Source organism: Ruegeria sp. H3 (genome assembly GCF_056533095.1).
This window is the reverse complement of the sequence record NZ_JBQFOD010000004.1, coordinates 170078-227532: the sequence shown is the minus strand read 5'-3', so window position 1 is coordinate 227532 and position 57455 is coordinate 170078. Positions and strand designations below refer to the sequence as shown.

Annotated in this window: 52 protein-coding genes (2 of these 52 running past the window's edge); 20 read left to right on the top strand and 32 right to left on the bottom strand. The window is 59.4% G+C overall.

The features are described from left to right. Positions 1-149: the 5' end (the start) of a GcvT family protein gene (locus ACR0JE_RS07175; protein ID WP_480863661.1), read on the bottom strand. Its footprint begins 2293 nt before the window's first position; 149 of the gene's 2442 nt are visible here — the first part of the coding sequence; it begins with the start codon at positions 147-149; its stop codon lies beyond the left edge, outside the window. A gap of 332 nt (positions 150-481) precedes the next feature. Between ACR0JE_RS07175 and ACR0JE_RS07170 the strand changes: the two genes are divergently transcribed. After that, positions 482-811, top strand: coding sequence for a hypothetical protein (locus tag ACR0JE_RS07170; RefSeq protein ID WP_480551020.1), 330 nt, complete (start codon positions 482-484; stop codon positions 809-811). Positions 812-814: 3 nt separating this feature from the next. Here the strand turns inward: ACR0JE_RS07170 and ACR0JE_RS07165 are convergent, their stop codons facing one another. Continuing rightward, positions 815-1327, bottom strand: coding sequence for a potassium channel family protein (locus ACR0JE_RS07165; protein WP_170533896.1), 513 nt, complete (start codon positions 1325-1327; stop codon positions 815-817). A 65-nt stretch (positions 1328-1392) separates the two neighbouring features. Beyond that, positions 1393-2298: an oxygen-dependent tRNA uridine(34) hydroxylase TrhO gene (gene trhO, locus ACR0JE_RS07160; RefSeq protein WP_480863660.1), complete on the bottom strand. Its 906-nt coding sequence runs from the start codon at positions 2296-2298 to the stop codon at positions 1393-1395. Between the two features lie 97 nt (positions 2299-2395). On the opposite strand from trhO, the gene pncA reads away from it, so the two are divergent. Further along, positions 2396-2989 carry a bifunctional nicotinamidase/pyrazinamidase gene (pncA, locus tag ACR0JE_RS07155; RefSeq protein ID WP_480863659.1) on the top strand — a complete coding sequence of 198 codons (594 nt, stop codon included), beginning with the start codon at positions 2396-2398 and terminating at the stop codon, positions 2987-2989. On the opposite strand, the gene ACR0JE_RS07150 is transcribed toward pncA, so the two are convergent. Further along, on the bottom strand, positions 2986-3519 hold the full coding sequence (locus ACR0JE_RS07150; RefSeq protein ID WP_480543430.1) for a hypothetical protein: 534 nt from the start codon (positions 3517-3519) through the stop codon (positions 2986-2988). The genes pncA and ACR0JE_RS07150 overlap by 4 nt on opposite strands. A 165-nt stretch (positions 3520-3684) precedes the next feature. Here ACR0JE_RS07150 and pncB point away from each other — a divergent pair, with 165 nt between their 5' ends. Next, on the top strand, positions 3685-4977 hold the full coding sequence (pncB, locus tag ACR0JE_RS07145) for a nicotinate phosphoribosyltransferase (protein ID WP_480543432.1): 1293 nt from the start codon (positions 3685-3687) through the stop codon (positions 4975-4977). Here pncB and ACR0JE_RS07140 read toward each other — a convergent pair. The 6 genes from ACR0JE_RS07140 to ACR0JE_RS07115 are packed head-to-tail and all read right to left on the bottom strand — an operon-like array spanning position 4974 to position 12385. Further along, the gene (locus ACR0JE_RS07140; RefSeq protein ID WP_480863658.1) at positions 4974-6425 is read right to left on the bottom strand and encodes an aldehyde dehydrogenase family protein; all 1452 of its coding nucleotides are present in this window, start codon (positions 6423-6425) and stop codon (positions 4974-4976) included. The two genes, pncB and ACR0JE_RS07140, sit on opposite strands and share 4 nt — an antisense overlap. 35 nt (positions 6426-6460) lie before the next feature. Beyond that, positions 6461-8059 (bottom strand): ABC transporter ATP-binding protein, encoded by a 1599-nt coding sequence (locus ACR0JE_RS07135; RefSeq protein WP_480863657.1) that lies wholly within the window; start codon positions 8057-8059, stop codon positions 6461-6463. Next, on the bottom strand, positions 8056-8871 hold the full coding sequence (locus ACR0JE_RS07130) for an ABC transporter permease (RefSeq protein WP_480863656.1): 816 nt from the start codon (positions 8869-8871) through the stop codon (positions 8056-8058). The genes ACR0JE_RS07135 and ACR0JE_RS07130 overlap by 4 nt, the downstream gene beginning before the upstream one ends. After that, positions 8868-9815, bottom strand: coding sequence for an ABC transporter permease (locus ACR0JE_RS07125; RefSeq protein WP_480551004.1), 948 nt, complete (start codon positions 9813-9815; stop codon positions 8868-8870). Before ACR0JE_RS07125 ends, ACR0JE_RS07130 begins: the two co-directional genes overlap by 4 nt. A gap of 40 nt (positions 9816-9855) precedes the next feature. After that, positions 9856-10875 (bottom strand): hypothetical protein, encoded by a 1020-nt coding sequence (locus ACR0JE_RS07120; protein ID WP_480863655.1) that lies wholly within the window; start codon positions 10873-10875, stop codon positions 9856-9858. A gap of 22 nt (positions 10876-10897) precedes the next feature. Then, positions 10898-12385, bottom strand: a complete 1488-nt coding sequence (locus ACR0JE_RS07115; RefSeq protein ID WP_480863654.1) for an ABC transporter substrate-binding protein — start codon at positions 12383-12385, stop codon at positions 10898-10900. A gap of 169 nt (positions 12386-12554) precedes the next feature. On the opposite strand from ACR0JE_RS07115, the gene panB reads away from it, so the two are divergent. The 4 genes from panB to ACR0JE_RS07095 all read left to right on the top strand — a co-directional run bounded on the left by panB (position 12555) and on the right by ACR0JE_RS07095 (position 16249). Beyond that, positions 12555-13394: a 3-methyl-2-oxobutanoate hydroxymethyltransferase gene (gene panB / locus ACR0JE_RS07110; protein WP_480863653.1), complete on the top strand. Its 840-nt coding sequence runs from the start codon at positions 12555-12557 to the stop codon at positions 13392-13394. Beyond that, positions 13391-14242 carry a pantoate--beta-alanine ligase gene (panC, locus tag ACR0JE_RS07105; RefSeq protein ID WP_480863652.1) on the top strand — a complete coding sequence of 284 codons (852 nt, stop codon included), beginning with the start codon at positions 13391-13393 and terminating at the stop codon, positions 14240-14242. The genes panB and panC overlap by 4 nt, the downstream gene beginning before the upstream one ends. A gap of 72 nt (positions 14243-14314) precedes the next feature. Then, complete coding sequence (glpK, locus tag ACR0JE_RS07100) at positions 14315-15793, top strand: glycerol kinase GlpK (protein WP_480863651.1); 1479 nt, start codon at positions 14315-14317, stop codon at positions 15791-15793. A gap of 39 nt (positions 15794-15832) precedes the next feature. After that, positions 15833-16249, top strand: a complete 417-nt coding sequence (locus ACR0JE_RS07095; protein ID WP_480863650.1) for a VOC family protein — start codon at positions 15833-15835, stop codon at positions 16247-16249. A gap of 9 nt (positions 16250-16258) precedes the next feature. On the opposite strand, the gene smpB is transcribed toward ACR0JE_RS07095, so the two are convergent. The 10 genes from smpB to ACR0JE_RS07045 form a co-directional block, all read right to left on the bottom strand. After that, positions 16259-16735, bottom strand: coding sequence for an SsrA-binding protein SmpB (smpB, locus tag ACR0JE_RS07090; RefSeq protein ID WP_170379480.1), 477 nt, complete (start codon positions 16733-16735; stop codon positions 16259-16261). A gap of 57 nt (positions 16736-16792) precedes the next feature. After that, positions 16793-17335, bottom strand: coding sequence for an isopentenyl-diphosphate Delta-isomerase (idi, locus tag ACR0JE_RS07085; protein ID WP_353008698.1), 543 nt, complete (start codon positions 17333-17335; stop codon positions 16793-16795). 198 nt (positions 17336-17533) lie between these two features. Then, entirely contained in the window at positions 17534-17947 is a 414-nt protein-coding gene (locus ACR0JE_RS07080) for a c-type cytochrome (RefSeq protein WP_480863649.1), read from the bottom strand. Between the two features lie 120 nt (positions 17948-18067). After that, on the bottom strand, positions 18068-19072 hold the full coding sequence (locus ACR0JE_RS07075) for a P1 family peptidase (protein ID WP_480863648.1): 1005 nt from the start codon (positions 19070-19072) through the stop codon (positions 18068-18070). A gap of 81 nt (positions 19073-19153) precedes the next feature. Continuing rightward, the gene (locus ACR0JE_RS07070) at positions 19154-19900 is read right to left on the bottom strand and encodes an SDR family oxidoreductase (protein ID WP_480863647.1); all 747 of its coding nucleotides are present in this window, start codon (positions 19898-19900) and stop codon (positions 19154-19156) included. 60 nt (positions 19901-19960) lie between these two features. After that, positions 19961-20380 carry an alternative ribosome rescue aminoacyl-tRNA hydrolase ArfB gene (arfB, locus tag ACR0JE_RS07065; RefSeq protein WP_480863646.1) on the bottom strand — a complete coding sequence of 140 codons (420 nt, stop codon included), beginning with the start codon at positions 20378-20380 and terminating at the stop codon, positions 19961-19963. Positions 20381-20643: 263 nt separating this feature from the next. After that, complete coding sequence (locus ACR0JE_RS07060; protein WP_480863645.1) at positions 20644-21291, bottom strand: queuosine precursor transporter; 648 nt, start codon at positions 21289-21291, stop codon at positions 20644-20646. 91 nt (positions 21292-21382) lie between these two features. Beyond that, positions 21383-22267 carry an esterase-like activity of phytase family protein gene (locus ACR0JE_RS07055; protein ID WP_480863644.1) on the bottom strand — a complete coding sequence of 295 codons (885 nt, stop codon included), beginning with the start codon at positions 22265-22267 and terminating at the stop codon, positions 21383-21385. After that, positions 22240-23103, bottom strand: coding sequence for a penicillin-insensitive murein endopeptidase (gene mepA, locus ACR0JE_RS07050; protein ID WP_480863643.1), 864 nt, complete (start codon positions 23101-23103; stop codon positions 22240-22242). Before mepA ends, ACR0JE_RS07055 begins: the two co-directional genes overlap by 28 nt. After that, a complete protein-coding gene (locus ACR0JE_RS07045) occupies positions 23100-24467 on the bottom strand; it encodes an MFS transporter (RefSeq protein ID WP_480863642.1) in 1368 nt (455 codons plus the stop codon). The genes mepA and ACR0JE_RS07045 overlap by 4 nt, the downstream gene beginning before the upstream one ends. A 129-nt stretch (positions 24468-24596) precedes the next feature. Here ACR0JE_RS07045 and ACR0JE_RS07040 point away from each other — a divergent pair, with 129 nt between their 5' ends. From ACR0JE_RS07040 to yaaA, 3 genes are all read left to right on the top strand, one after another. After that, positions 24597-24884 (top strand): YggT family protein, encoded by a 288-nt coding sequence (locus tag ACR0JE_RS07040; protein WP_353008684.1) that lies wholly within the window; start codon positions 24597-24599, stop codon positions 24882-24884. A gap of 78 nt (positions 24885-24962) precedes the next feature. After that, positions 24963-27002 (top strand): DNA helicase RecQ, encoded by a 2040-nt coding sequence (recQ, locus tag ACR0JE_RS07035; protein ID WP_480863641.1) that lies wholly within the window; start codon positions 24963-24965, stop codon positions 27000-27002. 133 nt (positions 27003-27135) lie between these two features. Further along, positions 27136-27906 (top strand): peroxide stress protein YaaA, encoded by a 771-nt coding sequence (gene yaaA / locus ACR0JE_RS07030; protein WP_480863640.1) that lies wholly within the window; start codon positions 27136-27138, stop codon positions 27904-27906. A gap of 82 nt (positions 27907-27988) precedes the next feature. Here yaaA and ACR0JE_RS07025 read toward each other — a convergent pair whose 3' ends face one another. Continuing rightward, on the bottom strand, positions 27989-30178 hold the full coding sequence (locus ACR0JE_RS07025; protein WP_480863639.1) for a response regulator: 2190 nt from the start codon (positions 30176-30178) through the stop codon (positions 27989-27991). A 116-nt stretch (positions 30179-30294) separates the two neighbouring features. Here ACR0JE_RS07025 and ACR0JE_RS07020 point away from each other — a divergent pair, with 116 nt between their 5' ends. Next, on the top strand, positions 30295-35718 hold the full coding sequence (locus ACR0JE_RS07020; RefSeq protein ID WP_480863638.1) for an alpha-2-macroglobulin family protein: 5424 nt from the start codon (positions 30295-30297) through the stop codon (positions 35716-35718). 36 nt (positions 35719-35754) lie between these two features. Next, a complete protein-coding gene (gene pbpC / locus ACR0JE_RS07015) occupies positions 35755-37791 on the top strand; it encodes a penicillin-binding protein 1C (RefSeq protein WP_480863637.1) in 2037 nt (678 codons plus the stop codon). A 10-nt stretch (positions 37792-37801) separates the two neighbouring features. Here the strand turns inward: pbpC and ACR0JE_RS07010 are convergent, their stop codons facing one another. From ACR0JE_RS07010 to ACR0JE_RS06995, 4 genes are read right to left on the bottom strand one after another with little or no spacing between them, the layout of a single operon-like run. Continuing rightward, entirely contained in the window at positions 37802-39844 is a 2043-nt protein-coding gene (locus tag ACR0JE_RS07010) for a hypothetical protein (RefSeq protein WP_480863636.1), read from the bottom strand. Next, positions 39841-42603: a DUF4159 domain-containing protein gene (locus tag ACR0JE_RS07005; RefSeq protein ID WP_480863635.1), complete on the bottom strand. Its 2763-nt coding sequence runs from the start codon at positions 42601-42603 to the stop codon at positions 39841-39843. The genes ACR0JE_RS07010 and ACR0JE_RS07005 overlap by 4 nt, the downstream gene beginning before the upstream one ends. Next, a complete protein-coding gene (locus tag ACR0JE_RS07000) occupies positions 42600-43475 on the bottom strand; it encodes a DUF58 domain-containing protein (RefSeq protein ID WP_480863634.1) in 876 nt (291 codons plus the stop codon). Before ACR0JE_RS07000 ends, ACR0JE_RS07005 begins: the two co-directional genes overlap by 4 nt. After that, a complete protein-coding gene (locus ACR0JE_RS06995) occupies positions 43472-44479 on the bottom strand; it encodes an AAA family ATPase (RefSeq protein WP_480863633.1) in 1008 nt (335 codons plus the stop codon). The genes ACR0JE_RS07000 and ACR0JE_RS06995 overlap by 4 nt, the downstream gene beginning before the upstream one ends. 64 nt (positions 44480-44543) lie before the next feature. Here ACR0JE_RS06995 and ACR0JE_RS06990 point away from each other — a divergent pair, with 64 nt between their 5' ends. Then, complete coding sequence (locus ACR0JE_RS06990) at positions 44544-45122, top strand: DUF1285 domain-containing protein (RefSeq protein WP_480863632.1); 579 nt, start codon at positions 44544-44546, stop codon at positions 45120-45122. Here ACR0JE_RS06990 and ACR0JE_RS06985 read toward each other — a convergent pair. Next, a complete protein-coding gene (locus tag ACR0JE_RS06985) occupies positions 45119-46060 on the bottom strand; it encodes a DMT family transporter (RefSeq protein WP_480550958.1) in 942 nt (313 codons plus the stop codon). The two genes, ACR0JE_RS06990 and ACR0JE_RS06985, sit on opposite strands and share 4 nt — an antisense overlap. Positions 46061-46232: 172 nt before the next feature. On the opposite strand from ACR0JE_RS06985, the gene ACR0JE_RS06980 reads away from it, so the two are divergent. Further along, positions 46233-46988 carry a hydroxypyruvate isomerase family protein gene (locus ACR0JE_RS06980; RefSeq protein WP_480863631.1) on the top strand — a complete coding sequence of 252 codons (756 nt, stop codon included), beginning with the start codon at positions 46233-46235 and terminating at the stop codon, positions 46986-46988. A gap of 70 nt (positions 46989-47058) precedes the next feature. Next, on the top strand, positions 47059-47289 hold the full coding sequence (locus ACR0JE_RS06975) for a DUF2798 domain-containing protein (RefSeq protein ID WP_480863630.1): 231 nt from the start codon (positions 47059-47061) through the stop codon (positions 47287-47289). A gap of 43 nt (positions 47290-47332) precedes the next feature. Here ACR0JE_RS06975 and polA read toward each other — a convergent pair whose 3' ends face one another. The 3 genes from polA to ACR0JE_RS06960 form a co-directional block, all read right to left on the bottom strand. Then, positions 47333-50128: a DNA polymerase I gene (gene polA, locus ACR0JE_RS06970; RefSeq protein ID WP_480863629.1), complete on the bottom strand. Its 2796-nt coding sequence runs from the start codon at positions 50126-50128 to the stop codon at positions 47333-47335. Between the two features lie 70 nt (positions 50129-50198). Then, entirely contained in the window at positions 50199-50669 is a 471-nt protein-coding gene (locus tag ACR0JE_RS06965; protein WP_480863628.1) for a hypothetical protein, read from the bottom strand. An 82-nt stretch (positions 50670-50751) separates the two neighbouring features. Further along, positions 50752-50928, bottom strand: a complete 177-nt coding sequence (locus ACR0JE_RS06960) for a zinc-finger domain-containing protein (RefSeq protein WP_170533977.1) — start codon at positions 50926-50928, stop codon at positions 50752-50754. 87 nt (positions 50929-51015) lie between these two features. Between ACR0JE_RS06960 and ACR0JE_RS06955 the strand changes: the two genes are divergently transcribed. Beyond that, complete coding sequence (locus ACR0JE_RS06955; RefSeq protein ID WP_480863738.1) at positions 51016-51957, top strand: ABC transporter ATP-binding protein; 942 nt, start codon at positions 51016-51018, stop codon at positions 51955-51957. A gap of 20 nt (positions 51958-51977) precedes the next feature. Here ACR0JE_RS06955 and ACR0JE_RS06950 read toward each other — a convergent pair whose 3' ends face one another. Next, on the bottom strand, positions 51978-52442 hold the full coding sequence (locus ACR0JE_RS06950; protein ID WP_480863627.1) for a DUF1203 domain-containing protein: 465 nt from the start codon (positions 52440-52442) through the stop codon (positions 51978-51980). Between the two features lie 153 nt (positions 52443-52595). On the opposite strand from ACR0JE_RS06950, the gene ACR0JE_RS06945 reads away from it, so the two are divergent. The 3 genes from ACR0JE_RS06945 (at position 52596) to ACR0JE_RS06935 (ending at position 55162) form a co-directional block, all read left to right on the top strand. Then, a complete protein-coding gene (locus ACR0JE_RS06945) occupies positions 52596-53009 on the top strand; it encodes a group III truncated hemoglobin (RefSeq protein ID WP_480550946.1) in 414 nt (137 codons plus the stop codon). Positions 53010-53154: 145 nt separating this feature from the next. Next, positions 53155-54111 carry a DMT family transporter gene (locus ACR0JE_RS06940; protein WP_480543499.1) on the top strand — a complete coding sequence of 319 codons (957 nt, stop codon included), beginning with the start codon at positions 53155-53157 and terminating at the stop codon, positions 54109-54111. An 88-nt stretch (positions 54112-54199) separates the two neighbouring features. After that, complete coding sequence (locus ACR0JE_RS06935; protein ID WP_480863626.1) at positions 54200-55162, top strand: formylglycine-generating enzyme family protein; 963 nt, start codon at positions 54200-54202, stop codon at positions 55160-55162. 59 nt (positions 55163-55221) lie between these two features. On the opposite strand, the gene ACR0JE_RS06930 is transcribed toward ACR0JE_RS06935, so the two are convergent. Beyond that, positions 55222-56334 carry an S-(hydroxymethyl)glutathione dehydrogenase/class III alcohol dehydrogenase gene (locus ACR0JE_RS06930; protein ID WP_480543503.1) on the bottom strand — a complete coding sequence of 371 codons (1113 nt, stop codon included), beginning with the start codon at positions 56332-56334 and terminating at the stop codon, positions 55222-55224. Positions 56335-56464: 130 nt separating this feature from the next. On the opposite strand from ACR0JE_RS06930, the gene ACR0JE_RS06925 reads away from it, so the two are divergent. Then, a complete protein-coding gene (locus ACR0JE_RS06925; protein WP_480543505.1) occupies positions 56465-56752 on the top strand; it encodes an I78 family peptidase inhibitor in 288 nt (95 codons plus the stop codon). A gap of 13 nt (positions 56753-56765) precedes the next feature. On the opposite strand, the gene ACR0JE_RS06920 is transcribed toward ACR0JE_RS06925, so the two are convergent. Continuing rightward, positions 56766-57455, bottom strand: partial view of an SDR family NAD(P)-dependent oxidoreductase gene (locus ACR0JE_RS06920; protein ID WP_480543506.1) — the 3' portion only. It continues 36 nt past the right edge of the window; 690 of the gene's 726 nt are visible here — the last part of the coding sequence; the start codon falls outside the window, past its right edge — the gene reads right to left on this strand; it ends in the stop codon at positions 56766-56768.

Below are 57455 nucleotides of genomic sequence, written 5' to 3'. Positions count from 1 at the left end.
TTGGCCGCCGCATGCCAGGTCGAGCCGGATGTCAGCTCATCCCGCTCCAGCAGAACAACATCTGTCCAGCCAAGCTTGGCCAGATGATAAAGGATTGAACAACCGACTAGGCCCCCTCCGATAACGACGGCCTGTGCGTGGGTTTTCATGAGATCTCTCCTAAAAAATCGGGCGCTGCCTGCGGGGCAGGTTTCAACAAGAGTCAGCCATAGGTTGGAATGGGCATATGTTCTGTTCCCGACGCGAAATGTCGGGAACAGGGCTTTCTTAACATGAGTTTAACTCAACCCAATTGAATCCTTTATGATATTTTGAAAGCTTCAGGATTATGTGGAGTAACCCTGTGAACCTTTTGGATACGGACCAGTCACACAGGGTTGAGTTGGAGGAAAAGCGCCGAACAACACACCAAACCCCACAGAATACTTGAAATATTTGGTTAATGTTCTATTTATGTTCTACATAGTCAGAGGACAAGCCGATGGCCCAGCACATCCGAAATTCGGCTCTGGGTGAGCCAAGCAACGATTATCACCTGCTTCCGGTAACAGACCGGCAGATGCGGTATGCCCGTGCGATTGCAGAGCAATCTGCGCTGGAAATCCCCGTAGATGTGCAGCGAGACCGCAAGATGCTGTCGGATTGGATTTCAGCGCACAAGCCCCGCGTAACCTCGCAATTCGACAATTACCCAACTGGCAAGCAGGTCGCCTTTGCCGAGCGTATCTCGCGCAGCAAACGTCGACCTATCCCATCTGAGTGCTTCCATGACAAACGGATGATGTCGCGCTGGATTGACCAGAACAAATAGGCTCTAACCTTGGCTATTTGGGCTGTGGTTGCGTGCATAGATCGCAACCGCGGCCGCCACAAACATACCCAGCAGGATATAGCCCGTGACCGCTTCGGCCGCAGCAAGTGCGCGGCACAGTCCGACTGGGGACATATCGCCATAGCCGACGGTGGTGAAGGTGACATACGAGAAATACAGGATGTCCGCAGGCCCCTGCGCGCCGATCACGCAATTGTCGTTATAGCCAAAGGCGCCATAGACCGCGGCAAACAGGAATGGCACGACTTGAATGAAGGACACGCCCATCAGCAGCAACAGCCGCCGGGGGGATTTCACCTGGGTCACATAGTACCACGATTGCGAGGCGATCCAGATCAACAGACCCACTGAGGCGAAAGAGCCGATTGTATCGCCAGCGGTCGCATCACTGAGGCGCGACAGGCCATACCACGCCAGAAAACTGGCAATCACCAAACCCAATGCGGCCAGCAGGGTCGATTTCCACTCTTCCAGAGTTTTGGGTTCACGATGCATTGAGGCTCCGTCCCGCTGGTATGCCCCTGATCATCTGTCTTAAGGGGCGGACCCGCAAGCTGAATTTAGCTCGAACCCAGGTGCTCGAACCCACGTTTGCGTGCCAACAAAATCTGCTTTTGCCGTTCACGAAACCGGGCCTTATCCGCCTCAGTCGTTTCATCGACGCACCGATGACAAGCCACGCCATGCTCGTATTCAGGGCGTTTCATATCTTCAGGCAGGATCGGGCGGCGGCAGGCATGGCACAGACGGTGCGGCCCCTCAACCAGCCCATGACCGACCGAAACACGGTTGTCGAACACAAAGCATTCGCCCTGCCAGGTGCTGTCTTCGGCAGGCATCTCTTCGAGATAGCGCAGGATGCCGCCTTTCAGGTGATACACATCCTCGACCCCCTGCCCCAGCAGATAGTTGGTGGATTTCTCGCAACGAATGCCGCCGGTGCAAAACATGGCCACGCGTTTGTTGTGAAAGCGGTCCTTGTTTTCCTCCCACCAAGCCGGGAAATCACGGAAACTGGCGGTTTCAGGGTCTATTGCACCCTCAAACGTACCGATTGCCACCTCATAGTCGTTGCGTGTGTCGATCACCACCACATCGTCCGAGCGGATCAAATCGTTCCATTCCTCCGGCTCAACATAGTTGCCGACACGGGCCCGAGGGTCCACATCCGGTTGGCCCATGGTCACGATCTCTTTCTTCAGCCGCACCTTCATCTTGCCGAATGGCGGATGGTCTGCGGTTGCCTCTTTCCACTCGAGATCCGCACATCCAGGCAGCGCCTTTATATGCCCCAGCACTGCATCAATCCCAGCACGAGGACCCGCGATAGTGCCGTTGATCCCTTCCTGCGCCAGCAGCAGCGTGCCCTTGACCGATTGGGCGCGGCACAGGTCCAGCAACGGATCCCGCAAGGCGGCGTGATCCGGAAAGCGGGTGAAGTGATAGAGAGCAGCGATCGTGTACATGCGCGCGGTCTAAACCCGCAGGCGCAGAGTCGCAAGAGACCGCATTGACGGCCAGCCCCCGCCCGCCTACCGATAACACATCAAAGGAGGCCCCCAGATGACCCATGCCCTAATCGTAATTGACGTCCAGAATGATTTCTGCCCCGGGGGTGCGCTGGCCGTTGCGGGCGGGGACGAGGTCGTGGCACCGATCAATGCCATTATGGATGATTTCGACGCGGTGATCCTGACGCAGGATTGGCATCCTGCAGGTCATTCCAGCTTTGCCAGTTCGCACCCGGGCAAAGCCCCGATTGAGCTGATCGATATGCCCTATGGCCCGCAGGTCCTGTGGCCCGATCACTGCGTTCAGGGTACGGATGGTGCCGCGTTTCACCCCGGTCTGCGCACCGATGCCGATCTGATCATCCGCAAAGGGTTTCGCAGAGCAATCGACAGCTATTCTGCCTTTTTTGAAAACGACCGTGAGACGCCGACAGGGTTGAAAGGCTATCTTGACACACGTGGGTTGTCGAAGGTCACCTTCGTCGGGTTGGCTACGGATTTCTGCGTTCATTACTCTGCCGTAGATGCCGCGCAGCTGGGGCTGGATGTGACCGTTCGGCTGGATGCCTGTCGCGGGATCGATATGGACGGGTCGATGGCAGCGGCTGAGCAGGCGATGCGGACCGCAGGGGTGGTTCTAATTTAGGGTGTCGAGGTCCCGGTCGCCTCAAGGAACTTGAACAGAACAAACAGAATGACGGCCAGCCCTAGGGCAAAGCCAATGCGGCCCGGCACTGCTCGCCGTCTGGTTCGGTTTGTCGGCATTGGCTCGGGCGCGGGGGCAATCATAACAGGCTGCACGATCCCCTGCACTGGCCGCGCGCGTTTCACATGCGCCAGGAACTGCAAAAGATCGAACTCACCACTGTATTCACCCTGAACGCCCTGGTTTTTGATGTTGGCAAACAGCACTTGCAAAATCTGGTCGCGGTCAGCCTTATCTGCGGGCGAGTATACATCGGGCGCAATTCCGCTGTCATGCGCGGCCAGCTCGAACCCCGCATCCTGAAATATCTTGCGAATCTTGGGCGACGCCCCGCGCAATGCATCAGACGTCTTCACATCCCGAAACATCGCCACCGGGCGAACCCCATCTTTGGTCTCGCCCGAAAGTGTTTCAAATGTTTGATCGTCTGATGCTGTTCTTAAAATATCAAAGTCGTATCGAAGACTCATTCACAACTAACAACCTTATCTTTCCATCCCGCACCCTCACTAATCGGTGATCCAATCAAACAATATGCCCGCTTTGTGGCGTCAAACGGGCATTGTCACCAAATCAGCGACTCTTGCTATTCGTCGTGCCGATTGATCTAACAACGGAAATCGCAGGAGTTCCCCATGGTCGATATTGCGACCCGTGTTTACAATCACAAATGGAAAATCGATCCGATTGTGCGGTCTTTGATCGATACGGATTTCTACAAACTGCTGATGTGCCAGTCAGTGTTTCGTAACAAGCCTCAAACAAATGTCGAGTTTTCACTGATAAACCGCTCGAATCACGTGCCATTGGCGCGCCTGATCGACGAAGGCGAACTGCGCGAACAGCTGGACCACATCCGCTCGCTCAGCCTCAGCCGAGGGGAAAGCACCTGGCTGCGGGGCAACATGTTTTACGGCAAACGGCAGATGTTCCGCTCGGACTTCATGGAGTGGTTCGAAAACATGCGTTTGCCGCCCTACCACCTGGAGCGTAAGGGCGACCAATACGAACTGACTTTTGAAGGAAAATGGCATGAGGTCATGCTGTGGGAAATCCCTGCTTTGGCCGTGCTGATGGAACTGCGATCCCGCGCGGTATTGAACCACATGCGCCGGTTCGAGTTGCAGGTTCTTTATGCCCGCGCCATGACCCGGGTGTGGGAGAAGATTGAACAGCTCAGCACCATTCAAGGCCTTGGGATCGCGGATTTCGGAACCCGTCGGCGGCACTCGTTCCTCTGGCAAGACTGGTGTGTTCAGGCGATGATCGAAGGATTGGGCCCGGCTTTCACCGGCACCTCGAACTGCCTGATCGCCATGCGGCGCGAGGTCGAGGCCATCGGTACCAACGCCCACGAATTGCCAATGGTCTATTCCGCTTTGGCCGATACGGATGAGGCGCTGGCTCAGGCCCCCTATGACGTTCTCAGCGACTGGCATGAAGAACATGACGGCAATCTGCGCATCATTCTGCCAGACACCTACGGCACTAAGGGATTTCTGGACCGCGCGCCCGATTGGCTGGCGGGCTGGACTGGGATTCGTATCGACAGTGGCGACCCTGCTGAAGGGGCCGAAGTGGCCATCGACTGGTGGAAGTCCCGTGGAGAAGACCCAACGCAGAAACGGATCATCTTTTCCGACGGGCTGGACGTCGACAAAATCAAGGAACTGCACGCGCAGTTTGTCGGGCGCACCAACATCTCATTTGGGTGGGGCACCTTGTTGACCAATGATTTCCGCAGGCTTGTGCCGAACGACGCTCTCGCGCCGTTCTCGCTGGTTTGTAAGGCGGTGTCGGCCAATGGGCGGCCAACGGTCAAGCTGTCGGACAACCCGGAAAAAGCGATGGGTCCAGCCGATCAGATCGACCGATACAAGCGGGTGTTTGGTGTCGGTGCTCAGAAGGCAATTGAGGTGATTGTTTAGCCGTGAAACGCCGCCACCGTCTTGAGTTGTGAAAAGCCATACAGCGCCTCGAACCCTTTTTCGCGGCCGTGTCCGGATTTTCCGACCCCTCCAAACGGAAGCTCCACGCCGCCGCCCGCACCGAAATTGTTGATGAACACCTGACCCGAGCGCAGGCGCTTCGCCAACCGCATCTGCCGCCCGCCATCGCGGGTCCAGATGCTGGCGACAAGGCCATAATCGGTACTATTTGCTATAGTTAGAGCCTGTTCTTCGGTTTCAAACGGGATCAGAACTTGAACTGGACCAAAAATCTCATCCTGCGCCAGAACGTGATCAGCGGGCACGTCAGCGAACAAAGTTGGTTGGACATAGGCACCTGTCTCTGGCGCATCCGGAGTGATCTGCCCTCGCGCGGCTATGGTCAAATCCTCTCCCTTCGCTAGAAATCCCGAGACGATGGATTTCTGCCGATCCGAGATCAACGGACCCACTCGCAGGTCCTCCATTGCTGGCCCAACAGTCAAATGGCCATAAGCCTCAGTCATCCGCGCCTTGACCTGATCATAGACCCCACGCTGCACCAAAATGCGGGACGAGGCCGAGCAGGTTTGCCCGGCATTCTGAATGCCCGCATTTACGAGAAACGGCAGAGCCGCGTCCAAATCAGCGTCATCAAACACCAACTGCGGTGATTTTCCGCCGAGCTCCAACGTCACAGGGACTGCATTGCGCCCCGCTGTCTGCTGCACCAAAGCCCCGGTCGCAACCGATCCGGTGAACGAGATATGATTGACGCCCGGATGCCCGGACAGCGCGGCCCCAGCCTCGGCCCCCAAACCGGGCACAACATTCAGTGCGCCAGCGGGCAGCCCAGCCTCGGTTGCCAGATGCGCAAAGGCCAGTGCGGTCAGGCACGCCTCTTCCGCCGGTTTCAACACGCAGGCATTGCCCATGGCCAGCGCGGCCCCGACTGAGCGGCCAATGATCTGCATCGGGTAGTTCCACGGCACGATATGGCCCGTCACGCCATGCGGCTCGCGCAGCGTATAGACGGTGTAGCCATCCAGATACGGGATGGTCTCGCCCATCACCTTATCTGCGGCACCGCCATAAAACTCACAATACCGCGCCAGGGCCACGGCATCCGCCCTTGCCTGCGTCAGCGGTTTGCCAACGTCCTTCGCCTCCAAGACGACCAGATCCTCGACACGGTCCAGAACCAACCGACCTAAACGACTTAGAATGCGCCCACGCTCGAATGCAGGCATTCGGCCCCATTTGCCATCTAGTGCAGCGCGGGCTGCCACGACAGCAGCGTCGATATCCGATGCTCCACCGCGCGCGATCTGGCAGATTTCGGAACCATCGGACGGGTTGACCAAGGGCAACGATTGAGCGGTGACCGGCGATTGCCACGCACCCCCGATCAAACAGAGGCTGGGATCAAACCATATCGCATTGGTCATATCTAACTCCTATTTCGGCTCTAACACGGGGAAAATCACGCAGCACCCACTCCGATCTCCGGCAACTGCGGCGCAGCAGAAATCAGCTTTTGTGTGTATGGATGGCGCGGATTGGTGAAGACCTGCTCGGTCTCGCCCTGTTCAACGATCTTCCCGGCCTGCATGACCATCACCCTGTCCGTGATCGTGCGCACGACGCTCAGATCGTGGCTGATGAACAGATAAGTCAGATCATAGGCGTCACATAGTTCAGCCAGCAGGTCCAGAATCTGCGCCCGGACCGAGACGTCGAGGGCCGAGACCGCCTCGTCAAACAGGATCAGTTCCGGGCGGATGATCAGCGCGCGGGCAATTGCAATGCGCTGCCTTTGACCGCCCGAAAATTCGTGGATGTACTTGTCCGCATCCTCTGGGCGCAGCCCGACGGCGGTCAACATTTCGGCAATGCGATCCTGCCGCTCGCCTCCAGTCGGAGGGATTTCGAGTAAATGAAATGGTTCGGTAATCAGGCGTGCAACCCGGTGGCGCGGGTTGAAACTGCCATAAGGGTCTTGAAACACCACCTGCATCTTGCGCCGCACGGCCGGATTAGGCTTGTGACCGGAGAACACCTGCTGACCATCCAACCGGATGTTACCGGATTGAACCTCTTCCAATCCCAAAATCGCCCGTGTTAGGGTCGATTTTCCACATCCGGACTCCCCTACCAGACCCAGCCGCTCACCCCGGTTGAGGGTGAAGCTGACCTGATCCACGGCACGGGTATAGCCGGGCGCATCGAACAGGCCCTTGCGAGGTAGGCGATAGTCACGGACCACTTGCGTGATCTCTAGCAACGGTTGTGGTTGTTTTGCATCAGGCAAAGCCACCTGATGGTTCGACGCCTCAAACAGCATCCGGGTATAGGGGTGCTGCATGTTGCGCAGAAGATGGTCCGTTGCACCGCTTTCGACAACTTCGCCATGGCGCATCACGACGATCTGATCCGCCATATCGGCGACAACGGCCAGATCATGGGTGATCATCAGCAGGCCCATGTCGTATTCGGTCACCAAGCCCCTGAGCAAATCCAGAATCTGCGCCTGAGTGGTCACATCCAGCGCCGTTGTCGGTTCATCCGCGATCAGCAGTTTAGGGCGCAAGGCAATCGCCATGGCAATGACCACGCGCTGACGCTGACCACCGGACAGTTCATGCGGATAGCGGGACAGGGGGAAGCGATCAGAAGGCAGCCCAACTCGGGCCAATACCTCTTCCGCCCGCTCCCGCGCCTGCGCAGGAGGCATCGCCTTGTGAATCAGAATCGTCTCCATCACCTGATCACCGATGGTCTTGACCGGGTTCAGAGCGGTCATCGGTTCCTGAAACACCATCCCGATCGAGGCACCGCGCAAGGCACACATCTCAGCCTCGGGCCGGTTCAGGATTTCCTGCTTGTCCAGCAGGATCGAGCCATCACTTTCCGCCCCATCGGGCAACAACTGCATCACAGCCAGCGCAGTCATCGATTTGCCCGAGCCGCTTTCCCCGGTTACAGCAACGATCTGCCCCGGTGCAATCGACAAGCTGACCTGTTTCAAAATTTCGACCCCGTGAATGCCGAGCGACAGATTTTCGATCCGCAACAAACTCATGCCCGCGCCACCCTGATACGCGGGTCCAGCCAGTCGCGCAGGCCATCACCCAGCAGGTTCAGCCCCAGCACCGTCACAATGATTGCCAGACCTGGAATCAGAGCCAAATGCGGGGCAAAACTGACCATCGTCTGCGCATCGGCCAGCATCCGGCCCCAGCTGGGCGTTGGCGGCTGCGCGCCCAGACCGACATAAGACAGGCCCGCCTCGGCCAGAATGCCAAGGCTGAACTGGATCGTCCCCTGCACGATCAGCAGATTGGCCACGTTGGGCAGGATATGCTCCGCCGAAATCCGCGCCGCGCCCTTGCCCGAGACACGGGCGGCGAGGATGAACTCACGCTCCCACAGGGACAGGGCCGCCCCTCGGGTGATGCGGGCGAAGACGGGGATGTTGAAAATGCCGATGGCGATGATCGCATTGATCGCGCCCGCACCGAACACGGCGGTGATCAGGATGGCGATGACCAAAGAGGGGAAAGCAAAGACCAGGTCATTGCCGCGCATGATGACCTCATCCAGCCACGAGCCTTTGCGCGCGGCCGCCGCCAGGCCCAGCGGCACGCCCAGCGCCATGCCAATCCCCACGGCGACCAGCGCCACCGCAATCGACGTCCGCGCACCGACCATGATCATCGAGAACATGTCGCGCCCGAAGTGATCGGTGCCGAACCAATGCTGCGCGCTGGGCGGTTGCAGTTTTTCAGGGATGTTGAGCGCCGCAAAATCATACGGCGTCCAAACAAAAGACACCAACGCCGCCAGCAAAACCAGCGACGACAACACCGCGCCGAGGATCAGGTTGCGGCTCATGTCCGGCTCCTCAGCCGCGGGTCAACGGCGGCATAAGCCAGATCGACCAGAAAGTTCACCGTGATGACAGCGAAGACCAGAAGCATCACCACCGATTCCACCACGATCAGATCACGGGCCGAAATCGCCTGAAACACCAACCGCCCGAGACCGGGCAGATAGAAGACCTGCTCGATAATGATCGACCCGGCCAACAAGAACGAAAACTGCAGCCCGATGATCGTCAGCACCGGGATCAGCGCGTTTCGCACCCCGTGTCGCCACAGCGCCTGACGACGCGACAGCCCTTTGGCGCGGGCCGTGCGCATGAAATCTTCGCCCAGTATGTCCAAAAGCGAGGATCGCATCACCCGCGCCAGAATGGCCGCTTGTGGCAAGGCCAGGGCAATCGCGGGCAGGGTCAGGGAATGCAGCCCGGCCCAGAATCCGTTGTCCCAGCCAGCAAACCCGCCCGCATTGAACCAGCGCAGGTTTATGGCAAAGATCAGGACCAGCATCATCGCAAACCAGAAATTCGGCACCGCGATGCCTAGCTGTGTTGCTCCCATCACCGTCAGATCACCCGGTTTACCGCGGCGCGCAGCGGCATAGATGCCTGCGGGAAAGGCGATCAGGGTCGACAAACTCAGTGCATAAAGAGCCAGTGGTAAAGACACCCACAGCCGATCCGCGATCATCTGTGAAACAGGCGTGCGATAGGTGTACGAGGTTCCGAAATCCCCTTTCAGCATCCCACTAACCCAGTTGAAGTAGCGCTGGGTCTTGGACATGTCCAAGCCCAACTCGGCCCGCAGCGCAGCCAATGTGTCGGGCTGCGCATTGACCCCCAACATGAACGAGGCCGGATCACCCGGCGCCACCTCGATCACCGCAAAGATGACGACCGAGGCTATGGCAAGGCTGATCACAAGCGAGAGCAGTCGTTTGAGCGCATAACGTAGCATTGTGGGCAGGTTAAGTGCGCGCCCTGCCCGGGTCCAGCGGCTAGTTATACTTACGCTGCTCTTGCCGAACCAGATCGACGGCGCAGGCCGAAAGCTCTTGCGCAGGGGCCGATTCAGCCAGCGTTTCCAGATTGGTTTCGGTGCGCGCAAGGGCCGCCCGACGCAGCACCATCAACCGGGCGCGCGGGCTGTCCAGAAACTGCGATTGCGGGATCACGGTCTCAAGGGGGCTGTCCATGCGGATCACCTCGAAATACCCGCCCAGCAGCGAGAGGAAGGCAAAGGAACAAGCCGCAGCCTCTGCCGAACAATGCGTGTTGCACAGATGCGCGATGGGTCGCGTCGCCTCGGCTGTCATCAGCCAATTCTCCACGGCGGGCCGCCACGGGTTGCCCGGTGACAGATCGCCATAACCCAGTCCCAACGCCAAAACACCAGCCATACCAAGCGCCTGCTCCGACTTTGCCGAAACCAGGTCGGGCTGAATATGACGCAGCGCAGCCAAGCCGTCCCCGCGCGGCTCGGGACTGTCCGAAAGATAGGCCAGATAGGGCTGCAGATCGTCCATGGCCCCGTCATAGGCGCGCAACTCATCCCGCATCGCCTGGCTGCCGTACAAGGCAACGATCCGCGTTGGGTAGTCTGTGGCTTGATGTTCACCAAGATCGTTGAGGCGCTTCACCTGATCGGGATCAGGCTGAGGCTGCCTGGATCGCAGCAAGGCCTGCGCCAGCGCATTCCCCTCGGCGGCTTCGAGGGTCAGCCAGGATGTGCCGAAATTGCTATTGTCGTTGCGCCGGAACAGGGCGCGGGATTGGGCAGGCTCAAGGCTTTGTCGAAACGGGGACGGCCCAAGATCTGTGGTTTCGATCCGGCCCAGCAACAAACGCGCATCCGAGTTTCCAGACGCCGCCAGCGCCGCCAGCATTGGCAACGCCTTGGCATCATCACCGCCCAGCCACAAGGCTATTGCCGCATCCAAAGAAGTCTCTGCCGATGCGGATGGCGCAACACAAAGCTGCGCCAGGACCATCACGGCAAGAAAAGAGCGTTTGATCATAGGCCTTCCCTCAGGCTGAACGCTACTCCGCCCAGCTGATCGCCGTCAGATCAATAGCCGCTGTCGGCGCGTTCTGCCACAGCCCTTGTACGCCTGCCTTGGCCACACCCAGTTTGGCCAGCTGGAACAGGTACCCGTTGACATAGTCGTTGGAAATCAGGCGCTGCGCCTCTCCCATCAACCGGGCCCGTTCCTCGGGGTCGGTGGTGGTGTTCAGCAGCTCCATCAGGGCCTGAAAATCCGTGCTGTCATATTGGAAGTAATAATCGGGCCGCGCATAGATGCCGATATCCATCGGCTCGGTATGGCTGACGATGGTCAGGCCGAAATCCTTGCCCTTGAACACCGACTCCAGCCATTGCGCCCATTCTACGTTGATGATCTCGGCGGTGATCCCAACCTCGGCCAATTGAGCGGCGATGATCTCTCCACCCCGGCGGGCATAGGAGGGCGGCGGCAGGTGCAGCGTAGTCTCAAAGCCTTCGGCAAAACCGGCCTCAGCCAGCATAGCCTTGGCTTTTTCCGGGTCATAGGCAGATTGGCCGGTTAGATCGACATAGGCCGGGTTATGCGGCGCGAAATGGGTTCCGATCGGCGTGCCGTAGCCAAACATCGCTCCGTCAATGATGGCCTGACGGTCAATCGCATGAGCCAGAGCCTGCCGGACGCGGATATCATCAAACGGCGCTTGCTTGTTGTTGGTCGACAGGATCGTTTCGCCTTCGGTCGAGCCAACAAGAACCTGGAATCGTGGATCAGCCTCGAACTGAGGCAGGTTCTCGGGCGCGGGGAAATTGTCGAACACATCCACATCTTCGGCCATCATGGCAGCAAAAGCGGCGGTCGGGTCCGAGATGAATTTGAACGTCGCGCTCTCTAACGCAGGCTGATCACCCCAATAGTCGGGATTGCGGTTCAATGTGATACTGTCGCCCTGCACCCATTCGCCAAAGGTAAAGGCTCCGGTCCCTACTGGGTTTGTCTTGATATCATCGATGCTCTCAGAGGCCACGATCACCGCATCACCCCAGGCCATGTTGAACAGGAAGTTACCGTTTGGTTCGGACAGGGTCACCTTGACGGTCAGCGGATCCACGGCCTCGACGTTTTCAATTCCGGCAAAAAGGGCCTTCTGCGCGTTGGCGCTGTCTTCTGCCATTGCGCGATCAAGGCTGAATTTGACATCCTCAGCATCCATCGCGCTACCGTCATGGAAGGTCACACCTTCGCGCAGCTTGAAGGTATAAACAGTGCCGTCATCCGAGATTTCCCAGCTTTCCGCCAGCCCCGGCACGACCGATCCATCGCCCATGAACCGGGTCAGGCCTTCGAAGATGTTGGTGTAGACCACCGAATCGATGGCCTGAGCAGCCGCGCTGGTCGGATCCAGATGAGGCGGCTCTAACTGCATGGCGATTGTAATGTCCGATTGGGCCATCGCTTGCGTGGCCAGCAATCCGGCGCTTAGCGCCAGCACCGATCCGAAGGTTCGAAACACCTGCTTAGTCATGGAAACTCTCCCCGTTGAAGTCAACGCAGCCGCGTGTTTGCGGGCTTTCTGGGCCCAGTGTTCCTTTAAACCTAAGGTCATTCAAGGAAATGTTCGCGCAACCGGGGTTTCGTGGGCCCTGCTCGATCTGTTATGCCGCACTGCAACATGAACCCCGCAAGGAGCGAACATGAGCGCCACCGCCCGAAAAAAAGCCCCAAACGCCGAAGATATTCGCGCCCGGAAGGGCGGTGAGCCGCTGGTCAGTCTGACCGCCTATACCACCCCGATGGCGCGTTTGATGGACACCCATTGCGACTTTGTGCTGGTGGGTGACAGCGTTGGCATGGTGCTGCACGGACTGGAATCGACCCTTGGCGTGACGATGGAGATGATGATCCTGCACGGTCAGGCCGTCGCGCGCGGCTTGAACAGCGCGATGATGGTCATCGACATGCCCTTTGGCAGTTATGAACATTCCCCTGCCGATGCATTCCGCAATGCCGCCCGTCTGATGGCGGAGACCGGTGCGGGGGCTATTAAGCTGGAAGGTGGGGTCGAGATGGCCGAGACCATCCGCTTTCTGGTCAAGCGTGGCATTCCGGTGATGGCCCATATCGGCCTGACGCCGCAATCGATCAACACGCTGGGCGGGTACAAGGTTCAGGGCCGGGATGACCAAGCACATGCTGTGCTGGCCGATGCCCATGCGGTGGCCGAGGCGGGCGCGTTTTCCGTCGTGTTAGAGAAAGTTCCGCAAAATCTGGCCGATCAGATCACCAACGAAGTAGCGATCCCGACCATCGGCATCGGAGCCTCTGCCGGATGCGACGGGCAAATCCTTGTGGTTGACGATATGGTGGGCTTTTTCACGGCGTTCAAACCGAAATTCGTCAAACGCTATGCCGAACTGGGCCCGTTGGCCGAAGCCGCGATAGCCGAATACGCCGCCGAGGTGCGCGCGCGCAGTTTCCCGGCGGATGAACATGTCTTTGCCGATAAGGCCCCTGCCAAAGGGCCAAAGGTATGACCGCACCGATCCTGCGTCGCCTGGCCGATCTGCGCGCGCTGACGACCGAATGGCACCGCAAGGGCGAATTCATAGGCGTTGTGCCCACAATGGGCGCGCTGCATCAGGGGCATCTGTCACTGGTTCAGGCCGCCAAGGCAGGCACGGACCGCGTGATCGTCACGATCTTTGTGAACCCCAAACAGTTCAACAACTCCGAAGATCTGACCAATTATCCGCGTACCGAGAGCGAGGATGCGCAAAAGCTGGTCCCTTACGGTGTTGATGCGATCTATGTGCCCGATCCTGATGAAATCTACCCGGCAGGCTTTTCAACCACTGTGACCGTCGGCGGCCTCACTGATATGATGGAGGGTCCCTTCCGCCCCGGTCATTTCGAGGGCGTCGCCACAGTGGTCGCCAAACTTTTCCTGCAAACGCAGGCGGATAAAGCTTATTTCGGCGAAAAAGACTATCAGCAACTGCTGGTGGTCCGCCGCATGGCACGTGATCTAGACATCCCCGTTGAAGTTGTGGGCTGCCCTACGGTCCGCGAGCCCTCGGGTTTGGCCATGTCATCGCGCAACCTGCGGCTGTCGGCCAAAGGGCTAAAGATCGCAGCGCGAAAGAACACGCTTATGCAAGCAATGGCCAAAGAACTCGCCGCCGGCGCACCGTTCGAGCCACTTGCAGAGCAAGCTAGCGATGACCTGCTGGCCGCGGGGTTCACAGAGGTGGAATATATCGATCTGCGTTGTGCCGAAACTCTTGAGCCCCTGACCCGCGCATCGCGCCCGGCCCGACTGTTCATCACAGCATGGGCCGATGGTGTGCGCCTGATCGACAATATCCCCATTCCGGCGGGCTGATTTCTGCTCTGGCCCCTGCGCGAGTGTTTGCGCTAAAGTCCCGCAAAACCATGCGGGGGAGGAGCGCAGGCAATGACCTTTATTCTGGCAATCGATCAGGGCACCACGTCCTCGCGCGCGATCTTGTTCGACGCACAAATGCAGGCCGTCGGCACCACCCAGCGCGAATTTCCTCAGCATTTCCCGCAGGAAGGCTGGGTTGAACATGATGTTGAGGATATCTGGGACAGCGTTCTGACCGTCTGCCGTGAGGTGATGGAGACCAGCGGCGTCTCGGCCGACCAGATCGCCGGGATCGGCATCACTAATCAGCGCGAAACCACCGTGGTCTGGGACAAGACCACCGGCAAAGCCATCCACAACGCTATCGTCTGGCAGGACCGTCGCACCGCCGACATCTGCGCCCGCTACAAACAGGCCGGGTGCGAGGATGATGTGACGGCCCAAACTGGGTTGCTACTGGACCCCTATTTTTCGGGCACCAAGGTCAAATGGCTTCTGGATACCGTCGACGGAGCCCGCGACCGGGCCGCGGCCCAAGAGCTGCTGTTTGGCACCATCGACAGCTTTCTGATCTGGCGTCTAACCGAAGGCCGTTGCCACGTCACCGATGCGACCAATGCCGCGCGCACCCTTCTGTTCGACATTCACAAAGGCGCGTGGAGCCCCGAGATTTGTGACCTGCTGGACGTGCCTTTGACGATGCTGCCAGAGGTGCTGGATTGCGCGGCTGATTTTGGCAGCACGTCCCTGCTGGGTGGCAACATACCAATTCTGGGTGTCGCAGGGGATCAGCAGGCCGCCACGATCGGTCAGGCCTGCTTTCAACCCGGCATGATGAAATCAACCTATGGCACCGGGTGTTTTGCGCTGCTGAACACTGGCGCGCAGCCCGTCGCCTCAAAAAACCGTTTGCTGACCACCATTGGCTATCAGTTAGACGGGCAAAAAACCTATGCGCTGGAAGGCTCAATCTTCATCGCCGGCGCGGCAGTGCAATGGTTGCGAGATGCGCTGAGAATCATCGATGCCGCCCCGCAAAGCGGTGATCTGGCGGCGCAGGCCGACCCGACTCAGCATGTGGTTCTGGTCCCTGCCTTCACTGGCCTTGGTGCACCCTATTGGAAGCCTGATTGCCGGGGCGCGATGTTCGGGCTGACGCGCAATTCAGGCCGGGCCGAGATTGCCCGCGCCACGCTGGACAGCATCGCCTTTCAGACCCGCGACCTGTGGCATGCGATGCAAGGCGATTGGGGCGCCGAGGCAAATGTGATCCTTCGTGTCGATGGCGGGATGAGCGCATCAGACTGGACCATGCAGGGCCTGTCGAACTGTCTGGGGGCCCCGGTGGATCGCCCTGTGATGCAGGAAACAACCGCATTGGGCGCTGCATGGCTCGCCGGTATGAAAGCGGGCGTCTATCCTGATCAGGACGGGTTCGCCCAGACCTGGCAGCTTGATAAACGCTTTGAGCCCCAGATGGCGCAGGATGCCCGCGATGCCGCCTATGCCCGCTGGCAACTTGCTGTACAGGCTGCCATGTCATTCTAAAATCTATTGTCTTGGGCTTCCAAGACCAGGAGGGATAAAATGATCGCCTATGTCACCGTTGGTACCGATGACGTCGCACGGGCCAAACGGTTCTATTCAGCCTTCATGCCTGCGTTGGGCTATGAGCTTGAGGAAGGGCCCGAAGGTCTAAGCTATGCCCTGCCATTGGAACCAAACCAATCCCCGGTATTGCCCGAGTTCTATGTCAAACCCACATTTGACGGAGCACCCGCCTCAGCGGGCAACGGGTCAATGACCGCATTCGAAGCGCAAAATCAGCAGCAGGTGCGTGATCTGCATGCCGCCGCACTGGCTGCTGGAGGATCCGACGAGGGTGCGCCAGGCTTTCGCGCCGCTTACGGACCCAATTTCTATGTTGGATACCTGCGCGATCCGCAGGGCAACAAGATTGCTCTGTTTTCGAGCAATCCGAACGAGCCTGGGCGGGACGACTAGCGCCGAGACTTAGCTGTGATCTTTCATCAATCGCTGCTTCTGGCGTGACCAGTCACGCTTGGCCTGGGTTTCGCGCTTGTCGTGAAGCTTTTTACCCTTGGCGATCCCGATCTTCAGCTTGGCCCGGCCCTTGTGGTTGAAATACAGAACCAACGGCACCAGCGTCATGCCCTTGCGTTGCGTTGCATTCCACAGGTTCGACAACTCCTTGCGCGAGACCAGCAACTTACGGCGGCGGCGTTCTTCGTGCTTGAACACCTTGGCCTGCTCATACGGCGCGATGTAGCTGTTGATCAGCCACAGCTCGCCATCATCGACCGAGGCATAGCTTTCGGCGATGTTCGATCCACCGGCCCGAAGGGATTTGACCTCGGATCCTTCCAGCATGATGCCACACTCGATATCCTCTTCGATCGCGTAGTCGAAGCGGGCACGCCTGTTTTCGGCGATCACTTTGTAGTTTGGATCAGTCTTCTGCTTTGCCATGACGCGTTGATTTAGGCGGCTTGAACCCGCCATGCAAGGCCAGCACAGGCTTTGACATCAGGATTGTGCGGAAATGATCAGGTCCGGGCCGAAAATCGTGTCCGAATGGTTGTGCAGATAGATTTTGAGCCAGGGTGTAAAGCGTTCCGGGTGGCGCTGCACCTCGGCTAGAAGATCGTGATAATCGATCCAGCGAATATCCATCACTTCGTCCGGGTTCGGCTCGATCTTCAGCGGGCCGCGTACGTGCGCCAGAAAAACGTCCACCACCTCATGCTCGATCAGGTTGTTGCCGACATCGGCGTGATACTCCAGACGATGGCGGTACTCGGGATACAACCCGGTGATCCCGAGTTCTTCGCGCAAACGGCGCACTGCGCAGGCTGAGGCCCCTTCGTCCCAATCAGGATGGGTGCAACAGGTGTTCGCCCACAGGCCCGGGGTGTGATACTTGCCCAACGCCCGGCGCTGCATCAGGATTTCAGTACCGCGCACCACAAAGACAGAGACAGCCTTATGCCTGAGGCCTTTTTCATGTGCCTCAAGTTTGTCCACGGGGGTCAACTCACCATCAACCCAAGCCGGGATCATGATTCCCATATGTCGTCTCCTGATGCCGATCCATCGGACTGGCGAACTTTGATGTGGTGCTATGGCCGGATCGGCTTGGCATCGGGGCCCGTCGGCCCCGGATCGGGCCGCGTTGGGACAAAATGGCAATGATCGGTCGGATTATCAACCTTACGAAAAGCCGCAGGTGAAGCGGCTTTTCGATATGTCATTGGATCATCTGAAAGCTTATTCGCCTGATACGCTGAGGATATAGGCATAGACATCCTCGCCACCGGATTTCAGTTTGAAGCTCATCTTTGACTTGGCCGCAGTGTCATCAAGGTATTCTTTGAGGAAGGCTCTGGGATCCTGAGAATAGGCGACAAAGGTTTCTTCGTCCCAGACAAGCCCATTCTCGCCAGCGGCCACGATGCTGTCGCCATATTTAAACCCTTCCAAAGTCCCAGCAGTCCGACCCGCAATTCCGTAAAGGTTCGGTCCGGTTTTACCACCTTTTACAATCACATCACCCGCAGGGTCGGCGATCATGTGGCAGGATTTGCATCTGTTGAAGGCTTTCTTGCCCGCCTCTGCATCCCCTTCTGCGTAAACAGGTAGGGCAAGCAGGCCGACGATTGTGGTGGCGAGGAAACGATTCATTGTCTTTGCTCCAGATTTACGTGGCTGGCCTAACAGGAGCTTTGGAGCGCCAATGAGTCAACGCGCAGATTGCCGCGCGTGGGGCTGTGACGCTGTGGCAAAACGCCGGGCCTAACCGGTTTATCTGAGCTGTGACCAGCACGGTAGCAGGTCGCCGGGTGCGGGTGAGGCGAGGTAGACCGCGCGCGCGATGGCCCGCGCCAGACAGAGCGAAGCCGCATGGCCGATCATTCCAAGTTCGGTATCATTGGCCAACTGCACCTCACCTGTACTGACGCCAAAGACCAAATCGCCATCCCCCGGTGTGTGGGCAGGCAAAACCGCGCGCGCGATACCATCATGCGCGGCTACGGCCATCCTGTAACATTGAGATTTTGACAAGGCCGCATCGGTGGCAACAATGGCGATTGTGGTATTTGATTTCTCGGGATCGGCCCGCATTGCGCTGGCCTTGCGGCTCGCATCCGGCTGACCCAAACCGGCGCGCGGATCAGAGCCTAAACCGCCGAATTCTTTCCCTTGTTCGAATGGTGCCGCCCAGAAATGCCGGTCGCCAGGGGTTGTAACGCTCCCCATCGGATTGGCCGCAACAAGCGCGCCCACCGTGATCCCTGTGTCTAGCACTGCTGAAGCCGAGCCCAACCCGCCCTTCTGCATCGCAGCCAAGGCACCGGTTCCCGCACCAGCGGTTCCGAGTGCGAAGTCTTCGCTGGCCGCCTCAAAAGCGCGCCGCCCCAATGCGCGGTAGGGGTTTTCGGACCAGTCTTTGTTGCCGCCATTCAAAAGATCAAAAAGGATCGCGCCGGGGACGATTGGGACCTTGGTTTTGCCGACCGGATATCCACGGCCTTGCGCCCTTAGCGCATCTGATACGCCCGAACATGCGTCCAGCCCAAAGGCTGATCCGCCAGACAGGGCGATCGCGTCGATATGGGCAACAGATTTATCAGGGGCCAACAGATCGGTTTCGCGCGTCCCCGGCGCACCGCCCATCACATGCACAGAGGCTGTGAAAGATGCGTCAGCCGTCAGGACAGTTGTACCGGATTTCAGCGCCGCATCCTGAGCGTTGCCGACTTTCAGGCCGGAAACATCAGTGATCAGATTTTTGGGTCCGGGGGTCATTGCAATCTGTGATGTTGAGGGCGGAAAGCGCGCAAGCGCGCTGCCTCCGGCGGAGGTATTTTTAGCCAGATGAAGAGCGGATCAGATACAGCGGCCACCATCGACCTCCAGTGCCGTGCCGGTGATCATGCTGGCCTCGTCCGAGCAGAGAAACAGGGCCGCGTTGGCCATGTCCTGAGGGGTTGAGAAGCGACCGAGCGGGATGGTCGAGAGGAACTTAGCTCGAATCTCGGGCGTGTCTTCGCCCATGAAGGATTTCAGCAGCGGCGTTTCCCCCGCAACCGGGCAGATGGCGTTGACCCGCACGCCGGAGGGGGCCAACTCGACCGCCATGGTTTTCGTCGCGGTGATCATCCAGCCCTTAGAGGCGTTGTACCAGTTCAGATTGGGGCGCGGCGACAGCCCGGCGGTTGAGGCGACGTTTAGGATCGCCCCCGCGCCGCGCGCTTTCATCGCCGGGACAAAGGCGCGGGCAGTCAGGTAAACGGACTTCATGTTCACGTTGAAGACGCGATCAAAATCTTCTTCGCTGACGTCTTCCAGCGGGGTGGGCAGATGAGTAACGCCAGCGTTGTTGACCAGAATGTCGAGCTGCCCATAGGCGGCCTCGACCGCGCCGGCCATCGCCTGAACCGACGCGCCGTCGCTAACATCCACTTGCTGCGCCATCGCGCCAGAACCCAGTTGCGCCGCCAGATCCTGCGCCGCGTCGCCGTTGATGTCGGCGATCATCACGCGCGCGCCCTCGGCCAGAAACGTCTGTACGATCCCGGCCCCGAACCCAGACGCACCGCCGGTTACGATTGCCGTTTTCCCCTCCAGCCTCATGGTGTTACCCTCCTGCCGCTTTTGCGGGTCAGAGTATCAACGGGTCGGCAAGATACCAGATCAATCTTCAGATACTTTCCCGCGCAGCGCCTTGACGTCGCCACGGGCCTTTTTCGCGGCCAGACGGCGTTTGACCGAACCATAGGTAGGCTTGGTCGCAATCCGCCGCTTGGGTTTGACCAGCGCTCGGGCGATCAGCTCAGCCAATCGGTTACGCGCAATTTCGCGGTTGCGGGCCTGAGAACGGGTTTCCTCACATTGAATGATGATCGCCCCATCTTTAGTCCAGCGCCGCCCGGCCAGCCGTTTCAGGCGATTCTTCACCGGCTCGGGCAGTGACGGTGAACGCGCGGCTTCGAACCGCAGCTCAACTGCAGACGAGACCTTGTTGACGTTCTGCCCGCCGGGACCGGACGAGCGGACGAAGCTCTCGGTCATTTCCCAATCCTGTAGGATGATATCGTCGGTGATGCGCAACATGGGGCGGACCTTACAAGGCGTCAGGGAAAACAGAAAGGGCCGCCCCGGTGGGACGGCCCTTCGAAAGTTCAGGAGGTTGGGTCGGTTAGATCAATCGACCAGCCGGAGCGAGCGCTCCGCCAAGGGCTGCCCTAGCAGGCTTTCCCCCCGGTTGTTCCGACACCTCTCTCCAATCTCTTTCTTGACACTGGATCACCTCCTTTTCTATCTGTTGCGGTTAACTTTGAGCCTGACACAAGATGCGCCGTTCTCAAAGAACTTTTTTAGGCAGGCTGCGCCGCGGTCAGGCGGGCGACGATCACCTTGAACGGGATCAGGGCAATCAGGGCCAGCGACAGCTTCACCAACCAGTCCGCGAAAGCCAGCGTAACCCAGAGCGGAGCCATCGGGCCGGTCAGCATGAAGGGCACAGGCTCCCACGCCCAGTTGATCGCGGCATCGGCATTGGCGCCGAAGAAGGTGACCGAGGCCGAGAAGGCCAGCGTAAAGAAGATCGCGGTGTCCAGCGCCGATCCGACAAGGGTCGAGACCAGTGGCGCGCGCCACCAGCGGCCACCGCGCAGCGAATTGAAGATGGTCACATCGGTCAGCTGCGCGATCAGGAAGGCAGTGCCTGAAGCAACTGCTATCCGCAACGGGACAGCGGCATAGGTAAAGCCATCACCCTGCAGCATGATCTGGCTACCGATCAGCGAGCAGATGATACCGGTGACAAACCCGGCGAACACGACCTTGCGGGCCGGGCCCACACCATAGACGCGGTTCATGATGTCAGTGACCAGGAAGGCCAGCGGATAGGTGAAAGCACCCCAGGTCAGCAATCCGTCAAGGATCAGGAACTGGACCAGAATGTTGGAGGCCACGACAATGGCGGCCATGGCAAGTATGCCGGGAATATAAGAGCGTTGCATTTTCAGATGCCCGTTTTGACAAGGTAGCGGCGACTTGGCCAAGGGTTCATCCCAAGGCAAGCCGTGCGTTTAGACCTTTGCCCTGCACCTGTCAATCGGGCAGTAGATATTCGACTAGTTCGGTCTGTTGCAGCGCCAGAAAATTGTCGTCCGAGATCATCGTGGCGCGCAGTCGCCCCTGATCGTCGCGCCAGACGGATAGGCCCTCCAGATTGTCATGCGTGCCTTTGCTGGTCTCAAACAGGATTTCCTCTGCTTCCGGGGTGTCGCCTGAGACATCCCACCGCCGCAGACGCGACCGAAACCCGGTAATGGATGCTGTCCGCTCTAGTACATAGAACCGGCCATCGGGGCCGAAATCGGCTGCAACAGGTTGGAACGGCCCACGTTGCGGCAGCACGAAAGGCGTCGACCAGACCTGACCATCCCAGCGATAGACCGGGATATCACCATCTATTGTGCGGCTCTTTTCAGTGAGCGTATACAGGCGGCCGGTGTCGTCGATCGCCAGCCCTTCGAACGATCCATTCCGCTCCAAATCATCAAAAGCGTTGGGGCGCGGCAAGACTCGGGCATTTGTCCCCGGTGCTGGGTAGTAGGCGACCCGGTGCACACCTTCGAAAGAGATGTAGAAACCACCATCCGGGGCCATCGCGATCCCTTCAGAATCGCCAGCATAGCCCAGCATGATGCGCCCGGTACTGGATAAGACCGGCCAATGACCCAGAATGCGAATGCCTGAGATCTGATCCCCGTCGCGGTCGACCCGCGCAGTTATCAAGGTCGCCCGGTCGCTGAGAACCGTCAGATGGCGCCCCATGTCAGACACATGGATCGCCGAGAATCCACCGAACCACGCGGCGTTGTCCCTCCAGACATAACTGCCAAGCTGGGCGGCGGTTTTGACCTCAACCGCCCAGACCGACCCGGCACACAGAGATGCAGCAATTAGTTTGACGACAAAACGGCGGCGCATTGCTTGGGCAAATCAGCCAGAACATATTCCCGGCGTTTCTTGGGGGCAGGCGCATTCGGGTTGGGTGGTGGTGGGTTAAGAATGTTGTTCACCCATTCCTGCGCCTGAGCGCAGCCATCACCCTTGGGAATTGGGTCCTGATTGACGCAGCCTTTTGACCCTCTGGGACAGTTCAGGCGCACGTGGAAATGATAGTGATGCCCCCACCAAGGCCTGATCTTGCGCAGGTAAGCACGGTTGCCTTTCTCATCCTTGCACATCTGAACCTTGGCCCCGGGGAAGACAAAAATCCGCGCCACGCGCTTGTCTTTCGCTGCTGCTCGCAGCACAGCGTGGTGCTGTTTCGTCCAGTTGTTGTTCACGAACGCCCCGTTCGAGCGGCGCAGGGAAATGGATGAGAGATTTTCGCGTGCTTTGCGGCTCAGGCGCATATCGCCCCCTGGCAGCATCCAGATATCGATATCCAGACCCAGTTGATGAGATCGATGGCCCGATGTCATCGGCCCGCCCCTTGGCTGGCTGATATCCCCGACATAAAGGCCATTCCACCCCGGTTGCTTTGCGGCAAACCGGCTGAGGTCCTGCACATAGTCGATCGCAACAGGATGCCCCCAGTTTCGGTTGCGCGACAGGCGCATGGCCTGCCATGTCGGCCCGGTTTCGGGCAATTGCACCGAACCTGCCGCGCACCCGCGCGAATAACTGCCGAAAGCAGCCGGCTTTTGCTGTGAACTGACCCGTTTCGCTCCGAACAATTGCTTTGCCAAAGGTTCAGCCGCGGCTGTGTTTGCCAACACAAGTGCGGCCAGAATTATCAAAAAACGCCTTAAAATCATCTACTCTGATCCCCTTCCGGTTTCACCCAGCGCATCAGTATGAGACCTAGGATAAACAACAGAATGATCGGTGACACCCCCAGACGTGCGCTGCCGGTCACAGTTGTTGCAATCCCGATCAGAAGGGGCGCGGCAAAGGCCGTGGCGCGGCCCGACAGGCCGTAAAGCCCAAAGCTTTCGACCGGGGTTTTAGGATCGGTATGACGCACCATCATCGACCGGCTGGCCGATTGCAGAATACCACCCATGCCGCCAATCAGAATACCGCAGCCAAAGAACACCATGTCTGGCAGGCCCGACTCTTCGGGCAGCGAAATGCCATAAACCTGCGTTCGGTCCATCGAAACAACGGTCACACATACGAAGATCAGAACCCAGATTGCCACAAGGATAACCGGCTTAGGCCCAAATTTCTTGTCCATCTTGCCACCGATCCACGCAAAGATCGCCGAGGCCAATACGCTGACAATGCCAAACACACCGATCTTGATCAGGTCCCATTCCAGCACCAAGCGGGCATAGACGCCGCCAAAGCTGTAAAGCCCGTTCAACGCGTCACGATAAAACATGGACGAGCCCAGATAGCTGGCTAGGCTCAAGCGATGGCGCAAGTTCGAAATGGATTTGGCAAGCAGGCTCAGCGCCTCACCCATACTGCCCTTTTTGTCCGCAGGCGCATCATCGCGGACCCAGAGGAAATACGGCACCATGAACAGGACGAACCAACCAGCCGTGAAAGGCCCGACAAAGCGAGTGCCCTGCTGTTGCGCCGCATCCAGCCCAAACAGCGGGTCCATCCCGATCAGCGTCTTGCCGTTGGGCTGTTCCACGAAAAGCGCCAGCATGATCGCCAGTGAGATCAGCCCGCCGAAATAGCCAAAGGCAAAGCCCGAGCCCGAAATCTCGCCCACTTCACTGTCGTCGCCCAGATCGGGCAGCTGAGAGTTGATGAAGATCAGCGCATATTCCGCGCCCACGAAACCAAGGCCAAAAGCCGACAGCATCAGCCACATGTTCGACCCGTCCGGCATCGTGTACCACAGCGCTGCCGAACCCACCGCATACATCACCGAAAAGGCAAAAATCCACGGGATACGCCGCCCCGACACATCTGCCATTGCCCCCAACAGCGGAGCACCAAAGGCGATGATCAATCCGGTGATGGTCAGGCAATTCGCCCAGACGGTTTGTGCTTGCGCAGCGGCGGCTTCGGCATCCAAACCCGTGCCCGAATAATAGCCGGCCGCCACCCCGGCGAAATAGGGACCGAAAACAAAGGTCACCAACAACGTGTGATAGGGCTGACTGGCCCAATCAAAGAACCACCAACCCCAAATGCGCTTCCGCCTGGAAATCTCTGCCATCTCTGCCCCTGTTGTTCTTTGACGTCATAAGACGGGCGTTTCACCCATTTCGCAAGCTTTCAGTTGGCGCAGACTTGCTCTTTGCCGCCGGGGCGCTTACGTCTCTGCCGGTGAAAGAACGGAGTGCCCATGCTGTCGCTGATCCAAATCCTGCTGCTGATCCTGGACATTGTCTGGTTCATCATTCTTGCCCATGTGATCATGAGCTGGCTGATCAACTTTCAAGTGCTAAACCTGCATCAACAGCTTGTGGCGCAAATTTGGTATGGGCTGAACCGCATTCTAGAACCTATTTATGGTCCTATTCGCCGTTTTCTGCCGAATATGGGCGGGCTTGATCTGACGCCTTTGGTTGTTTTGATCGGCGTCTATGCGCTGCGGATCATACTTATAAACAATATGGTCTATTTCGTCTGAGACCTTGTTCACCGAATCTTAGTATGTGATTGTCCTGTCTTAAGAGCAGATAAACCTTAAAACAGGGCCACCCCGCAGATGTTCGACTCCGCACCCTTGCTGCGAGATGTCTTTGGATTCGACGCCTTCCGCCCCGGGCAGGAGGAAATCGTCGATGCCGTGACCGCTGGCGAAAACGTGTTGGCGATCATGCCGACGGGCGGCGGGAAATCCCTATGCTTCCAACTGCCTGCCCTGCTGCGCGACGGGGTGACGGTGGTGATCTCTCCTCTGATCGCCCTGATGCGCGATCAGGTGCGCGGGTTGCAGGAAGCAGGGGTTGAGGCAGGCGCTCTGACCTCGGGCAACACCCCAGAAGAAACTGATGCGGTGTGGGAGGCGTTGGAGGCCGGTCGGTTGAAACTCCTCTACATGGCGCCGGAACGTCTGGCGGCCGGGTCCGCTTTGGGGATGCTGCGTCGGATTAATGTCAGCTTGATCGCCGTGGATGAGGCGCATTGCGTCAGCCAATGGGGTCACGATTTCCGGCCCGACTATCTGCGGATCGGAGAGCTGCGCCGCGCCCTGAACGTGCCTCTGGCCGCGTTCACCGCCACAGCGGATGCAGAAACGCAGGACGAGATCGTCGAAAAGCTGTTCGACGGGACCGCGCCGCGCAAGTTCCTGCGTGGTTTCGATCGGCCCAATATCCATCTGGCCTTTGCCGCAAAGGACGGGCCCCGCAAACAGATCCTCGATTTTGCTGCCGCGCGCAAAGGGCAATCGGGCATCGTCTATTGCGGCACCCGCAATAAGACAGAGGTGCTGGCGCAAGCCCTGCGCGCGGAAGGGCACATCGCCTGTCATTATCATGGCGGCATGGACCCTGAAGACCGCCGCATCGTCGAAACACGCTTTGCCCGCGAGGATGGTCTGATCGTGGTGGCCACCGTGGCCTTTGGCATGGGCATCGACAAGCCCGATATCCGCTGGGTGGCCCATGCAGACCTGCCCAAATCCATCGAAGCCTACTATCAGGAGATCGGACGCGCAGGCCGCGATGGTGGCCCGGCCGAAACGCTCACGTTGTTCGGCCCCGACGACATACGCCTGCGCCGGTCGCAGATCGATGAAGGGCTGGCCCCGCCTGAACGACGCATGGCTGATCACGCGCGGCTGAACGCTTTGCTCGGGCTTGCCGAAGCCTTGAAATGCCGCCGTCAGACCCTGTTGGGCTATTTCGGAGAACAGGCCGAAGCCTGCGGCAAATGCGATCTGTGCGATACCCCGCCCGAGGTTTTCGATGGCACCACACCGGTGCGCATGGCCCTATCTGCGATCTTGCGCACCGAGGAATGGTTCGGCTCAGGCCATCTGATCGACATTCTTTTGGGCAATGAAACTGACAAAACCCGCGCTCGCCGCCATGACGCGTTGTCCACTTGGGGGATCGGCAAGGACTGGTCCCGACCGCAATGGCAAGCTATCTTCCGGCAGATGATGGGGCATGATCTGGTGCGCCCCGACCCCGAACGCCACGGCGCGCTGCGTATGACCCAGGCGGCGAAACCGATCCTGAAGGGCGAGGCGCGGATTGAGCTGCGCAAAGACACGATCCGCAAAGCCACGCGCCGTCCTGCGGTCAAGGCGATGGTGTCCGAGGAAGACGCGCCATTGCTGAGCGCGCTCAAAGCCAAACGCCGGGCCTTGGCGGAATCCGCTCGTGTTCCGGCTTATGTCATCTTCCCGGATCGAACCCTGATCGAAATGGCCGAAAAGCGCCCGATGACGCTGGATGATATGGCCCGGATTGGCGGGGTCGGTGCGAAGAAGCTGGAACGCTATGGCGACACGTTTCTTGAGGTAATCGCGGGCGAGGCCGCTGCAGTTCACCCCGCGCGCCGCAAATTGGCGGGCCGAGATCAGGGTGAGATTTATGACCGTTTGCTAGAGGTACAGTCCCAGTTGTCACGTGGTCCGGATGGAATCGACAAACCACTGACTTGCTCTGCCTCGCAACTGGCGAAGGTGGCGCAGCTACGCCCGGATGATCCGCGCGGGATCGAACAGGTGCTGGGCGACCGCCGTCACGAAAGGTTTGGTGTGGCCTTTTTGGACGTGCTGCGAGATGCAGGTTAGGTCGTTTCGCGTCGCAATGGTGTCAAAAGACGATGCCTCTCCCTGCGGTCGACCGCGCCTTTCGACAAAAGCTCTTTTGGTAAAACGCAAAACGACCTAGATACCGCAGGACAGGCAAGGAAAGAGGGCGGATATGCTGGTAGTGATTTCCCCGGCCAAGCGGCTGGACTGGGCAGAGCGGGATGTTGAGGTCACGTCACCCGATTTTCAGGACGACGCAATCCGACTGTCAAAAACCACCCGCAACCTAACCCTTGGCGATCTGAAAAAGCTGATGGACCTCAGCGATGATCTGGCGCGTCTGAACCGAGACCGCTATCGCGCTTTTGCCGATGCGCCCAAACTTGAGGCCACCCGCCCCGCCGCGCTGGCCTTTGCTGGCGACACCTATCAGGGGCTTGAAGCCGCGTCACTGGATGCGGATGAGATGGCCTGGGCGCAGGATCATCTGCGCATTCTGTCCGGTCTCTATGGCGTTTTGCGCCCCTTGGACGCAATTCAACCCTATCGGCTGGAGATGGGCAGCAAGCTGAAGACCCGCCGTGGCAAAAACCTGTATGAATACTGGCGCGACCAGCTGAGCAAGGCGCTGAATGCGCAGGCCGGAGAGGTTGGCAGCGATATTCTGGTGAATTGCGCCAGTCAGGAATATTTCGGTGCGGTGGACCTGAAAGCCCTGAAACTGCGTGTGATCACGCCGGTCTTTATGGAAGACAAGGCAGGCAGCCCGAAAATCGTGAGCTTTTTCGCCAAGAAAGCCCGCGGAGCGATGGCCCGATACAGTGTTCAAAACCGCCTAACCGATCCGCACGCGTTGCTGGAATTCGACAGCGGCGGCTATGCATACCGCCCTGATTTGTCGGAAGCTGACAAACCGGTATTTGTACGGCCCTATCAAGCCTGATGGGCAGGGCAGGCGGTTGGAGCGAGGGGCCAGCCCCTCGCGCTCCCCGAGGTATTTTTAAACAGAAGAAGGCAAAGCCGTTTCAATCCGTTTCAGGTGTGATCGGAGCAGTACCGTCGGGGCGGTGATCCAGGATCATCTGATGGATCAGCTTTTTGTGCAGCGGTTTGGTCAGGTAGTGATCAAGTCCGGCTGACAGGATGCTTTGATCATCTCCTGCCATGGCATGGGCGGTCAGGGCTACGATGGGAATGTGCTGTCCGGTTTCAATCTCTTGCCTGCGAATCTCGGCGGTGGCCTGCTTGCCATCCATCTTCGGCATCGAAATATCCATAAAGATCAGATCGGGGGCAAAGTCGTGATAGGCCTTGACCGCCTCGATCCCGTTTCCGGCAAAGCGCAGTTCGATGTTCAGGTCTTTCACCATCTTTTTAAGGATCAGTTGATTGGTGCGATTATCCTCGGCTGCCAATACGCGCATCAGCCTGTCCCCTTCGACGCGTACCTCAGGCTCAGAATCATCAGAAGGTTCGGGGCTGAGCACAGAACTGCCTAGCGCGATCAGGCGGTTATAGAGCTCGGCCCGTGGTATGGGTTTTTGCAGAACGCCGTCGATCAGCTGCCGCACGGGACTGGCGTGGATGACACCCGGATTGGCGGACATGATCACCAGAGGCACATCGGCCCAGCCGCGATCTTTCAGCGTTGTTGCCAGTTCCAGCCCGTCCATATCGGGTAGATCGTGATCGCAGAGGATCAGATCAATCGATGCATCCAGTTTTGACAGGGCTTCGCTGCCCGATGCGCAGACCGTGACCTCAGCGCCCATCCGGCTGAGTTGTTTTTCAAGGATCGCTCGGTTCACAGCCAGATCTTCGACCACCATAACATTCTTCAGACGCCCGTCCAAATCAGGCGGCACGGGTTGCGGACCTTCCGCTGTAGGCAGAGAGATACGGAACCCAAAGCACGAGCCCTGCCCCAGCTCACTTTCTACCCAGACCGTGCCGCCCATCATCGTGATCAGACGTTTGGTGATGGCCAGGCCCAGACCTGTGCCCTCAAACTGGCGGTTGCGTTCATCTTCGACCTGATTGAACTCTCCAAAAATATGCCCGATCTTGTCGGCTTCGATCCCGATTCCGGTATCCTCGATCGCAATGTGGATGTCGCAGTGCTGCTGATCGGGATGGGGCACGCCGGTAACGCGGATCAGCACATGCCCTTCGGTCGTGAACTTGACCGCGTTGCCCACCAGATTGGTCAGCACCTGCCGCACCCGCCCCGGATCACCGACAAAAAGCGTGGGCAGGAACAGGTCATAATCCACCAGCAGGGTCAGGCCCTTGTCGCGCACGCTGGGCTGCAACAGCATCGCAACCTCAAGAATACAGCGTTCCAGATCGAACTGTTCAGGATGCAGGACCAGCTTGTCGGCTTCGATTTTCGAGTAATCCAGAACATCGTTGATAATGACCAGCAAAGCCTCACCTGAGTTGCGGATCGTATTGACGTAAAGGCGTTGTTCTTCGTCCATCGGCGTCTCGGAGAGCAACTCGGTCATGCCGACGATACCGTTCATCGGCGTGCGAATCTCATGGCTCATATTCGCAAGGAAAGCCGATTTGGCGCGGTTCGCAGCTTCGGCCCTGTCGCGGGCGGCCTGCAACTCAGCCTCATGCCGTACCGAGGCGGTGATGTTCAGCGCCAGGCTCACCACATCGCCCCCGCTGCCGCGTTGGTCGATCAGGCGGATGTACTGGCCGTTCCACAGCTGAATCACCTCTGGCGGAGGATTGGCACGAGACCATCGCCGTTGCATTCGGCAGCACCATTCGGGCGCGTTTTCTGCACCGAGGTCAACAATTCCTTCACTGGTCAGCAGTTCCAATATGCGGCTGTATGAGATACCGGGCGCAACCTCATCCAACCCTTCGAACACGCTCAGATAAGCAGTGTTGGCGCTGATCAGCCGACTGTCACCGTCAAAAAAGGCAAACCCGTCCTGAATGGTCTGGATCGAATGCCACAAGCGGCGTTCAGCCACTTCGATCTTTGCATTGGCAACGGTGAGATCGGATTTGACCTTTTCATTCTCGCCACGAACCGTCTCAACCTCGGCCTGGGTTTCGCCAATGCGCTTGGTCAGGGCCATGGCGTGGCGGCCCAACTTGCGATTGGCCGAGGACAATTCCGCCTGTTTCAGTTCCAGCATCCGCTCGGCCGCCAGGCGCGCGCGTCGTTCTTGTGCCAGTTTATGTGCAAGACTCATTGTGATCGATCCGGGTCCGTTCCACGCTCAGCATCCGGCCAACCGGTGAAAAAGTGTTTAAGCCGTTGCGTGACAGGCAGGCCACATGCGAGGCTGACCGAGAACAGGAGGTCGCCATGCACCGCTTTGTATTTATTTCAATTGCTTACATTATTTCTTGCCTAATCCTGCCAGTGGCATCCCTTGCCCAGACCGCGATGCCCGAGTTTCGCTATGTCACCACGCGGGATGCGGATTTCTATGGCTCGGATCTTGATGCGCTGTTCGATACGGATCTGGCGTCGTGCATTCGGGCCTGCTCAGCCAATCAGCTTTGCACGGCCTTTACCTATAACACCCGGTCGAGCGCCTGTTTCCCCAAAAGCGGCGTGAACCGGCAAGAGGTGTATCAGGGCGCATTGTCTGCACAGAAGGTTCCAACCCCTGAACAGACCCTAACATTGGGAAAAACACAGGCTGAGGCGCTGGACTTCCTTAGTCAGAAAGACCTCAACCGCGCGGCACAACAGGCCCGGGACCTGGGGTTTGTTCACAACGCGGGAGGGCGCGATCTGCAAGCTTTGCTAGAGGCAGCGCGAACCGCCGAAAACAATCGCCTGGCGATGCTTTGGACCGGGGCCGCCGTTTCGCTAAGCGACGCGCCGGACCTGTGGGTGGAATATGCCCGGTTGCTGCTGGTCGCCAAACCGCCCGCAAATGGCAGCCGATTTCAACAGCGCCAGCGCGCGGTCAATGCCGCGATCAACGGGTATCTTCGGGCCGATGCGCCGGGCGCACAAATTTCTGCCCTGATGACGCTCGCCGACGCGCTTGAGGCGGTGGATCGCGGGCGCGACATGGTCTCGGCCCTGCGGCTGGCCGAACAGGTGCAACCGCGCGAGGATGTGCTGGCCGCCTTGGACGATGCCATCGGCAAGTACGGCTTTCGTGTCATCGACAGCACCGTCGAAAGCAACGCAGCCGCGCCGCGCATCTGTGTTGAATTCTCGGAGCCTCTGGTCAAGGCCGGAGTCGATTATGACCCCTATGTCCAGCGCGGCGATGAGGGGCTGGTGGTTCAGCTGGACGGCAAATCCCTGTGCGTCGATGGCGTGGCGCATGGTCAGCGTTATCGCCTTGCCTTGCGCGAGGGGCTTCCCGCCGCCTCCGGAGAAGTTCTAAATCGAACGGTTGAACTGACGCATTATGTGCGCGACCGTGCGCCATCGGTTCGGTTTCCGGGGCGCAGCTATGTTCTGCCCAAAGCGGCGGATGCCGCGTTGCCAGTCGAAACAGTCAACACGCCGACGCTGGACCTGACCCTGCGGCGGGTCAGCGACCGCAACCTGATCCGCGCCCTGCAGCAGGATTTCTTTGGCCGCCCGCTCAGCGAATGGCAGGAGCGGAACTTTGCGGACGAAATGGCCGAGGATATCTGGACCGGCACCGCCGAGGTTGCACACCAGCTGAACCAGACGATGACCGCCCGCCTGCCCATGGCTGAAGCGATTGCCGATCAACCCGCTGGTATTTATGCGCTGACGGCCCGCGTACCGGGGGCTGATCCTTATGATGATCCCGGCGCGACCCAATGGTTTGTGCTGACCGACCTGGGGATCAGCACCGCGCTGGGTACCGATGGGCTGCATGTCACCGTGCGCGGGTTGGCAGACGCCATGCCGAGGGAGGGGATCGATGTTTCGCTGATCTCAAACGCCAATGCGGTGATTGCCAAAGGTCGGACCGATGGTAGCGGCTATATCCGATTCGAACCCGGTCTGACACGCGGTACGGGCGGCAGCGCGCCTGCGCTGGTTATGGTATCCAAGGGCGATGCGGATTTCAGCTTTCTGTCCCTAACCGACCCTGCCTTTGACCTGTCGGATCGCGGGGTCGAGGGGCGCGCACCCGCCGGACCCGTCGATGTGTTCCTGAGCACCGACCGGGGAGCCTATCGCGCCGGTGAGGTAATTCATGTCACCGCCCTGTCGCGGGACAGCACCGCGCAGGCGATTGACGGCCTACCGCTGACAGTGATCCTGTCTCGCCCGGATGGGGTTGAATATCGACGCGCCGTCTCAGATGGCGGGGTTGCTGGCGGACATGTCTTTGCCCTGCCCGTTGCCGCAGATGTACCGCGTGGGGCGTGGAAAATCGAGGTCAAATCTGACCCCAAAGGCGATGCACTGGCCCGCCAGACCATTCTGGTCGAAGACTTTTTGCCCGAACGCATCGACTTTGACCTGTCGCTGCCGGATGCGCCGTTGCGCCCGGGCGACACGCCTCCCTTGCAGATCGACGCGCGGTATCTGTTCGGCGCGCCTGGGTCGGATCTGAGCATTGATGGTCAGGTGATCGCCCGCCCTGCTAACACCGTTCCCGGCTATGAGGCGTATCGCTTTGGCCGCTACGATGCCGAGACATCAACCCGCAGCAGCTATTTCGGCGACGCCCGCACCGACGCAGCGGGACAAGCCACGATTGCCGTGGAAATCCCCGTGTTAGAGACTGATGGTGCACCCGTCGAGGCTGTGGTCATTGCGCGCCTTGCCGATGGATCGGGCCGCCCGGTCGAACGCCGCCTGACCACGCCTGTTCAGTCTGCACAGGCCATGGTCGGAGTGCGCCCGCTGTTTGACGATGTTCTTCAACAAGGCGCCGAGGCCGCGTTTCAGATCGTTGGATTGTCGCCCAACCTGACACCAGAACCCATGCGCGTGCGCTGGACGCTGAACAAGGTCGAGACCCGCTATCAATGGTATCAGCTTTATGGAAACTGGAATTGGGAACCGACCACGCGTCGCACGCGCATCGCCACCGGCGAGATTGAGACGACAGCAGACCCGATAAACCTGTCGCAACCTGTCGGTTGGGGTCATTATGAGCTGGTCGTCCAGCGCCTGGATGGTGCCTACGCGGAAACGGCGGTCGAGTTCTCTGCGGGCTGGTATCGGGCGGCCGATGCCTCGGTCTCGCCTGACCGGCTTGAGATGTCGCTAGACCGCGACAGCTACCGCCCCGGTGAAACCGCGCAGCTGCGCATCGTCCCGCACATGGCCGGTGTGGCGCAGATTGAGGTTCTGTCAAACCGTGTGATCCATCGCCAGATGGTTGAGGTGCCGGAAGGTGAGTCTGTGATCCCGCTTGAGGTGACCGAGGACTGGGGCGCAGGCGCCTATGTCACCGCAACAGTGATCCGCCCGATGGATGTCGCCGCTGGCCAGAACCCTGCGCGCGCCATGGGCGTGGCCCATGCAACGGTCGAACCGGTGGGCCGTACACTGGAGGTGGCAATTGACGTGCCCAATGTGACCTCACCTCGACAAGCGCAAAAGGCTATTGTTAGGGTCGAAAATACTCGCGAGGACGATCCTGTTTGGCTGAGTTTGGCCGCTGTGGACGTGGGTATCCTGAACCTGACCGGGTTCGAAAGCCCAGACCCCGAAGGATACTATTTTGGCCAGCGACGTCTGGGCGTTGATCTGCGTGATGTTTATGGCCGATTGATCGACGGGATGAACGGCGCGATGGGAACCGTGCGTTCGGGCGGAGACAGTTCGGGCCTGCGGCGGCAATCCCCACCGCCGACACAGGACTTGATGGCTGTGTTCAGCGGGCCGGTTTTGGTCGACGAAAACGGCGAGGTCGAGATCGACATCCCCTTGCCTGCCTTTAACGGCACCGTGCGCCTGATGGCGGTGGCGTGGTCGAACGCTGCCGTGGGACAAGCCGAAGCCGAGATGATCGTCCGTGACCCGGTTGTTGTCACCGCCAGCCTGCCGCGCTTTCTGGCCCCCGGCGATGAAAGCCGGATGTTGCTGGAGGTCGTGCATGCCGATGGCCCCTCAGGCGAAATGGCGTTGGGGCTGACATCCTCTGCCGGGCTGAAAATGGGCAATGCCCCCACCAGCTTTGTGCTCGACGACGGCGGCAAGGCGACATTCGAAATCCCCATCCGCGCTTTAGCGGTCGGAGACCCGGAGATCAACGTAGCCATCTCAACGCCGGATGGACGTGATCTGGAACAGACCCTGCGGATGCCGATCCGCGCGAACGACCCCGTTGTGGCTCAAACACGGCGGTTTTCGCTGGGCGAGGGCGACAGTTTCCTGTTCACGCAGGATGTCTTTGACGACTTCCAACCTGGATCGGCCAAGGCGATCCTGTCCGCCGGCGCATTGGCGAAGTTCGATACGCCCGGCCTGTTGGATCAGTTGAACCGTTACCCCTATGGCTGCACAGAGCAGATCACCAGCAAGGCACTGCCGCTGCTCTATCTGTCGTCGGTCGCGCAGGCGACCGGACTGGGCGATGGCCCGCTGGTGGATCAGCGCATCAACGACTCGATCCGCAGCATCCTGACGCGGCAATCCTCGAACGGCGCTTTCGGCCTCTGGCGCGCGAACAGCGGGGATTTCTGGCTGGACGCTTATGTCACTGACTTCCTGTCGCGCGCCCGAGCCCAAGGGCATAAGGTGCCCGACCGCGCCTTTGCTCAAGCCATGGATAACCTGCGCAACCGCATCAACTATGCCCCCGATTTCGACAAGGGTGGTCAGGATATCGCTTATGCGCTGATGGTACTGGCGCGCGAAGGAGCGGCCTCGATGGGAGACCTGCGGTATTATGCCGACGCCAAGGGGGACGCGTTCGACACTCCGCTGGCCGCAGCGCAATTGGGGGCGGCTCTGGCGTCGTACGGTGATCAGACCCGAGCGGATGCCATGTTCACCCGCGCGGCCCAAATGCTGGACCAACGACCTGAACAAGGGCAATCCCGCTGGCGCGCCGATTATGGCACCACTCTGCGGGATGCCGCCGGTCTGCTGACGCTTGCGGTGAATACGGGCAGTCAGGCGGTGGACCGCAACGCCCTGATCCAGCGTGTCAGCGCTGGCAGGCAGTATCTGTCCACGCAAGAGGCCTCTTGGTCGCTGCTGGCCGCCCATGCGCTGGTCTCGGACCCGTCCGGGTCTGGGTTGAGTGTGAATGGCGCTCCGGTCTCAGGCCCATTTGTTCAGGTTCTGGAAAGCGTGCTGGCGGATGAGTTGAACATCACCGCCACCGACGCGAACCCAACAGACATCACCCTGACCGTCACCGGCATCCCGACCACGCCGCCGCAGGCTGGCGGCACCGGCTATGCAATCAACCGGTCCTATTATTCGATGGATGGCGATCCGCTTGATCCGAACTCGTTCACCACTGGCGACCGGTTCGTCACCGTTCTGACGGTCACGCCCTTTGAAAACGGCGGGGCGCGGCTGATGGTGGATGATCCGCTGGCCGCCGGTATCGAGATCGACAATCCAAGCCTGCTGCGTTCGGGCGATGTGCGGGCGCTGGACTGGCTGGACCTGTCAGAGGCCAGACATACCGAGTTCCGCTCGGACCGTTTCCTGGCGGCTGTTGATCTGTCCGGCGGCGAGACTGTGACGCTGGCCTATGTGGCCCGCGCGGTCACGCCCGGCACCTTCCACCACCCGGCAGCATCGGTCGAGGACATGTATCGCCCGCAAAACCGTGCTCGGACCGAGACGGGTCGGGTCGAAGTTAAGTGATCCCGCGTCAAGCATATCAAAACGCAAGGCACCGAGATGCCTAGACGCGCCACATTGCTAATGGCGTTGGCTGGTGCGCTCTACCTGACCGCCTTTGCGCGAGATCGAGCAGCGGACTGGGTAGACGCGACCATCCTGCCCCCGGTGCTGACCGAAACCTCGGTCGAGATGCTGGACCGCAATGGCGCTTTGCTGCGCGCCTTCCCGGTCGAGGATGGCATCTGGCGGATGCAGCCCGGCCCGGTTGATCCTCGCTTTGTCGAGATGCTGATCAGGTATGAGGACAAGCGGTTCTGGTCTCATTCCGGCGTCGATCCAGCTGCGATGATACGCGCAGCGGGGCAGGCGCTTTGGAATGGCCGCGCAGTCTCAGGCGGATCGACCCTGACCATGCAGGTTGCGCGGCTGATCGAGGATGGCCCAACCGGGCGATGGAGCGGCAAACTCCGCCAGGTTAGGGTCGCATTGGCGCTCGAACAACGTCTGACCAAGCAGCAGATTCTGGACCTCTATCTGATCCACGCGCCCTACGGCGGCAATCTGGAAGGCATTCGCGCAGGCGCGCGCGCGTGGTTCGGGAAAGACCCGACGCGATTGACGGCTGCGCAAGCCGCCCTGCTGGTGGCCCTGCCGCAAGCGCCTGAAACCCGCCGGCCGGATCGGGCAAATACGAATGCGGAAAAAGCCCGCAATCGCGTTTTGCATCGGATGCAACGGCAAGGGGTGTTATCGTTAGACGACATGCAGGCGGCGCTGATCGAAGCGGTTCCCACGCAGATGCGCCCTTTCCCGCGCCATGCGCCGCATCTGACCGATCACGCGTTACGCACGCGCCCCGAGGCCCGGACCCACGATCTGACCCTGGATGCGCGCCTTCAATCCCGGCTAGAGGGATTGGTGGCCCAAACGGCCTCTGAAGCGGGCCCGCGTATCTCGGGCGCGCTGATCGTGGCAGATCATCGCAGCGGTGACATACTCGCCTCGGTCGGATCAGCAGGCTATCAGGACGCGCGGCAGGGATTTGTCGATATGACCCGCGCGGTGCGTTCGCCCGGATCGACGCTCAAGCCCTTGATCTATGGCATGGCATTCGATCAGGGGCTGGCCCATCCTGAAACCCTGATCAGCGACAGCCCGGTGATGTTCGGACACTACGCCCCGCGCAATTTCGACGGTATGTTTCGTGGTGATGTCCGGGTGCGCGACGCGCTGCAACTGTCATTGAACATCCCTGTCGTGCGGCTGACCAATGAACTGGGCCCCGCCCGCGTCATGGCCGCCCTGCGCGATGCCGGAACGCAGCCGAAACTGAGTGGCGGAGCTCCGGGTTTGGCGATCTCGCTGGGCGGCGTCGGGCTCAGCCTGCGGGATCTGGTACAGCTCTATGCGACGCTCGCAGCAGGGGGTCAGGGGCCAGTTCTGTATCACGACGCGTTGTGTGGCGGGGAACAGACACCGCGCACGCTATCAGATGTCGCCGCGTGGCAGGTGACCGACATCCTGTCCGGGCTGGCGCCACCTTCGGGTGCTGCTGCGCAGGGGTTGGCCTACAAAACCGGCACGTCTTATGGGCATCGTGACGCCTGGGCGGTCGGCTTTGACGGGCAGCATGTCATCGGGGTTTGGTTAGGCCGTGCTGATGGCACCCCGGTGCCCGGCGCTTTTGGCGGAGAGCTGGCGGCCCCCCTGTTGTTTGAAGCTTTCGGACATCTGAAACCCGTTCCCACGCCCTTGCGCCCGCCGCCGCCATCCACTTTGATCCTGAGCGCGGCAGAATTGCCCCGGCCGCTGCAAAGGTTTCAACCACGCAGCGCGGCCTTCAAGAAAGACCCCAGCGCGCCTGACCTGGTGTTTCCGCCCAACAACGCCGTGTTAGAGACAAACGGAGCCCCCCTGACCGTCAAACTGCGCGGCGGGGTTGGCCCGTTTTCCCTGTTGGCTGATGGGGTTCCAGTGCTGACAGGTCAGCGGCAACGAGAGTTTGATATCCCAAATCCCGGTCGCGGTTTTTCACACTTGGTGGTGGTGGATGCGCGCGGCGCGTCTGATCAGGTCTCGATCCGTATCGACTAAGGCGCGGCTCTTAACGGCGGCCTTCACGCAGCCAGCCGCCCAACAGGAACCCACCCGCAAGCAGCAACACCAGCCAGGGGGGCAGCAGCCCGGCCTGGGTAACATCGCGCGTTTCATACGCCTCGCGCGGCGTCAGACCAATCCAGCCGCGCCCGGCCGCTGGTCGCCCGGCCCGGACGTTGCGGACCGCAGGCACACCATCCTCCAAGCGGATGACGCCGCCACGCATCTGATCAATCACCGGTTCCAGAACGTCGCCCGTAGCGATGGTCTGCTCAAACTCCTTTGGTGCGGCGGGGCCCAGCCCGATCACGGCCATCAGGTCGCCCTCCTGCAAGCGATAAAGACCAATCTCAGGCCCAAAATACTGCGCTTCAAACCGACCAGGCGTGACCTCATCAAGTGTCATCTCAAGCGTTTCGCCATTAGGGCGGGTGATCGTCACCGGGCCAACCTCTTCTTCGAGGGTCTGACGGATGATGCGCATCGACTGGCCATTGGCCTCGGCCCACAGCGCCTCTTCCTCCAGCTCCGGCTCTTTCATCATCCAATGGGCCAGACGACGCAGCAATTCCAGCTGCGGCCCGCCGCCTTCGAACCCCCGGCTCCAGAGCCAGGCGTGATCCGAAGCCAGCATGGCAACGCGCCCTTCACCCACCCGGTTCAGAACCAACAGCGGGCGGTCCTCGACCCCCGTCATCAAAACCTGACCCTCGCGATGTTTCACGTCGATCTGACGCAGCCATGCGCCCCAATCCTCGGAATCACCCAGATTGGTGGTCACGGGATGCCGGTGGCCCAGATCGCTGACCATAGGCACATAGCGTTCTTCGATCACACGCGCGGTTGGCTGCGCCGGTAAGATCGACGCGAGCGGTGAGCGAAAGATACTGTCCGCCGTGGCAAAATCAGGACCCGCTGCAATCAGCACTGCACCGCCATCGTTGATATAATCGGTCACGTTGTCCAGATAGATCGCGGGCAAGATGCCGCGCCGTTTGTAACGATCAAAGATGATCAGATCGAAATCGTTTATCTTTTCCAGAAACAGCTCTCGGGTCGGGAAGGCGATCAGCGACAGTTCATCGACCGGCACGCCATCCTGCTTTTCCGGTGGGCGCAGGATGGTAAAATGCACCAGATCAACGGAACTGTCTGATTTCAAAAGGTTGCGCCAGGTGCGGCCGCCCGGATGCGGCTCACCCGACACCAACAGCACGCGCAGCCGATCACGGACACCATTCATCTGGATCAGCGCGGTGTTATTGCGATCCGTCAGCTCACCCTCGGCCTCGGGAACCGTGAACTGGATGACATTGCGCCCGCCATGGGGCAGCGTGATGGGCAGTTCCACATCCATGCCAATTGGAATGGTGAACTGCTGCGGTTCACCGCCGTCGACGGAAATCTCAAGCGGTGCATTTGCGGCACCAACCGGTGCGGCGCCACTGTCTTCGACCCGCAAAGTCAGTGTCACAGGTTCGCCGATAATAGCAAAGGCGGGCGCGTTGCGGACGATCAGCCTGCGGTCCCAATCGCTTTGGCGCCCGGTTTGCAGCAGATGCATCGGTGCAGGCAAGTCGGGCGCCTGATCGACGTCGTGCACGATCCCATCCGAGACCACAAGGATACCGGCAATCCGCGCACGAGGTTCTTCGGCCAGCGCAGCGTTTACGGCTGCCATCACCTGCGTGCCTTCATCCCCATCCCCGTCGCCAACGCGAATGCGGCGCAGTTCGGTATTGTCGCGCGAGTCGATCTGGGCGGCCAGCGCCTCGGCGGCCTCGGCAGTCTGATCTGCGCGATCTGAGAGTGTCTGACTGGCGCTTTCATCTTCGATCATAAGAACGATATCGGTCAGCGGCGCGCGATCTTCGACCTGATACACCGGACCGGCCAGAGCAGCGATCACGACCAGTGCAGCCAAGCCGCGCAGCGCCCAACCGGACAGGCCGCGCCAAAGAGCCAGAACGATCCCGCAGACCGCAATCGCGGCAACAACGGCCAGCACGGGCCATGGTATCAGCGGATCAAAGATGACGGTTCCGGTCATTGTCCCAACCTGTCCAGCAGAGCAGGCACGTGGACCTGATCGGATTTGTAGTTTCCAGTCAGCACATGCATCACCAGATTGACCCCAAAGCGGTTGGCCAGTTCGCGCTGCCGCTCGCCCGCATAACCGCGTCCCACCGGCAGCAACGCCTGCCCGTTGCGGTCCACCGCCCAGGCCCCGGCCCAGTCGTTGCCGCCGATCACCACCGGCGTCACGTTGTCATTGAGGTTACGGAAGGGCATCCCCTCAATTTGTTCTGCATCCAGCGGCGCAGCTTCAACCCAGACCTCAGTGCCCGCATAGCGGCCCGGAAAATCCTGTAACAGATAGAAGGTCCGGGTCAGGACGTGGTCGCGGGGAATAGGCTCTAGCGCCGGGATATTTAGCGGGGCGGCCAGCTGTTGCAGCTTGCGCCCATTTGGGCTGGAAGCGCCGAACCCGGCAATATCCGCATCGCGCGTATCGAACAGGATCATGCCACCTGACCGCAGATAAGCGTTCAGCTTGGCATAGGCCTCGGCTGAAGGTTGCGACTGATCGGGGGTGATCGGCCAATAGAGCAATGGGAAAAAGGCCAGCTCATCGCGTTCCAGATCCACGCCAAACGGCTCTGCCGGCTCCACAGATGTGCGGAAGAACAGCGTTTGCCCTAAGCCACGCAGACCTGCCTGCGCGATGTCGTCCACCCGCGCATCGCCGGTCAGAACATGTGCCAGAACCAACTCTTGTGTCGCGGCGAGAGCGAAATCCGTATCATCCGGCGTTTGCGCCTGCGCCTCGGGCACCAAAAGCAAGGCCCCCAACGCAACAGCCGTTGCTTTGGCCAGACCCAACCGGCCTGACAGGGCAAGCGAGGCAATCACATCCACGGTCAGAAGGATCAGCGCAAGGCTGAGCAGCAAACCACCCAATGGCGTCTCGGTCGTTACTTCCTGTCCTTTGATTGGAACACCAGCGGGCCAGACAACCGGGCGCAGGGTTGCATCCTCGGCCAATACATTGCGGGCCAGCTTTTGCTTACCGCTTTCGTAGAGACCGGGGCGGATATCAGGACCAATTTGCCCAGAGACCAGTTCAACACCATCCACACCCGCCAGGGTGCCCGCGTCGGACAACGTACCAAAGCCGTCCATGATTTGCACAGGCTCCCACGTGGTGCCTTGTAGCTGATCCACCTGCCGTGATTTCGCCGCCGAGGCCACCGCCAGACGATCCAGCATTTCCACGAACAGGCCCGAGAGTGGCAGGCTGGACCATTCAGCATCTGCGGTCACATGGAATAGAACCACCTGCCCCAATCCCAATGCCTTGCGGGTGACCAGAGGCGTGCCATCCGACAACGACGCAATCACCCGATCCGCCAAGTTAGGGTCAGGTTGTGCCATGACTTGGGTCGAAACGACAACGTCACCGGGTATCTGCAGCCCGTAAAAGGGCGACGCTTCTGGAAATGGCGCCAGTGTCTTGGCCTCGCCCCAACTCATCGCGCCGCCGACAGTGCGCCCACCGCTGCGCAGGCGCACAGGCAGCAACGTGTCCTCTTCGTCGCGGCCCAGATCGCTGGCTGCCATGCGCGGTCCGGCAAAGCGCAGCAACAGGCCACCCTGTTCGACCCAGTCGATCAGACCCGCCTGTTCGGTGTCGGACATCTGCGCCACGTCGGACAGAACGATCACATCCGGGTTTGCAGGCAGAACCTCTAGCAACCCACCCTCGACAAAATCCGCCGTGGGGATCAGAACTTGGGTTAGATAGTGTAGCGGCGACAGCAGCTCCAGCCCTTCGCGGTTCACCGTTCCGGCAATCAGCGCGACCTCGCGCCGGCGCAGGCTGTCATCGGTCAGCGTGACGGCCCCTGCCGATTTCTGGCCCTGAATCTCGAACCGAGTAATCCGCGCGCGCAGCTCCGAAGGCAGCGCAAGTTCGATCTGCGCCTCAGTCGCGCCTGCCTCAAAAGTCAGTTCAGCAGATTGCAGAACGCGCGCGGTGCCCGCAGGGTCACGGCCCTGCGCCAGAATGGTCACGGTTTCCTCGGGGCCGGGTTCGGCCCGCAACACCGTCACCTGAATGACGCCATCCTGATAGGCAGCCGGAAGGATGGCCAGTGCATCCGATGGGGATTGGTAAACTGTCACGTCACCGCGCGATTGCAGCGCTGACACCAAACCCTCGTGGCCGTCATAGCTCAGCCGATCACTGAACCAATGCGTGTCAAACCCGCCTTCGACCTGTTCCAGCGCGGCTCTGACCTGTTCGATCTGCGACTCCGTGGGTTGCCATGGGTTGGGAACAAGGCCGGGCAGGCGGTTGCGCCACGCCTCTGCCGCCTGAAACACAGGTGGTTCCGGCTCGGTCAATCGCAGGATCGAGACAGGGCGGCTTGAACGGCCAGCCTCGGTCAACTGCGCGTCGATCTGGTCCAGCGTCGAGGACCACCGTGTAGCACCACCCCAGCTGGCATCCAGCACCAGCAGCAAAGGCCCGGTGCCCGTTTCATCGCGTGAAGGGTTCAGGACCGGACCGGCCAAGCCAATGATGATCGCTGCCGCTGCCAGCATACGTAGCAAGAGCAGCCACCACGGGGTGCGGTCCGAAACACTCTCGTCATCCTTCAACCCCAGCAGCAATGTCACCGCCGGGAACAAGCGCCGGATCGGCGCGGGGGGCACGGCACGCAGGATCAACCACAGGATCGGCAAGGTCAGCAGACCCAACAGCACCCATGGCGCGGTAAAGCCGATGCCCGCCAGAACCGTCATCGCGTGCCCCCGTCCAACGCGCGATAGAGCCAAAGCAGCGCCGCCTGCGCGCTATCGCTGGTGTGATGCAGACCCAACTGCCACCCCGTCGCGCGGCACAGCCGCGTCAACGCATCCTTGCGCTGCGCCAATCGGTTCAGATAGCGATCGCGCAGGTCTCCGGCTTTTAGTGTTTCATGGCGAGCTGTTCCACCAACGCTTTCGAAAATGGTACGGCCGAGATAAGGAAAGCTTTCCTCGCTTGGGTCCAACACCTGCAAGATCACACCACGCACGCCGCGATCAGCGGCTTTGGTCAGCGCCAGTTCAACCTCGTCCATCGGGCCGAGGAAATCCGAGACAAACACCGCACGCGCATGCGGGATCATGGCACGGTGTTCAGGCGGGGCATAGTCTGCCTGATCATCCTCGGACCAGGCTTGCGCCAGACGAATGATCTGCGCATTGCCGCGCCGGGGCGGCAAGGTCGTGCCCGTTAGCCCAACACGTTCACCGCCGCGCACCAGCAAGATAGCCGTAGCCAGACCCAACAGCCGCGCCCTATCCGATTTAGTCGGCAAGCCTTTATCAGAAGCAAACCGCATCGACGCGCCCTGATCGACCCACAGCATCACCGATTGCGCAATCTGCCATTCGCGTTCCCGCACAAATTGCTGGTCCCCTCGCGCTGATCGACGATGGTCGATCATCCGACGGCTATCTCCGATCTGAGCAGGGCGGTATTGCCAGAAATCATCGCCCATACCTGATCGCCGCCGACCATGGTCGCCCAATAAAACGGTTCCGGCCAGATGTTCGGCGCGCGCCAACAGAGGCGGCAGCCGGGACGCCTCGGCCTCAGATCGCTCTCGAAGGGTTAGCGCAGCATTCACGCCGCAGCCTCGGTTCGGATCAAACTGGCAGCGGTAGACTCGATGAGGTCTGACAAGCTGTCGCCCCGCGCCCGCGCCGCAAAGTTCAGTGCCATCCGGTGGCTAAGCACCGGGCGGGCCATATCCAATACATCTTCGGCATTCGGCGCTAAACGCCCTTGAAGCATGGCCCGCGCTCGAACTGTCATCATCAGCGCCTGCGCCGCACGAGGGCCGGGCCCCCAAGCAACGGTTTCCTTGACCCGCTCGGACACGCCCGCTTCATCCGGGCGGAACGCGCGAACCAGATCGAGGATCAGTTCGACAACTGACTCCCCCACCGGAATACGACGCAACAGGACTTGCGCGGCCAGCAGTTCCTCTTTGGTGAAAATCTGATGCGCATCATCTTCTTCGACGCCTGTAGTGGCCAGCAGAATGTCCCGCTCGGTCTGACGATCTGGGTATTCGACGTCGACCTGAACAAGAAAACGGTCCAGCTGCGCCTCGGGCAGCGGATAGGTGCCCTCCTGTTCAATCGGGTTCTGTGTCGCCAGCACATGGAATGGTGTCCCGAGTGAGCGGTCCTCGCCCGCCACGGTCACAGTCCGCTCCTGCATCGCCTGAAGCAGGGCCGATTGCGTCCGAGGGCTGGCGCGGTTGATCTCATCCGCCATCAGCAACTGGCAAAAGATCGGGCCTGAAATGAACCGGAAATGACGGCTGCCGTCATCAGCGGTATCCAGAACCTCGGACCCCAGAATATCGGCAGGCATCAGATCGGGCGTGAATTGGATGCGATTGCCGTGCAGGCCCATCACTGTTGACAGAGTCTCGACCAATCGCGTTTTACCAAGACCCGGCAAACCGATCAGCAGGGCATGTCCACCGCACAACAGCGCCGTCAGGGTCAGGTCCACGACCCTCTCCTGCCCGATGAAGCGGCGGGTGATCGAGGCCTTGGCCTCTTGCAACTTGGTTTCCAGCGCTTCGATCTCGGATACGAGGTCGGCAGGTTCGGTCATGACTTTCCCTTCCGTGGACTATTATAGATGAAGTGTATCGCGCTAAGAGGAAATGGCAAAAGCAATGAGCGGACAAAAACCCGTGAAACCTTCGCCGGATGGTTTGGCTGCATCAGTCAAAGCGGCCAAAACCAAGGGTTTACCGCCCGTTCACCTGTGGAATCCTCCGTTTTGCGGCGATCTGGACATCAAGATCGCCAAAGATGGTTCTTGGAGTTACTTAGGGTCGCCCATCAACCGGTTCGAGCTTGTGAAGCTTTTTTCCTCAATTCTTAAGAAAGAAGACGGCAAATACTACCTTGTCACCCCGGTCGAGAAGGTGGGAATCACTGTCGAGGATGCGCCGTTTTTTGCGGTCGACTTCGACCAGACGGGGGATGGCCTGTCGCAAGACCTGACATTTACCACCCATGTGGGCGATACGGCCATCGCCGGGCCGGATCACCCGATCCGCATTGTCATCGATGCGGAAACAGAGGAACCCACACCCTACGTATTGATCCGAAACAATCTTGAAGCACGCATTGACCGCAAAAGTTTCTACCGACTCGTGGATATTGGTACCAAGCATGATGGCTGGTTTGGCGTCTGGTCGGGTGGGCAGTTCTTTCCGCTAATCTCAGCCTCAGATCTACCGGACTAAACGGTATGCGCCACCTTGCGGTCCTGCGCCAGCACCACAGCCACGGCCACGATCCCTGCGCCCAGCGCGCGAGTCCAGTTCCAGTCATCCCCCAACATCAGCATGATCAGCATCACGTAGAAAGGCGCTATGTTGATGTGGAATGAGGCCAATGCAACGCCCAGCTTCCCAACGGATCCAACGAACAGTACCTGACTGAGGCCCATTGCAACCAACGCATAAATTCCGAGCATTCCGATCTGTTGAACATCGATCTGTGCCGTTGGCATGACATCCACACCCAATTGTCGCGCAACGAAGAACAGCAATACAGCAACAATCAATCCGCCAAAAAATGTGATGGTACTGCGGCCAGTCTGGCTAAGGTCAGGGAAATCTCTCGCAGTTGCCATTGTCGCCCAGCAGAACAGCCCGGTCGAGGCAACAGCACAAATAGCGCCCAACCCCAGCTGCGCCGGGGCCACTGCACTGGTGGCGATCAGACCGCCTATGATGGACACCACCACACCCAACGCAAAATTCCAGCGTAACCGCCGTGTTCCAGTTGCCAACTCGATCAATGTGGCAAACAACGGTGCGCAGGAGGCGATGATGGCCACTGTTACCGGATCTGTCAGCTTTTGCGCCAAAATGATCAGGAACATGCCGGCGCCAAGCATCCCCCCAACAAACATTGCATGCCCCCATCGGGCACGCAGGACGCGAGATTGGCCGTCGATCAGAATCCAAATTGGCAACATGACAGCCACAGCGAGCGCCAGTCGTGCAACGAGCAACGCAACTGGTGGCCAAGTTTGTAGCAACACTTCAGCAGCGGGAAACCCGGCAGCCCATGTCAACATAGACGCAACCGCCAGCCCATTGCCTGGCAAGGCCGAGCTGCGCCCACCAGACACAGGTAAAGATGTCCCGCGCACGGGGTCTGGGCTCATCGCCATGGGATCGAACCTTCACAAAAAACGGCGCTCGAAAATGATTCGCCGTGTCGCCTAGAATTTCGATGATTTGCCGGGGCCGTTCTGGTCGATTTTCGACAATCTGTCGTTTTCAGTCTCTTTCCTGAAAACCACCCGCCCGTTAGTGTTTGCCGACCAAACCACGGGACCACTCATGCCCAGATTTGCCGCCAATCTTTCGCTGCTCTTTACCGAGTTGCCGTATCTCGAACGTTTCGAAGCCGCCGCGCAGGCCGGATTCAAAGCCGTCGAGATTCTGTTTCCCTATGATCTGGCGGCCAAGGAAACCCGCCGCGCCTTGCTGGCCAACGGGCTGGATCTGGTTTTGATCAATGCCCCTCCCCCCAACTACACGGGCGGACAGCCAGGCTATGCGGCGGTGCCGAAGGGCGAGGCGCGGTTCCAATCTGACATCCGGCGCGTCCTGCGATACGCCGAACTCCTCCGCCCGCAGACGATACATATCATGTCCGGTTACACCTCGGGGCCTAAGGCGATGGCGTGTTTCATACAGAACCTGAAATGGGCTGCGGATGCGGCACCAAACCAGCAATTCAGCATCGAACCGCTGAACCCGGTGTCACAGCCCGACTACTTTCTGAACGACTACGCGCTCGCCGCTGAGGTGCTGGATCAGGTGGACCGTCCCAATATTGGCCTGCAATTTGACAGCTTCCACGCGCAGATGATCCATGGGGATGCGCTTGCCATATGGCAGCATTATCGGGACCGCGTGACCCATGCCCAGATCGGGGACGCCCCAAACCGGTCCGAGCCAGGCGATGGGCCGATCGACTTTCCCGCCCTGTTCAACGCCATCGACAACAGCGGATACGACGGATGGGTCAGCGCCGAATACAATCCAACGACGCCCCGCACCGTGGACTCGCTGGGCTGGATGGCGCGCTAACATACCCGTTACTGGCATTTGCTGCGAAAATATCGCACAGCTTGGCGCGGTGAATGAACGAATGATACCGATGACCCACGCCCGACTGTCACATATTATGTTCTGCCTGATCATGTCAGGGCTGATGTCCTGCATCGTGACCGGGATTGCCACGGTCAAGGCCATCGGATTTGGGCCGGGCACCTTTGGGGATTGGATGGCGGCCTGGGCCTTTTGCTGGCCTATCGCCTTCACCGTCATCGTGATCCTAGGACCAAGTGTCAAACGGCTGGTCGACCGTCTGGTCGGGCCCAGGGCCTGACCCGCCGCGAAGAGGGCCCATCGGGCCTGATGAGCGGCGTGCCCTAGTGCGCTTCGGCCCAATTCGCGCCTCGCCCGGCATCGACATCCAGCTTCACATCTAACTTCACCGCCGGGTCCGAGGCCCCCTCCATCACCTCGCGCGCCACCTCGATCAACTGATCCACCCCGTCCTCAGACACTTCGAACAGCAATTCGTCATGCACCTGCAACAGCATCTTGGCAGGCAGGCCCTGGATCGCGTCCGGCATCCGCACCATCGCGCGCCGGATCACATCTGCAGCGGTGCCCTGGATCGGCGCGTTGATCGCAGCCCGGCGCGAGAACCCCGCATGCGGCCCTTTGGCATTGATCTCAGGCGTGTGGATTTTGCGCCCAAACAGGGTCTGCACATAGCCGTGCTCTTTCGCAAAGGCGATGGTGTCGTCCATATAGGCGCGAATACCGGGGAAGCGTTCGAAATAGCGGTCGATGAATCCCTGTGCCTCGGCCCGCGGAATACGAAGGTTGCGCGCCAGACCAAAGCCCGAGATGCCGTAGATCACACCAAAGTTGATCGCCTTGGCCTGACGACGGATGTCCGGCGTCATCTCATCCAGTGGCACATCGAACATCTCGGACGCGGTCAGCGCGTGAATGTCCAGACCGTCGGCAAACGCCTGTTTCAAGGCGTCTATCCCGGCGATATGTGCCAGAATGCGCAGCTCGATCTGGCTATAGTCGAGACTGACCAGCACATTGCCCGGCTCGGCGATGAACGCCTCACGAATGCGGCGGCCTTCCTCGGTGCGCACGGGAATATTCTGCAGGTTCGGATCGGTCGAGGCCAAACGGCCCGTGTTCGCCCCAGTGATCGAATAAGACGTATGCACGCGGCCCGTGTCCGGATTGATATGGGTCTGCAGCGCATCCGTGTAGGTCGATTTCAACTTCGACAGTTGCCGCCAGTCCAGTACCTGGCGCGGCAATTCATGCTCGGTCGCCAGATCCTCAAGAATATCCGCCCCGGTCGAGTACTTCCCGGTTTTCCCCTTCTTGCCGCCTTCCAGACCCATCTTGTCGAACAGGATCTCACCCAACTGTGCGGGCGAGCCGACATTGAAGTTCTGACCGGCCAACCCGTGAATTTCAGCCTCTAGTCCGGCCATTTTCTGCGCAAAGGCATTCGACATCCGACTGAGGACATCGCGGTCCACCTTGATACCGTGCATCTCCATTTCTTTGAGAACCGGCACCAGCGGGCGTTCCAGCGTTTCATAAACCGTCGTCACCTGAACCTGATGCAGCTGCGGCTTGAACAATCGCCACAGGCGCAGAGTAATATCCGCGTCCTCGGCGGCATAAGCGGTGGCCTCATCAATCGGCACCTTGTCGAAGGTGATCGCCGATTTGCCCGAGCCCAGCAGCGGTTTGATCGGGATAGGAGTATGGCTTAGATAGCGCTCGGACAGAGTATCCATCCCATGTCCATGCTCACCGCCATGCATGGCGTAGGACATCAGCATCGTGTCATCGATCGGAGCGATATCGATGCCATAGCGCGCAAAGATCTTGGCATCGTATTTCATGTTCTGCCCGATCTTGAGGATCGAGGGGTCCTCGAACAGCGGTCTCAGCAGTGTTAGAGCCTCATCTAGCGGCATCTGCCCCTCGGCCAGCGCATCCGAGCCGAACAGATCATCCGCCGATCCGTCGCGGTGGGTCAGCGGGATGTAGCAGGCCTCCCCTGCTTCGATACAAAGCGAAATGCCGACCAGATCGGCGATCATCTCGTTCAGGCCGGTGGTTTCCGTATCAACGGCGATCCAGCCGGTTTCATAGGCCCGGTCGACCCAGACTTGTAGCGCAGCCGCATCCCGAACACATTCGTATTTCGAGGCGTCAAATGGTATTGCTTCGACTTCGGGCGCTGCTTCGGCCGCGGGAGCATCGGGGATTACTGGCGAGTCCACGCCCAGTTTATCCGCAATGCGCTTGGTCAGCGTACGGAACTCCATCTGAGCCAGAAAACTCATCAAGACGTCGGCCTCAGGGTCCTTCACTTCCAGATCATCGAGCGTGAAATCAAGAGGGGTCTGTTCATCCAGCTGCACCAGCTTCTTCGACAGCTCGATCTGATCGCGCTTTTCGATCAGGGTCTGGCGGCGCTTGGGCTGCTTGATCTCTTCCGCACGGTCCAGCAGGGTTTCGAGATCACCATATTCGTTGATCAGCAAGGCGGCCGTTTTGACGCCGATTCCCGGTGCCCCGGGTACGTTGTCAACGCTATCCCCAGCCAGCGCCTGCACATCAACCACGCGCTCCGGGCCAACGCCGAATTTCTCGATCACCCCGTCCCGGTCGATGCGCTTGTTCTTCATCGCATCCAGCATCTCGACGCCGCCGCCGACCAACTGCATCAGGTCCTTGTCGGAACTCACAATAGTCACACGTCCGCCAGCCTCACGTGCCTGAACGGCAAGAGTGGCAATGATGTCGTCAGCCTCATACCCCTCCAACTCTTTGCAAGCGATGTTGAAGGCCTTTGTCGCTTCGCGGGTCAGCGGCATCTGCGGGCGCAGGTCCTCGGGCATCGCCTCACGATTGGCTTTGTACAGGTCATAGAGGTCATTGCGGAAGGTGTGAGAGCCCTTGTCGAAGATCACCGCCACATGGGTCGGTGCATCCGGGCCATCGTTCCCCTCGACATATTTTTGCAGCATGTTGCAAAAGCCCGAAACCGCCCCGATCGGCAAGCCATCGGATTTCCGGGTCAGCGGCGGCAGCGCGTGATAGGCCCTGAAAATAAAGGCCGATCCATCGATCAGATGCAGGTGACACCCTTTTCCGAAATTGCTCATGCGCACGCTCCCTGTCGGTCAGAGATGGTTCTGCCACAGGGTCGCTCGGGTGACCAGTCTTGAACTTGGGCTAACCGCCGAAGAGGCCGCTGAAAACGTCCGAAAAGCTGTTGAGCAAAGCCATAATGATCAAAACACCAAGGAAGGCAAAAAACGCGAAGGCAAAGAACTGGAACAGGATTGCGCCGACGCCAACCGAAATCCCGGCGATGGCAGGGCGGCGCCTTTCGTGACGCAGGAGGCCGACAACCGACAGAACAACTGCCAGCGCACCCAGCATGGCTACGCCGATCTGCAGAAAATCATCCAGATCGCGCGCGCGCGCAACCGGCTCGGGCTGTTCCAGCCCAGCCGCAGATCGCAGGGTAGATTTGCCGATTTCAGCCGCCAGTTCGCCCAGCGACACGCCGGCGGATTGCTGAGGCGCGAAGGGTCCAGCCCAAAAGACGAACAAGGCAGCAAACAGCGTCAAAGAGGCAATGCAAAAGCCGATCCATCCGAAAATCGGGTTAGCAGAGTCATTGGGTGTAATGTCGGTCATCACGCTCGCCTACGCTGTATGCGCCACCGAAATAGCATAAAAAACACGGCGAGATTTGGGTGAAACCCGATTGGACGGGCAATCAGCCCTGCTCTGTGCCTTTCAGAACATATTTGCAGTCGCAATAGGGGCACTCGACCCAGCCCGTATCTTCAGGGATTTGCAGCCACACGCGCGGATGGCCCAGCGCACCTTCGCCGCCGTCACAAGCGACGCGGGTGGTTTCGACGATCTTGGTTTCCGGCGCTTCGATTGTCACGGCTGGCGATCCTTCACTGGTTGTCGGCCTCGCGGGCATGCATTAGGTGCGTTTATGAGCGATGAGCAATCCGGGGGCAAGTGCCACATGAGCGATGCGGCAATCAGGATCGAAGGTCTGCGCAAGACCTATCGGGCAAGCAAGGGCCAGCCCGAGAAGTACGCACTGAAGGGGATTGACCTGACTATTCCCAGCGGCTCGGTTTTTGGGCTTTTGGGGCCGAACGGCGCGGGTAAGTCGACCCTGATCAACATTCTTGCCGGGCTGGTGATCAAAACCTCCGGGAAGGTTTCGATCTGGGGCTTCGATCAGGATCAGAACCCACGCCAGTCGCGCGCCGCCATCGGTGTGATGCCGCAAGAGCTGAACCTGGACCCGTTCTTTACCCCGCGCGGCGCGCTGGAAGTGCAGGCTGGCCTGTATGGCGTGCCCAAGGCCCAGCGCCGCAGCGATGAGATTCTGGAACTCGTCGGGCTTAGCGATAAGGCCGAGGCCTATGCTCGCACGCTATCAGGCGGGATGCGGCGGCGGCTGCTGCTGGCCAAGGCGTTGGTGCATCACCCCAGGATTTTGGTTCTGGATGAACCTACCGCGGGTGTCGATATCGAGTTGCGCCAGATGCTTTGGACCAATGTGCGCAAACTGAACGAACAGGGGATGACTATTATCCTGACCACGCATTACTTGGAAGAAGCGCAGGAAATGTGTGATCAAATCGCCATCATCAACCATGGTGAAAAGATCACCCAAGACAGCACCGCCAACTTGCTGAGCCGCATGGACCGGCGCACCATGGTGATCATGCCCGATAACCCGGTTGCGGACCTTCCCTCGGCTGCCGGGGTCGAGGCCACATTGCGCGACGATGGCAGCCTGCTGCTGCAGTATCGCAGCGCCCAGACCAGTGCCGAGCAGGTGCTGGAATCCGTTCGCGCTGCGGGTATCCGCATCCGCGATGTACGCACCGAAGAAGCAGATCTTGAAGATGTGTTCCTTGCCCTGACCTCGTCTCAGGCTCGGGCGTCGTAAGCGCGGCTTAGAACCAGCCTTTAGCCCCGGTCGATCCGCGCTTGATAGCAGTTGTTGCGCGCAGATCGCACGTGGATATAGACCACATCGGGGCGGTCAAAGATATCTTTGACCTTTGCGCCAATCTGATCCGTGGGGGTGATCGCTCCGGTGCCATAAACGATCCGGTCATCCTGCCCGTATCCCTTGATCAAATAGTCAGGAGAGTTGGTCAGAATCTCGGGCAATTCATCCCCTTCATAGCGCTCGCAGGGTTCGGCACACAAAAATATCGGCCCGGTTTCGGCATAAGGATGCGTTGCGGCAAAGGGCCTGTGCGCCAGAACCAGCATTGGCGCGCCTTCTGGGATGTTTTGCAGACAATGACGGCAGGGATTGCCTGCGCCGGTTGAAACAGCGTGCTCTGGCGTGACTCCATAGGCATCCGGACCACCCTGTTGCAGGGTGCGGACTTCGTCAGTGGGCAATGCAGTGATTTTGAACATATCAATCCTCCGGTTTTCCGAACCATGCCCAATCATGACCACGCCGCGCGACCCGATTCCTGCGCAAATCGCATGTCGCCGTTGGCCGTAAGGATGAGCGCGACAAAACCACGCCTGTAGAACCGCCGGGATTCTGGTTAGGACCCAAACATTATGACCCGACCAATCCTTCCACCGCGTTTTCCGGCCACGTCTGATCAGATCAATGCGCAAGTGTGCGCCTTTTACGCCCGTGTCCGGACCGACCCGGTACTGGGCCCCGTTTTTGCGCAACATGTCGATGACTGGCCCGCGCATGAGGAAAAGATCGCCTCATTCTGGCGCAATGCGATCCTGTATGAGCGCGGGTATGACGGCAATCCGCAGCGGGTTCATATTGAACGGCCGGCAGTTCAGCCCGACATGTTCGCCCATTGGCTGGACCTGTTCGAAGAGGTCGCAGCCCAGACGTTGCCAGCCGAAACCGCGACGCCCTGGGCCGCCCTGGCGCGACGCATCGGGGTGGGGATGAAGGCCGGCGTGCAATCGGCGCGTCAGCCCAAGGATGCGCCACCGATCCTGCGTTGATCTGAAGACATGGCAGCTTTGCACTGTTAGCGGTAAAATAGGGGCTATGCGCGCTGGTCAATTGGGTTTAATCAGGGCCAAGACAGCCCTTTTTGCGCTGCGACGGCACAGTGCCACCACACCAACATCACCCGAGGCCACAGCGATGAGCACTCAGAACACCACCCTAAGGGGACTTGGTTTCGCGTTTCTTGGATTCGCGGTTTTTGCCAGCCATGACGCATTGATCAAAGTGCTGGGCGGGACCTATTCGGTGATGCAGATCATCTTTTTCGCCACCCTGTTTTCCTTTGTCCCCATGGCAGTGACAATCCTGACAGACCGGACAACGGGCAACTTTCTGCCGCACCATCCCTGGTTGGTGCTGCTGCGGTCGGGATTGATGGTTACGGCCATGGTCTGCGCCTTCTACGCCTTTTCGGTGCTGCCACTGGCCGAGGTCTACTCGTTGCTCTTCTCCTTCCCATTGATCGTGACCGTTCTGTCGATCCCGATTTTGGGAGAGGTCGTCCGCGTCCAGCGCTGGGCCGCCGTTGGTGTTGGCCTGATCGGTGTTCTGATCGTCCTGCGCCCGGGTTCAACGGATATCACACTGGGCCACCTGGCCGCTCTGGCTGCCGCGTTTTGCAGCGCGTTCGGGTCTGTTCTGGTGCGCAAGATCGGGAATGAGGAACGATCCGCCGTCCTGATCCTGTACCCCATGTTACTGGCCATCCTGGTCATGAGCCTGATGCAACCCGCCGTCTATCAACCACCCTCGCTGCTGCATCTGGCAATGATGGCGCTAGTTGGTGTGTTTTCGGTCATCGCGCAACATCTGATCATCCTCGCCTACCGCGCCGCGCCCGCCGGAGTCGTCGCGCCCAGCCAATACAGCCAGATCATCTGGGCCACTTTGTTCGGCATGATCTTCTTTGGCGAGCGGCCCGATGGCTGGGTCGCCGTCGGCGCAAGTATCATCATTGCATCCGGCGTTTTCGTGGTCTGGCGCGAGAGTCGTACTGATGTTTCCACGAACAAACCAGTACTACGCGTGCGCTCACCCCGCTCAGATACGGGGGCGTCCGCACGGCCGAACAGATCGCTTGAAACGGGGATCTGAATCCTATGCAATCGTAAGAAGGTTGAATAGCATTTCAGAAAATCGCCGTAGCAACCTTACATCATGCAAATTTTGGAAGTTTTTGACTTTGAAGTTCTTTATTTCAGCATTGGCCGTTTGCATTCTATCTACGCCCTCACTGGCGCAATACCAACTCACAGATGGAACCGAAGTCACATCCTTAGACGTGTTTCAAGAGTGCAACCTCTGCCCAGAATTGGTTGTCTTGCCTTTAGGTGACTTCATCATGGGTGGACCAATCGGCGACTCGATCAATGGGTTGGTTGCAATCGATGGAAAACTCACCATGGTTGAGGTTGGTCATCCGGCAATTGGCGCAGATGAACGACCTCTGCACCGCGTTGAAATCGACATTCCAATCGCGATGAGCCGCAACGAAATCACCTATGACCAATGGATTGCATGCGTCAATGAAGGGGGATGCGGCGGCTATGTCCCGGACAACGTGATACTGGGAATGAACGAAGCTCGAAAGCGCGTCGAAACTCCTGTGTATGGCGATCATCCCGTCGTCGATGTGTCATTTTTGGATGCACAAGCATATGTTGCGTGGCTGAACAAAAAACTTGGTGTTGACGCGTACCGTTTACCAACCGAGGCAGAGTGGGAGTATGCGGCGCGGGCAGGCACGCAAACGCGCTTTGCTCAAGGCGACGAGCTGACGTCGGAGCAGGCAAATTTCTACGGGCGTGGAACTGAACAACTAACTGGAGTTGCACGACCTGATCTACTCTCGCGGCTTTTGCCGGTTCCCGTGGATGAGCTGGATGCTGCGAATGGATGGGGTGTCAGACATATGTCAGGCAACGTCAACGAACGGACGCGCTCCTGTTACACTGACAAGTACGCCGGTTGGACCACATCTAGTGAATGGTTGCTTCAAAGCGAAGTAGAAAGTTGCAAGCGAGTGTCTCGTGGTGGCGCATTTAATACGGGCATGGACTCCGTACGCGTCGCTTCAAGAGGCTCGGCCAGAGAGGATTTTCGTAGTCAGTACACTGGTTTTCGAATTGTTCGCGAGATGGAATAAGACCGGCGTACTCTGTAAATACGCCGGTCTGCGCGGTCTCCGCAGTTCATTGTTCCTAGTTAATAAACCACAACGGAACGGATGCTCTCACCTTTATGCATCAGGTCGAAGCCGTGGTTGATGTCGTTCAGACCCATGGTGTGGGTGATCATCGGGTCGATCTCGATTTTGCCTTCCATGTACCAGTCGACGATCTTGGGAACGTCGGTCCGGCCCCGCGCGCCGCCAAAGGCGGTACCGCGCCAGGATCGACCGGTGACCAGCTGGAACGGACGGGTTGAGATTTCGGCACCCGCAGGGGCCACGCCAATGATGATCGATTCACCCCAGCCTTTGTGGGCCGATTCCAGTGCGTCGCGCATGACACCGACATTGCCGGTGGCGTCGAACGTATAATCCGCGCCGCCCTTGGTGAGGTTGACCAGATAGGGAACCAGATCGCCTTCGACCTCTTTGGGGTTCACGAAATCGGTCATGCCGAATTTCGTCGCCATTTCCACCTTGGCGGGGTTCAGGTCAACGCCCACGATCTGATCAGCCCCGGCCAGACGCAGGCCCTGAATGACGTTCAGGCCGATACCACCTAGACCGAACACGATGGCCCGGCTGCCGATCTCGACCTTGGCGGTGTTGATGACGGCTCCGATACCGGTGGTCACGCCGCAGCCGATATAGCAGATCTTGTCGAACGGCGCGTCCTCACGCACCTTGGCCAGAGCAATCTCGGGCAGGACCGTGTGGTTCGAAAAGGTAGAGCAGCCCATGTAGTGCAGGATCGGATCACCATCCAGCGTCGAAAAGCGCGAGGTGCCGTCGGGCATCAGGCCTTTACCTTGCGTTTCACGGATCGCCTGACACAGGTTGGTCTTGGGATGCAGGCAGTATTCACATTCGCGGCATTCCGGCGTGTAAAGCGGGATCACATGATCGCCGGGTTTCAGGCTGGTCACGCCCGGCCCGACTTCGACCACCACGCCAGCGCCTTCGTGGCCCAGAATTGCCGGGAACAGGCCTTCGGGGTCTGCCCCCGACAAGGTGAACTCATCTGTGTGGCAAATACCGGTGGCCTTGATCTCAACCAGAACCTCACCCGCCTTGGGGCCTTCGAGGTTCACATCCATAATTTCCAAAGGCTTGCCAGCCTGAACGGCGACGGCTGCACGGGTGCGCATAGTGCTTGTCTCCCAGTCTTGTTTGTCCAAACCCTGCGTCAAAAACGGGGTTCTTTCAACTATGCATTCATGACAGAGTGGCTAAACTTTTGATATTGAAGAAACGACATTGTCCGAATGAGGAACGCCAATGCACCGATTTTTTCCGATCCTGGTCCTTCTGGCGGCCTGTTCAGAACCACCCCCACCCGAAGATATTCCGATTGAGCCAGAGGCCGCGCCTGTCGATCTGGCCTTTTGTCAGGGTGATCCATTTGCCGAGACGATTGGCCAGCCGGTTTCAACCATTCAAGCCGACCTGCCCGAACGCAGTCGCGTGCTGGGGCCAAACGACATTGCAACCCAGGATTATCGCATCGATCGTCTGAATGTGTTTGTGGATGATACCGGCGTGATCCAACGCCTGACCTGCGGCTGACCCTGAATCAACGTTATTTCCCGCGATAGATCAGCCAATCCGGAAGGTAGTCCAGCAACCGGACAACCCATGAAAACGGGGCCGGGAAGTCAGTCCGGAAACGGCGGCGCGACATCGCTTTGATCACCCGGTCTGCCGCGTCCTCAGCCGTCATCAACATCGGCATCTTGAAATTGTTTTTCTCGGTCAGACGGGTCTTGATGAAGCCCGGGTTGACGATGCGCACAGTGACCCCGGTACCCGCAAGATCAAAGCGCATGGTTTCCGCCAGCGACACCAAAGCCGCCTTGCTGGCCGCATAGCCCACAGCCGCGGGCAACCCACGATAGCCGGACAGAGACCCGATCAGGGTGATATCGCCGCGGCCTGCACGCACGAAAGACGGCACCGTTTCACCCAGAACACGCAGCGCTCCGGTGTAGTTCACATCGGTCATGGCCAGTACCGCCTCAGTATCCCAATCGGCGCTGCGCATCGGCTCGTAGGCTCCGGCATTGTAGACAAGACCGTTAAGCTCTCCGACTTCAGCCACAGCGCCGCGCACAGCATCCAGATCGGTGACGTCAAAAGGAACCGGGCGGGCATTCGGCAGGCTCGCGCAGATATCGGCCAGCCGATCCGCATTGCGCGCCGACAGGATCAGATGCGCACCCCGGCGGCTGAGCGCCTCGGCCAACGCGCGGCCCAGGCCCTCGCTGGCGCC

Excerpts from the sequence above, each read along its gene's own strand:
- smpB (WP_170379480.1), bottom strand. The coding sequence starts at position 16,735 with ATGGCAAAGCAGAAGACTGATCCAAACTACAAAGTGATCGCCGAAAAC.
- panC (WP_480863652.1), top strand. The coding sequence starts at position 13,391 with ATGACCGCACCGATCCTGCGTCGCCTGGCCGATCTGCGCGCGCTGACG.
- ACR0JE_RS07115 (WP_480863654.1), bottom strand. The coding sequence starts at position 12,385 with ATGACTAAGCAGGTGTTTCGAACCTTCGGATCGGTGCTGGCGCTAAGC.
- ACR0JE_RS07060 (WP_480863645.1), bottom strand. The coding sequence starts at position 21,291 with ATGCAACGCTCTTATATTCCCGGCATACTTGCCATGGCCGCCATTGTC.
- ACR0JE_RS07055 (WP_480863644.1), bottom strand. The coding sequence starts at position 22,267 with ATGCGCCGCCGTTTTGTCGTCAAACTAATTGCTGCATCTCTGTGTGCC.
- ACR0JE_RS07025 (WP_480863639.1), bottom strand. The coding sequence starts at position 30,178 with ATGAGTCTTGCACATAAACTGGCACAAGAACGACGCGCGCGCCTGGCG.
- ACR0JE_RS07020 (WP_480863638.1), top strand. The coding sequence starts at position 30,295 with ATGCACCGCTTTGTATTTATTTCAATTGCTTACATTATTTCTTGCCTA.
- ACR0JE_RS06975 (WP_480863630.1), top strand. The coding sequence starts at position 47,059 with ATGACCCACGCCCGACTGTCACATATTATGTTCTGCCTGATCATGTCA.
- idi (WP_353008698.1), bottom strand. The coding sequence starts at position 17,335 with ATGGGAATCATGATCCCGGCTTGGGTTGATGGTGAGTTGACCCCCGTG.
- ACR0JE_RS07075 (WP_480863648.1), bottom strand. The coding sequence starts at position 19,072 with ATGACCCCCGGACCCAAAAATCTGATCACTGATGTTTCCGGCCTGAAA.
- trhO (WP_480863660.1), bottom strand. The coding sequence starts at position 2,298 with ATGTACACGATCGCTGCTCTCTATCACTTCACCCGCTTTCCGGATCAC.
- arfB (WP_480863646.1), bottom strand. The coding sequence starts at position 20,380 with ATGTTGCGCATCACCGACGATATCATCCTACAGGATTGGGAAATGACC.
- ACR0JE_RS06930 (WP_480543503.1), bottom strand. The coding sequence starts at position 56,334 with ATGCGCACCCGTGCAGCCGTCGCCGTTCAGGCTGGCAAGCCTTTGGAA.
- panB (WP_480863653.1), top strand. The coding sequence starts at position 12,555 with ATGAGCGCCACCGCCCGAAAAAAAGCCCCAAACGCCGAAGATATTCGC.
- ACR0JE_RS06950 (WP_480863627.1), bottom strand. The coding sequence starts at position 52,442 with ATGTTCAAAATCACTGCATTGCCCACTGACGAAGTCCGCACCCTGCAA.
- ACR0JE_RS06955 (WP_480863738.1), top strand. The coding sequence starts at position 51,016 with ATGAGCGATGCGGCAATCAGGATCGAAGGTCTGCGCAAGACCTATCGG.
- pbpC (WP_480863637.1), top strand. The coding sequence starts at position 35,755 with ATGCCTAGACGCGCCACATTGCTAATGGCGTTGGCTGGTGCGCTCTAC.
- ACR0JE_RS07010 (WP_480863636.1), bottom strand. The coding sequence starts at position 39,844 with ATGACCGGAACCGTCATCTTTGATCCGCTGATACCATGGCCCGTGCTG.
- mepA (WP_480863643.1), bottom strand. The coding sequence starts at position 23,103 with ATGATTTTAAGGCGTTTTTTGATAATTCTGGCCGCACTTGTGTTGGCA.
- ACR0JE_RS07165 (WP_170533896.1), bottom strand. The coding sequence starts at position 1,327 with ATGCATCGTGAACCCAAAACTCTGGAAGAGTGGAAATCGACCCTGCTG.
- ACR0JE_RS07130 (WP_480863656.1), bottom strand. The coding sequence starts at position 8,871 with ATGAGCCGCAACCTGATCCTCGGCGCGGTGTTGTCGTCGCTGGTTTTG.
- pncA (WP_480863659.1), top strand. The coding sequence starts at position 2,396 with ATGACCCATGCCCTAATCGTAATTGACGTCCAGAATGATTTCTGCCCC.
- yaaA (WP_480863640.1), top strand. The coding sequence starts at position 27,136 with ATGCTGGTAGTGATTTCCCCGGCCAAGCGGCTGGACTGGGCAGAGCGG.
- ACR0JE_RS06925 (WP_480543505.1), top strand. The coding sequence starts at position 56,465 with ATGCACCGATTTTTTCCGATCCTGGTCCTTCTGGCGGCCTGTTCAGAA.
- ACR0JE_RS07140 (WP_480863658.1), bottom strand. The coding sequence starts at position 6,425 with ATGACCAATGCGATATGGTTTGATCCCAGCCTCTGTTTGATCGGGGGT.
- ACR0JE_RS07070 (WP_480863647.1), bottom strand. The coding sequence starts at position 19,900 with ATGAGGCTGGAGGGGAAAACGGCAATCGTAACCGGCGGTGCGTCTGGG.
- glpK (WP_480863651.1), top strand. The coding sequence starts at position 14,315 with ATGACCTTTATTCTGGCAATCGATCAGGGCACCACGTCCTCGCGCGCG.
- ACR0JE_RS07040 (WP_353008684.1), top strand. The coding sequence starts at position 24,597 with ATGCTGTCGCTGATCCAAATCCTGCTGCTGATCCTGGACATTGTCTGG.
- ACR0JE_RS06995 (WP_480863633.1), bottom strand. The coding sequence starts at position 44,479 with ATGACCGAACCTGCCGACCTCGTATCCGAGATCGAAGCGCTGGAAACC.
- ACR0JE_RS06980 (WP_480863631.1), top strand. The coding sequence starts at position 46,233 with ATGCCCAGATTTGCCGCCAATCTTTCGCTGCTCTTTACCGAGTTGCCG.
- polA (WP_480863629.1), bottom strand. The coding sequence starts at position 50,128 with ATGAGCAATTTCGGAAAAGGGTGTCACCTGCATCTGATCGATGGATCG.
- ACR0JE_RS06965 (WP_480863628.1), bottom strand. The coding sequence starts at position 50,669 with ATGACCGACATTACACCCAATGACTCTGCTAACCCGATTTTCGGATGG.
- ACR0JE_RS07150 (WP_480543430.1), bottom strand. The coding sequence starts at position 3,519 with ATGAGTCTTCGATACGACTTTGATATTTTAAGAACAGCATCAGACGAT.
- ACR0JE_RS07120 (WP_480863655.1), bottom strand. The coding sequence starts at position 10,875 with ATGATCAAACGCTCTTTTCTTGCCGTGATGGTCCTGGCGCAGCTTTGT.
- ACR0JE_RS07095 (WP_480863650.1), top strand. The coding sequence starts at position 15,833 with ATGATCGCCTATGTCACCGTTGGTACCGATGACGTCGCACGGGCCAAA.
- ACR0JE_RS06945 (WP_480550946.1), top strand. The coding sequence starts at position 52,596 with ATGACCCGACCAATCCTTCCACCGCGTTTTCCGGCCACGTCTGATCAG.
- ACR0JE_RS07135 (WP_480863657.1), bottom strand. The coding sequence starts at position 8,059 with ATGAGTTTGTTGCGGATCGAAAATCTGTCGCTCGGCATTCACGGGGTC.
- ACR0JE_RS07045 (WP_480863642.1), bottom strand. The coding sequence starts at position 24,467 with ATGGCAGAGATTTCCAGGCGGAAGCGCATTTGGGGTTGGTGGTTCTTT.
- ACR0JE_RS07170 (WP_480551020.1), top strand. The coding sequence starts at position 482 with ATGGCCCAGCACATCCGAAATTCGGCTCTGGGTGAGCCAAGCAACGAT.
- ACR0JE_RS06990 (WP_480863632.1), top strand. The coding sequence starts at position 44,544 with ATGAGCGGACAAAAACCCGTGAAACCTTCGCCGGATGGTTTGGCTGCA.
- ACR0JE_RS07125 (WP_480551004.1), bottom strand. The coding sequence starts at position 9,815 with ATGCTACGTTATGCGCTCAAACGACTGCTCTCGCTTGTGATCAGCCTT.
- ACR0JE_RS07005 (WP_480863635.1), bottom strand. The coding sequence starts at position 42,603 with ATGACGGTTCTGGCGGGCATCGGCTTTACCGCGCCATGGGTGCTGTTG.
- ACR0JE_RS06985 (WP_480550958.1), bottom strand. The coding sequence starts at position 46,060 with ATGGCGATGAGCCCAGACCCCGTGCGCGGGACATCTTTACCTGTGTCT.
- ACR0JE_RS07080 (WP_480863649.1), bottom strand. The coding sequence starts at position 17,947 with ATGAATCGTTTCCTCGCCACCACAATCGTCGGCCTGCTTGCCCTACCT.
- recQ (WP_480863641.1), top strand. The coding sequence starts at position 24,963 with ATGTTCGACTCCGCACCCTTGCTGCGAGATGTCTTTGGATTCGACGCC.
- pncB (WP_480543432.1), top strand. The coding sequence starts at position 3,685 with ATGGTCGATATTGCGACCCGTGTTTACAATCACAAATGGAAAATCGAT.
- ACR0JE_RS06940 (WP_480543499.1), top strand. The coding sequence starts at position 53,155 with ATGAGCACTCAGAACACCACCCTAAGGGGACTTGGTTTCGCGTTTCTT.